Source organism: uncultured Veillonella sp., assembly GCF_900545795.1.
In the GTDB taxonomy this organism is placed as follows: Bacteria; Bacillota; Negativicutes; order Veillonellales; family Veillonellaceae; genus Veillonella_A.
In genome coordinates this window covers 1-46,083 of record NZ_URAR01000015.1, presented here as the reverse complement: position 1 = coordinate 46,083, position 46,083 = coordinate 1, and the positions used below count along the sequence as shown (strand labels likewise).

Annotated in this window: 37 protein-coding genes, 1 tRNA gene, 1 other RNA gene, 1 pseudogene and 1 other annotated feature; of the genes and pseudogenes, 3 read left to right on the top strand and 37 right to left on the bottom strand. The window is 38.2% G+C overall.

The annotated features are described in order from the left end of the window. From QZR90_RS07590 to QZR90_RS07580, 3 genes are all read right to left on the bottom strand, one after another. A partial coding sequence (locus tag QZR90_RS07590) for an ESPR domain-containing protein (RefSeq protein ID WP_295790418.1) occupies positions 1-835 on the bottom strand: 835 nt, incomplete at its 3' end. 744 nt (positions 836-1,579) lie between these two features. Next, the gene (locus QZR90_RS07585; RefSeq protein WP_295790415.1) at positions 1,580-1,975 is read right to left on the bottom strand and encodes a hypothetical protein; all 396 of its coding nucleotides are present in this window, start codon (positions 1,973-1,975) and stop codon (positions 1,580-1,582) included. A 286-nt stretch (positions 1,976-2,261) separates the two neighbouring features. Continuing rightward, a tRNA-Leu gene (locus QZR90_RS07580) sits at positions 2,262-2,345 on the bottom strand. Positions 2,346-2,763: 418 nt separating this feature from the next. On the opposite strand from QZR90_RS07580, the gene QZR90_RS07575 reads away from it, so the two are divergent. Next, positions 2,764-4,242, top strand: coding sequence for a DASS family sodium-coupled anion symporter (locus tag QZR90_RS07575; RefSeq protein WP_295790413.1), 1,479 nt, complete (start codon positions 2,764-2,766; stop codon positions 4,240-4,242). 77 nt (positions 4,243-4,319) lie between these two features. On the opposite strand, the gene ssrA is transcribed toward QZR90_RS07575, so the two are convergent. The 23 genes and pseudogenes from ssrA to dcuC form a co-directional block, all read right to left on the bottom strand. Beyond that, positions 4,320-4,662: a transfer-messenger RNA gene (gene ssrA, locus QZR90_RS07570) on the bottom strand. A 427-nt stretch (positions 4,663-5,089) separates the two neighbouring features. Continuing rightward, on the bottom strand, positions 5,090-5,569 hold the full coding sequence (gene smpB, locus QZR90_RS07565; protein ID WP_295790412.1) for an SsrA-binding protein SmpB: 480 nt from the start codon (positions 5,567-5,569) through the stop codon (positions 5,090-5,092). 393 nt (positions 5,570-5,962) lie between these two features. Beyond that, on the bottom strand, positions 5,963-8,575 hold the full coding sequence (rnr, locus tag QZR90_RS07560; RefSeq protein WP_295790410.1) for a ribonuclease R: 2,613 nt from the start codon (positions 8,573-8,575) through the stop codon (positions 5,963-5,965). A 170-nt stretch (positions 8,576-8,745) separates the two neighbouring features. Next, a complete protein-coding gene (gene secG, locus QZR90_RS07555) occupies positions 8,746-8,982 on the bottom strand; it encodes a preprotein translocase subunit SecG (protein WP_295790407.1) in 237 nt (78 codons plus the stop codon). A 14-nt stretch (positions 8,983-8,996) separates the two neighbouring features. Further along, positions 8,997-9,668, bottom strand: a complete 672-nt coding sequence (gene sigH / locus QZR90_RS07550) for an RNA polymerase sporulation sigma factor SigH (protein ID WP_295790406.1) — start codon at positions 9,666-9,668, stop codon at positions 8,997-8,999. A gap of 98 nt (positions 9,669-9,766) precedes the next feature. Next, a complete protein-coding gene (locus tag QZR90_RS07545; protein ID WP_295790404.1) occupies positions 9,767-10,303 on the bottom strand; it encodes an NYN domain-containing protein in 537 nt (178 codons plus the stop codon). Further along, positions 10,300-11,040, bottom strand: a complete 741-nt coding sequence (gene rlmB / locus QZR90_RS07540; protein ID WP_295790401.1) for a 23S rRNA (guanosine(2251)-2'-O)-methyltransferase RlmB — start codon at positions 11,038-11,040, stop codon at positions 10,300-10,302. The genes QZR90_RS07545 and rlmB overlap by 4 nt, the downstream gene beginning before the upstream one ends. A 14-nt stretch (positions 11,041-11,054) precedes the next feature. Further along, a complete protein-coding gene (locus QZR90_RS07535; protein WP_295790399.1) occupies positions 11,055-11,522 on the bottom strand; it encodes a Mini-ribonuclease 3 in 468 nt (155 codons plus the stop codon). Beyond that, the gene (cysS, locus tag QZR90_RS07530; protein WP_295790397.1) at positions 11,512-12,966 is read right to left on the bottom strand and encodes a cysteine--tRNA ligase; all 1,455 of its coding nucleotides are present in this window, start codon (positions 12,964-12,966) and stop codon (positions 11,512-11,514) included. The genes QZR90_RS07535 and cysS overlap by 11 nt, the downstream gene beginning before the upstream one ends. 49 nt (positions 12,967-13,015) lie before the next feature. Then, positions 13,016-13,215: a binding site (T-box leader), on the bottom strand. Positions 13,216-13,338: 123 nt separating this feature from the next. After that, positions 13,339-14,583, bottom strand: a complete 1,245-nt coding sequence (pepT, locus tag QZR90_RS07525; protein WP_295790396.1) for a peptidase T — start codon at positions 14,581-14,583, stop codon at positions 13,339-13,341. Positions 14,584-14,644: 61 nt separating this feature from the next. Then, the gene (gene gltX / locus QZR90_RS07520) at positions 14,645-16,105 is read right to left on the bottom strand and encodes a glutamate--tRNA ligase (RefSeq protein WP_295790420.1); all 1,461 of its coding nucleotides are present in this window, start codon (positions 16,103-16,105) and stop codon (positions 14,645-14,647) included. 54 nt (positions 16,106-16,159) lie between these two features. After that, the gene (ispD, locus tag QZR90_RS07515; RefSeq protein ID WP_295790394.1) at positions 16,160-17,326 is read right to left on the bottom strand and encodes a 2-C-methyl-D-erythritol 4-phosphate cytidylyltransferase; all 1,167 of its coding nucleotides are present in this window, start codon (positions 17,324-17,326) and stop codon (positions 16,160-16,162) included. Then, a complete protein-coding gene (locus tag QZR90_RS07510; RefSeq protein ID WP_295790392.1) occupies positions 17,323-18,477 on the bottom strand; it encodes a PIN/TRAM domain-containing protein in 1,155 nt (384 codons plus the stop codon). The genes ispD and QZR90_RS07510 overlap by 4 nt, the downstream gene beginning before the upstream one ends. A 90-nt stretch (positions 18,478-18,567) precedes the next feature. Next, positions 18,568-19,941: a DNA repair protein RadA gene (gene radA / locus QZR90_RS07505; protein ID WP_295790389.1), complete on the bottom strand. Its 1,374-nt coding sequence runs from the start codon at positions 19,939-19,941 to the stop codon at positions 18,568-18,570. Positions 19,942-20,304: 363 nt separating this feature from the next. After that, the gene (locus QZR90_RS07500) at positions 20,305-22,752 is read right to left on the bottom strand and encodes an ATP-dependent Clp protease ATP-binding subunit (protein ID WP_295790387.1); all 2,448 of its coding nucleotides are present in this window, start codon (positions 22,750-22,752) and stop codon (positions 20,305-20,307) included. 187 nt (positions 22,753-22,939) lie between these two features. After that, the gene (locus tag QZR90_RS07495; RefSeq protein WP_295790385.1) at positions 22,940-24,007 is read right to left on the bottom strand and encodes a protein arginine kinase; all 1,068 of its coding nucleotides are present in this window, start codon (positions 24,005-24,007) and stop codon (positions 22,940-22,942) included. 11 nt (positions 24,008-24,018) lie between these two features. Beyond that, the gene (locus QZR90_RS07490; RefSeq protein WP_295790384.1) at positions 24,019-24,558 is read right to left on the bottom strand and encodes a UvrB/UvrC motif-containing protein; all 540 of its coding nucleotides are present in this window, start codon (positions 24,556-24,558) and stop codon (positions 24,019-24,021) included. A 405-nt stretch (positions 24,559-24,963) separates the two neighbouring features. After that, positions 24,964-25,191 (bottom strand): annotated as a pseudogene (locus tag QZR90_RS07485) (CtsR family transcriptional regulator); the annotation flags it as partial. Positions 25,192-25,874: 683 nt separating this feature from the next. After that, on the bottom strand, positions 25,875-26,360 hold the full coding sequence (locus QZR90_RS07480; RefSeq protein ID WP_295790382.1) for a ferritin: 486 nt from the start codon (positions 26,358-26,360) through the stop codon (positions 25,875-25,877). A gap of 444 nt (positions 26,361-26,804) precedes the next feature. After that, the gene (locus tag QZR90_RS07475) at positions 26,805-27,650 is read right to left on the bottom strand and encodes an aldo/keto reductase (protein WP_295790380.1); all 846 of its coding nucleotides are present in this window, start codon (positions 27,648-27,650) and stop codon (positions 26,805-26,807) included. A 383-nt stretch (positions 27,651-28,033) separates the two neighbouring features. After that, entirely contained in the window at positions 28,034-28,390 is a 357-nt protein-coding gene (locus QZR90_RS07470) for a helix-turn-helix domain-containing protein (protein ID WP_295790379.1), read from the bottom strand. Between the two features lie 317 nt (positions 28,391-28,707). Further along, positions 28,708-29,991: a serine dehydratase subunit alpha family protein gene (locus tag QZR90_RS07465; protein ID WP_295790378.1), complete on the bottom strand. Its 1,284-nt coding sequence runs from the start codon at positions 29,989-29,991 to the stop codon at positions 28,708-28,710. A gap of 131 nt (positions 29,992-30,122) precedes the next feature. After that, positions 30,123-31,502 (bottom strand): C4-dicarboxylate transporter DcuC, encoded by a 1,380-nt coding sequence (dcuC, locus tag QZR90_RS07460; protein WP_295790377.1) that lies wholly within the window; start codon positions 31,500-31,502, stop codon positions 30,123-30,125. 148 nt (positions 31,503-31,650) lie between these two features. On the opposite strand from dcuC, the gene QZR90_RS07455 reads away from it, so the two are divergent. Beyond that, positions 31,651-32,598, top strand: coding sequence for a LysR family transcriptional regulator (locus QZR90_RS07455; protein ID WP_295790375.1), 948 nt, complete (start codon positions 31,651-31,653; stop codon positions 32,596-32,598). Between the two features lie 13 nt (positions 32,599-32,611). Here QZR90_RS07455 and QZR90_RS07450 read toward each other — a convergent pair whose 3' ends face one another. From QZR90_RS07450 to QZR90_RS07400, 11 genes are all read right to left on the bottom strand, one after another. Further along, positions 32,612-33,793 carry a Xaa-Pro peptidase family protein gene (locus tag QZR90_RS07450; protein ID WP_295790374.1) on the bottom strand — a complete coding sequence of 394 codons (1,182 nt, stop codon included), beginning with the start codon at positions 33,791-33,793 and terminating at the stop codon, positions 32,612-32,614. A 138-nt stretch (positions 33,794-33,931) separates the two neighbouring features. Beyond that, on the bottom strand, positions 33,932-34,930 hold the full coding sequence (locus QZR90_RS07445; protein ID WP_295790372.1) for a uroporphyrinogen decarboxylase family protein: 999 nt from the start codon (positions 34,928-34,930) through the stop codon (positions 33,932-33,934). A gap of 304 nt (positions 34,931-35,234) precedes the next feature. After that, positions 35,235-35,576, bottom strand: a complete 342-nt coding sequence (locus tag QZR90_RS07440) for a multidrug efflux SMR transporter (protein ID WP_295790371.1) — start codon at positions 35,574-35,576, stop codon at positions 35,235-35,237. A 154-nt stretch (positions 35,577-35,730) separates the two neighbouring features. Continuing rightward, on the bottom strand, positions 35,731-36,177 hold the full coding sequence (locus tag QZR90_RS07435; RefSeq protein WP_295790369.1) for a MarR family winged helix-turn-helix transcriptional regulator: 447 nt from the start codon (positions 36,175-36,177) through the stop codon (positions 35,731-35,733). Positions 36,178-36,481: 304 nt separating this feature from the next. After that, positions 36,482-37,012, bottom strand: coding sequence for a cysteine hydrolase family protein (locus QZR90_RS07430; protein WP_295790367.1), 531 nt, complete (start codon positions 37,010-37,012; stop codon positions 36,482-36,484). A 101-nt stretch (positions 37,013-37,113) separates the two neighbouring features. Beyond that, a complete protein-coding gene (locus QZR90_RS07425; protein WP_295790365.1) occupies positions 37,114-37,812 on the bottom strand; it encodes a dihydrofolate reductase family protein in 699 nt (232 codons plus the stop codon). Between the two features lie 266 nt (positions 37,813-38,078). Further along, positions 38,079-39,245, bottom strand: coding sequence for an iron-containing alcohol dehydrogenase (locus tag QZR90_RS07420; protein WP_295790362.1), 1,167 nt, complete (start codon positions 39,243-39,245; stop codon positions 38,079-38,081). A 185-nt stretch (positions 39,246-39,430) separates the two neighbouring features. Next, positions 39,431-40,015 carry a hypothetical protein gene (locus tag QZR90_RS07415; RefSeq protein ID WP_295790360.1) on the bottom strand — a complete coding sequence of 195 codons (585 nt, stop codon included), beginning with the start codon at positions 40,013-40,015 and terminating at the stop codon, positions 39,431-39,433. Between the two features lie 576 nt (positions 40,016-40,591). After that, positions 40,592-41,485 carry a dihydrodipicolinate synthase family protein gene (locus QZR90_RS07410; protein ID WP_295790358.1) on the bottom strand — a complete coding sequence of 298 codons (894 nt, stop codon included), beginning with the start codon at positions 41,483-41,485 and terminating at the stop codon, positions 40,592-40,594. 78 nt (positions 41,486-41,563) lie between these two features. Beyond that, a complete protein-coding gene (locus tag QZR90_RS07405; RefSeq protein ID WP_295790356.1) occupies positions 41,564-42,910 on the bottom strand; it encodes a gluconate:H+ symporter in 1,347 nt (448 codons plus the stop codon). A gap of 25 nt (positions 42,911-42,935) precedes the next feature. Then, a complete protein-coding gene (locus QZR90_RS07400) occupies positions 42,936-44,906 on the bottom strand; it encodes a YjhG/YagF family D-xylonate dehydratase (RefSeq protein ID WP_295790355.1) in 1,971 nt (656 codons plus the stop codon). A gap of 361 nt (positions 44,907-45,267) precedes the next feature. Here QZR90_RS07400 and QZR90_RS07395 point away from each other — a divergent pair, with 361 nt between their 5' ends. Next, positions 45,268-46,026: an IclR family transcriptional regulator gene (locus tag QZR90_RS07395; protein ID WP_295790353.1), complete on the top strand. Its 759-nt coding sequence runs from the start codon at positions 45,268-45,270 to the stop codon at positions 46,024-46,026. The last annotated feature ends 57 nt before the right edge of the window (positions 46,027-46,083 follow it).

The window sequence follows — 46,083 nt, the reverse complement described above, 5'->3', positions numbered from 1 at the left end:
CATTGGATGCACTTGTACTTGCTGCATCGGCACTAGTAGATGCGCTAGATGCACTAGAAGCCGCATTACTTTCACTTACCACTGCATTGGATGCACTTGTACTTGCTGCATCGGCACTAGTAGATGCGCTAGATGCACTAGAAGCCGCATTACTTTCACTTACCACTGCATTGGATGCACTTGTACTTGCTGCATCGGCACTAGTAGATGCGCTAGATGCACTTGTAACTGCATTACTTTCACTTACCGCTGCATTGGATGCACTTGTACTTGCTACGTCTGCACTAGAAGTAGCGCTAGATGCACTTGTACTTGCTACAGTCGCACTAGATGCTGCTGTACTAGCACTGGTACTTGCTGCAGTAGCACTAGAAGTAGCACTGGATGCACTTGTACTTGCTGACTCAGCGCTAGTGGATGCACTACTTGCACTAGTACTTGCTGCATCAGCACTAGTAGATGCCGAACTTACACTAGAAACGGCTGTGCTAATGGCAGTTACAGTAGAGTCATCTAAACTAATAACCATGGTACCACTGTTATAAATAGTACTCCCTGCTGTAGAAATAGTAACTACTACACCATTAGAGCCACTTACAGTTAATACACCATCACCAGCAGAACCTGCGGCAAAGGAAGTTGATGCAGTACCAGTAGTTGTAATATACGTTGCAAATGTAGTTGCTTGTGGCGCTAAGATCAATGCGGCCATAACAGCTGCCGTTAAACGTCTTGTACGTTTAGCTCCACCGGCTTGATGACTCTTAGCAAATTCTGAGGCGACAACGTAGCACCCCTTCGTCTTACTCCACACAATTTTAAATATCTTATTCATTCTACAGTTTTAAGCTCCTTTCATACACAAAAACACAGAAATAAATCGAATAATAAAACTTCCGAGAGTGAATATCTCATATTTTTAATCTTGTTCAAAACATAATCACATCATTAATTTAATATTTAAATTAATTAAAAATATTTTTACACAAAACTCAACTTTTCAGAAAAAAAGGTTTTACTTAAAACTTAATTTAACAATTTAAAAATATATAGATAGTAATTAAAAGTATGATTCACTCTTTTGCTAGAAATCAGTATAGTAGACCGAATTACATAGTGTCAATACTGTTACAAAGGGGTTAATCATTACTTCATTTTCATTTAGACTCTTTCACCATTTATTCAAAATTATAAAGAATCTATTCTATTATGCACTTTATTACATGTTATATATCAATTTTTTCAATTAATAATAAATATAAAAATTAATCAAACTTCATATTTTACTTATAATTTTATTTCTATTTATGAATTTTTATTTCATTAATTTTTCTTCATTATGATATTTTTTCTATAATAAAAACGTTTTATCCAACAACAAAAAAACTACTCAAAAATAATTAATCAATACAATTAACTTTTGCTATTTATCTAGATTAAATTATCACTTTATTCAGTAAGATTTAAACTTATAAACAAAAAAACTGCAAAACTATAAATAGTTTTGCAGTTTCTTATTTCAAGCTCAATTATATGTTATTTTATTTTCACTTAAGATTAATATAATAATACGTTCTAATTAATTGTCTCTAAAAACATTCGTTTTATCTGCTAAATCGACGCTATACTCCTTCATAAGTATTTCGCAGATCTGCGCATGCATCTTAGGAAGCTCATCAGTTATAACAGTCCATAGTAAATCCGTATGTACATCCCAACGCATATGAGTAAACTCCCTATATAACGCTTCAAGATTAGTATATTGAAATACCTTCAACAAGGTTTGTGTTTCACTACTCAGCTGTTCCATAGATTTCCCTATATACATAATGGGCGGAATAAATGAATCACGATAAAAATCGTCTTCTAATGAGCTTTTTTCCCCATTAAGCCTCGATAACTTTTTAGCTACTATTTCTAAACATTCAACCACATCCAACAAATGCTTGAGGTCATTTTCTTTACTTAGTTTCATAGTGTCCCCCTTTATATTGTATATAATACGCTGACTTGTTCTTTTCTTTCTATTTATGTTGTAGCATATTTTCATCCATACTTTATTATAGCATGTTTAAACTGTTCATTATTGTAGCATATTTAAACTGTTCTTTATTGTAACATGTTCAAACTCCCCTGTATTGTAGAATGTTCAAACTACTCTTTATTGTAGCATGTTTAAACTACACTTCCATGCCCTGCGACACAAAGAAAAAAGCTCCATAACAATTCAATAAATGAATTATTATGGAGCTCATTTAAATTGGTGCCGGAGGTGGGACTTGAACCCACACGGTGTTACCCGCTTGATTTTGAGTCAAGTGCGTCTGCCATTCCGCCACTCCGGCACGAATGGAACAAAAATAATTTTACAGTAATTCCACATATTTGTCAAATACTTTTTTGAACTAATCTTTTCTATTCAACTTTCTAATCTTTTTTTCTTAGACTTTTTTATAAAACGAATAAATCATAAGATTAATAGAGTTATTTTATCTATATAGATTTTATTGCAATATTTTATTGTTATATTAATTATTTATTTCTTATTTTATAATATTATCCGTTAAAATGAATATTAATTATTTAATCCATAAATTATATAGTTATAAATTCATATTTTCGTCCCACATTTTCATGAAATAGCCCTTATTTTATCTATACTTAGTGTCATTTTTTCTATATAATGAATCATACGATAATTTATAAGCTTTTTAGACAGTATCTGTGCAAGTGCTTATAAGTTATGAAGAAAGGAGAATTCTTATGGAATCAAAATTTAATTTACGAGCAGCGAGCAAGTACTTGGCGCCAATCATCATTGGCCTTATCGTATTTGCCATCGGTGCTCCAGAAGGACTAACAAATGGTGCATGGATTTTTGTTAGTATCTTCGCTGCATTAGTAGTAGGCTTAATTTTAGAGCCAATGCCACCAGCTTTTATCGGACTTATTGCTATTACTTTATCTATTCTTTTTAAGGTTGGCATGCCTGTAGTTGACAAAGCCGGTAAAGCAGTTACAATCACTGCTGCCACCGCTGTTAACTGGGGCCTTAGCGGCTTCTCTAACTCTATTGTATGGTTAATCTTTGCCGCTTTCATGATTGGTATTGGTTACCAAAACAGTGGTCTTGGCCGTCGTATTGCCTTGTATTTAGTGGAAAAACTAGGTAAATCATCCTTAGGTCTTGGTTATGCCATTGCTATTACAGACTTGATTTTAGCGCCATTTATTCCAAGTAATGCAGCTCGTAGTGGCGGTACTATTTACCCTATTGTTTCTAGTATTTGCCCTATGTTTGACAGCTATCCAGACAAAAATCCTCGTAAAATTGGATCCTATCTTTGCTGGGTTAGCTTGGCTACCACTTGTGTGTCCAGTACCTTATTCCTTACTGGCCAAGCACCTAACCCATTAGCCGTTGAATTAGCTGCCAAAGCTGGTGTTCCTACAGTTAACTGGACTAGCTGGTTCTTAGCTGTTGCTCCTGTAGGTATTATCTTATTCCTCATTACACCACTCTTAACGTACTTCCTTTGCCCTCCAGAGGTAAAAGGCTCTCCTGAAATTGCCGCTTGGGCTAAAGAAGAATTCCACAAGCTTGGTAAAATGAGCGCCTCTGAAATTGCTATGGCTTGTATTTCCATCCTAGCTCTTGTACTTTGGATTGGCGCTAGCTACTTCAAAATTAACCCAACTACTACAGCTCTTGTAGTTATTGTGTTGATGGTGGTTTCTAAAATCATCACTTGGAGCGACTTCTTAGCTAATAAACCAGCATGGAACGTATTAACTTGGTTTGCCACTTTAGTTCCTATGGCAGAAGGCCTTAAAAATGTTGGCTTCTTAAAATGGTTAGCCAATGCCTTTGGTTCTTCTCTTGTAAGCTTAGATTTAATGTGGGCTACCCTTGGATTACTCTTCGCATTCTGCGTGCTTCGTTACTTCTTCGCTTCTGGTACTGCCTATGTAACTGCTATGGTAGGCTTATTTGCTACCTTGATTTTACAAATTCCTGGTGCCGATGCAAGCCAAATCATGTTAATCCTCTTACTTCCTATGGGTATTATGGGGATCCTGACGCCATATGGTACCGGTCATAGCCCTGTATGGTTTGCTAGCGGCTATGTTAAAGGCCCTGAATTTTGGAAGCTTGGTGCTATCTTTGGCATCATCTACCTTGCTGTATTCATTTTAATCGGCATTCCTTGGGTAGAATTCATTTTACCTAAGATTTTATAATATTTCATATAATACCAAATGAAAAAAGCCCATAGAGCTAATTATAATCTAGCTCTATGGGCTTTTTATTTAATTCATGGTGGAGACGAGGGGAATCGAACCCCTGTCCAAAAGTGTTGCCCCACAGACTTCTCCGAGTGCAGTCGCTGTTTTAGATCTTAGTTAGCTATTGTACACCGACAAACTACACTAACCCAGCTCAGAGTTTTAACCGAATCTACTTGAGCATATACATTCGGCGAGCCCGTAGTTTGACGCCTTATCCCTACTCACGGGCAGAGCAAGGTAAGACGTAGCTTATGCAGCTAATGCAAAGTTTTCGTTTGCGTTTAATTTAAAAGTTCCACCGTTTAGCGGCCTAATGGAACGCCGACTCGCTATCTATGATACACGCACCCCTGTCGAAACCATTACGTCCCCATGTGTGCAAACTTAATTATATCTAACTCTATACTTGCTGTCAATAAAGGGCCAAAGGTTCACCTAAAGAGCTGTCTAAGAAATCCTATATCTCTTAATCTAGGTTTTCACTCAGGAGTTAGCTATATATACCTAACTATACCTAACTATACCTAACCATACATAACTATACATAACTAAGTATATACCTAAACCTCACCGCTATATCCTCCCAAATATAGTAGTCAGCTACAACAAAACAAGATAGTGTAAAGTAACTTTTTTAGATGCATCTCTAAGCCACTTTACACTATCCTTCAAGCGCTCTATAAAATCTCTATAACAAATCTATCATATTAGACTGTACAAGTTCTGCAACTACTTCGCCTCTATAAAAATCGTCTAAATAAGCTATAAATGTCATATATCCTATACAACTATATACTATCTACCAGTCGCGATTTTGCTCTTTCATACGGCGTTGAATGTCGCGCTTTGCATCACGTTCAGCCATATCCTGGCGTTTATCAAAGTTCTTTTTCCCCGTTACAAGGCCTATAGTTACCTTAATCAAACCATGACTAAAGTGGAAGTTTAAAGGCACTAAAGAAAAGCCCTTCTCCTTTACTTGACCAAGTAGTTTATGAATTTCGCTGCGATGCATCAAAAGCTTACGCGTACGAAGTGGCTCATGATTAAACTGGTTACCTTGTTCATAAGGGCTAATATGCGTTTGATACAAAAATAGCTCTCCATTTTCAATGCCACAGAAGCTATCCTTTAAATTTAGGCGCCCTTGACGAATGGATTTTACTTCCGTTCCTGTGAGCACAATACCGGCTTCAAAGGTTTCATATATATGATAATCATGACGCGCCTTTCGATTATCAGCAATTAAACTATTGCCATCTTTTTTCGCTTTACTCAAACAATAACACCTCAACAATCATAAAAAGTCTATCTGCTTAGACTCCTATTTGTCTCAATACATTTGCTTTAACATATGCAGAGTATTACATTAGATTTAATACATGCACTTTCTTATATTTGCGTTCCTATATTTGCTTTAATATATTTATCTTTTTACACTTTGCTTTAATACATGCACTTTACTACATTTAAACTCTTATATGTTGCCCTATTATTTTAGCAAAATTTCGACATATTTTCTAATCTATATATTCTAATCGTAATGTATCCTAAGGGCTTAGAGCAAGTGCTCATAGTAAAAGATTATATCAAATGTTCATAGTAAAAACCTATATAAAGTACTCATAGTAAAAAGTCATATCAAACCTCATAGAAAAACTTGCGTGGAAATTTAACGGCGTTTCCCCTTTTTCTTCATTTTATCTTTTTTCTTATTTTTAGATTTCTTTGAATTTTCTTTGCGCTTTTTGTCTTTACTTTTCTTTGAATCATTTGCTTTCTCACGGCTAAAAATTGGTGCGAAACGTGACTTACGGCCATTCTTACTAGAGCTATCGCCCTTACTACTACCACGCTTGCGCCCTAAAGAATTACTGTTACCTAAGGCACTAGCACCATAACCTAAAGGCTTGCCCATGCGGCGATTCATTCGATTAAGAAAATACGATATATCCTCAACAGCACCTAGTACAAAATCAATTTGCTTTTTAGCGGAATCAGCTTTTACTAAAGTAACGGTAACCACTTGCCCTAGGTGATACTCAGTACCCGTTTGACGACCTACTAAAAGGAAATGCTCTTCATCAAAGAAATAATAATCATCTGTTAAGGTTGCTATATGAACAAGCCCATCAATGCCATTTTCAAGCTCCACAAACATCCCAAAGGATGTAATGGAACTAATACGCCCTTCAAAGACTTCGCCCACAAATGGCTCCATATATTGAACCTTCTTAAGATCCATCGTATCACGTTCTGCTGCAACAGCTACCTGCTCTTGGATGGAGCAATGTTCTGCCGCCTTATCTAAATAGGCTTCTGTATCATCATATTGAGTATATCCATTGCGCCAATGTAAGGCCTTTTTAAGTAAGCGATGAACGATTAAATCTGGATAACGACGAATAGGCGAAGTAAAATGAGTATAACATTTTGACGCCAAACCAAAATGGCCTGCATTCACTGGCGAATAACGAGCCTGCTGCATGGACCGCAAAGTCATAATCTGAGCAATTTGCTCTACCTCAGTGCCTTGAATACTATCTAAAAATGACTGAATCTCTCTCGGCTGGATAGTATCTGCATCAAAATGAAATGACTTGCCTAAATACGTCACCACAGTCTGCAAGGCTTGTAATTTTTCTTCGCTAGGTCGCTCGTGAATACGATAAATAGACGGCTTGTCTGTATGGGCTAAATAGGTGGCCACGGTTTCATTGGCAATCAACATACAGGCTTCAATAATTTTTTCCGCAATAGTTCGATCCTTGCGCACAATGCGAAGCGGTGTGCCCTCTTCATTGAGAAGCACTTTATATTCAGGGAACTCAAAGTTTAAAGCACCTGATTTTTCACGCATTCGAATCAATACTTTGGCCACATCGTGTAGATTATGGACTAAAGACATAAGGGCCGTCAAATCATCAGGAATAATTTGCTCGCTTAAGGCCTTATAAATTTCAGTATAGCTACAGCGACGATCAACGCGAATAACAGATGGCGTAATCGTATGCTTTACCACTCGACCGGCCGCATTAATTTCCATGATACAGCTCATAGCATAACGATCTTCCTGCGCATTTAAACTGCATATGCCATTAGAAAGAACTGGTGGCAACATAGGCACAACGCGGTCTACTAAATACACGCTGGTGCCACGTTTATAAGCTTCTTTATCTAATTGAGATCCGCCACGCACATAATGGCTCACATCCGCAATGTGTACGCCAAGCATAAAATTACCATTACTCAATAATTCACAGCTAACAGCATCATCTAAGTCCTTTGCATCTTCTCCATCTATAGTGACCATGGGAACAGCTCGCAAATCGAGGCGGCCATCTTCAAGCTCCACTGTCGTATTAATAGAATCAGCTTCTTTTAAAACAGCATCAGGAAAGGAGAATGGAATCTTTCGCTCTGCCATAATGCAATTAATGTCTAAGCCTACATCCCCTTTATAGCCTAAAATTTGCACTATACGGCCTTCAGGATGTCTGCCGCGACTCGTCGGCCACTCCGTTACCTCTACTAGGACTTTAGCGCCACTGCGCGCCTCCATAGTCGAATTTAAATCTACATATACATCGTCTACAATGCGTTCATCATCAGGGATGACAAAGCCAAAACTCTTTTGTCGATCATAGGTGCCTACAATAAAGCTATTAGCTCTAGTGAGAACCTCGCGCACTACCCCTTCAGGACGACCACCAGGATAGGTTTGACCTAAAATCTCTACCTTAACTTCATCATTATGTAGGGCCCCATGACGATGTTCTGGCTGAATGATAATTTCTGTAACGCCATCATCACCTACAAAGAGACCACGGCCTTGTCGTTGCCCTTTATATACACCTTGATACCAGCTTTTAGTGCCATTATCGCCTAATTGGCGTCGTTTCTTTTCTTCCTTATGAGCCGCCTTCGTTTTGTCCTTCATCTTACTAAGAGGAGTAAAACGATTTTTTTCCGTCCCATATTTATTTTCATGTTTGCTTATGTCTTGACCTTCTTCACTTTCAGATTGAGCTGGTTCTTTATAAAAATAATATTCATCATCCTTCGTACTTAGCAGACCTTCCTGGGCTAACTCCGCTACGGTAGCCATAAATTCAGCTAAATCATCAGCCCCTTTTATGCCCAATACATAGGCCGCATCTTCCACATGATAAGCTTCTGGCCGAATATCCAGGAAAAACTCAATAATTTCCTCTCGCAAACTCTTCATCTCTTCTGTATCGGATGGTACTAGGTCTTTCATTTTCTTACCTGACTTTTGTTTCATACTCATCACCTTCTCTTTAATAACTTGCAAATAACCTAATTTGCCTATTTGTGCGCCCCATAACTAGCTACTTCCATCTTAACATGATTTATTACTTTTAGGGACATAATAACAATATTTATACACAAATTTTACATAATAAAAAAAGCCTGCACCAGGCAGGCTCTATATTAATATTGATTTAAGTAAATACCAAGACCTAAGCTAAGAACAGCAAAAATCACGCCTAAAATAATAGTCAAACGTGATAATAAGCCATCCATGCCACGAGCTTTACCGCCGAAAACGGAATCCGCTGCACCACCAACAGAACCGCCCATGCCAGCACTTTTACTAGATTGCATTACTACAACTAAAATCAATAATACAGAAACTACTACCTCAGCGAACATTAAAAAATTTCTCACAATTGTCATCCTTCCTACATTTCATTTTGCTTCAACGCTTTATTGCGATGTTCTAAATATTTTTCTAACTTGCGTTTTACTCTTTGTAGCGCATTGTCAATTGACTTAACACTGCGATCTGTTTCAGCTGCTATTTCGTGATATGATTTGCCATCTAAATAGCCCATCAATACCTTGCCTTCTAAATCACTCAAAATAGCACCCATCTTAGCTTCAATATCAGAAAACTCTTCCCGATTAATGAATAGTTCTTCTGGGTCAGTGCCCTGACCTTCTCCGATAACATCCATCAAAGTGCGTTCCGGTTCATCCGTATAAATCGGTTTATTCAAAGAAACGTAAGAATTCAGTGGAATATGTTTCTGTCTTGTTGCTGTTTTTATAGCTGTAATAATTTGTCGCGTCACACATAGTTCTGCAAAGGCTTTAAAAGACGCTAAGCGATCATCTTTAAAATCTCTCGTCGCCTTATACAGTCCAATCATGCCTTCTTGAATAATGTCTTCTTTATCGGCACCAATCAAAAAATAAGAGCGCGCTTTTGCCCGCACAAAGTTTTTGTATTTGTCTACCAAATAATCTACAGCCACGGGATCATCCTGCTCTTGCGAAAGCTTAACCACTTCTTCGTCTGTTAAACCTATATAGCGTTTATATTCTTCCTTAATATATGGTTCAACATGCATGGCAGCCTCCCAATCCCACTAGTATACGTACCATTATACTTTATACGCATAAGTTCTGCAACACTTTATAATATAAAATCTATGTCAGTACAAGGCCTCTACTTCTTCCCACGCCGCAAGGTTTCCCATTCATTGGCAATGGAACCAGAAATCTGATGCCCTAACTCATTGCGCTGTAGACTCATGGTATCACCTTTATGCAGTCCCTTATAATAGCGCTGTTCATCTATTTTTGCCCGTTCTACTTGTCCCTTGAGCTCACGACTGGAAACTCGCAAAGCCCCAAAGCCAAGGACTTGACTTTGTTCAGCATAGTCAGAAGTACACACGTATACATTGTCATATTGATTGCGCATTTCAAATACAATGCGTTCAATGCAGGAGTCCGCGGTCTCGCCATCTGCTGTATAAATTTCAGTAAAATCTTCGCCCTTATACGCTTTATCTTGTCCAGGATGGGCATATTTACCATCAAATACTAAGACAATCTGATACCCCTTGTGCTTGCCATAATTTTGCAAGATGTCTTTAATGCGACGCCGTGCGTGTTCTAAAGAACTCTTACTTATCTTCTTAAGTTCAGGCCACGCAAAGATAACATTGTACCCATCTACAATTAAAATATCCTGTCTCATAGCTGCCTCTGTCGCACTGCTTCATATAGTAAAAGACCTGCCGCCACTGATGCATTTAAAGAATTAAGCTTACCATACATAGGGATAGTGACTAAGAAATCACATTTCTCCTTAGTCAAGCGGCTAAGCCCCTTGCCTTCATTGCCAATGACTAGAACTAAAGGCACCGTCATATCCGCTTGATACATAGTTTGTTGCCCTTCCATATGAGCACCTAAGACCCAGAATCCTTGTTTCTTTAGGTCTTCAATGGTTTGTGCTACATTGCCCACTTGTACTAGGGGCATGAATTCTACAGCACCAGCTGAAGTTTTCGCCACGGTGGCATTAATGGGAGCACTATGGCGTTTAGGAATTAAGACAGCAGTGGCACCACAGCATTCAGCGGTACGAATAATAGCCCCCATATTATGAGGGTCCTCAATACTATCCAAGAGCAGCAATAAAGGCGCTTTTGCCTCCTCAGAAAAGCTGTGATTTTGTAATACTTCATTGAGGTCAGCAAATTTTACTGATGCCACCAAAGCCACCACGCCTTGATGCACAACACCTTCAGCATATTTACTTAATTGTTGCTCCCCCACTTTGCGGATCTCTACATGTCGCTCTTTGGCGAGCTTTACAATTTCCTGCAAAGAGCCTTGTAATTTTTCATTGGTTATAAAAAGACGTTGAATTGTACGACCGCTGCGAAGCGCTTCTCTTACGGCATTGCGACCTACAATATAATCACTCATGAATAAACTCCTTTTTATACTAAACCTTCAATCATATAAGCAAAGGCTTTTTCCATAATTAAAGTCAAACGCTCTTCTTGTTTTGACCCGTATAGATAGCCAATGAGTGCTTCAAACGCTGTACTGCTGCGATACTCTTGAACGGTGGCACTCTTAGGCACATTTACATTGCTATTGCGCGCCCGCTTAGCTACAGCAAGTTCTACCTCGTTGAGCAAAGCTTCATCCTCTAAATAATGCAGCGCTTTCGCCTGCATCTTAGCACAAATACATTCTGTTACTAGGGTATGGATAACTTGTACCTTCGTAATGCCTAAGGAACAAATATGCTCACGTACATATAGGGAAAATACCGCATCCCCTATATAGGCAAGCATGAGGGAGTCATCTGTCTCACACAGCGTCACTCCCTCATGTAAATTGCGCGTCTTTAATTTTTCAATAGCAGTTTGTTTTAAAAATTGATAACGCTTAAACTTCACGTTTCTTCCACCGTGCACCTTGTGGAGAGTCTTCAATGGTAATACCAATATTACCAAGCTCATCACGAATGGCATCGGCTAAGTCCCAAAGTTTTTGTTCGCGGCATTGTTGACGTACTTTAAGAACTACTTGCATCAATTTTTCATATTCTTCAGCATCAGCACCATTAGCTTGGCCTGCCCAAGCATCTTCTAAAATGCCAAGAATATCTGTCATAGTTTTGAAGATTTCTTTTACTTCAGCTAATGTTTCATGGCATACTTTACCATTGCAGTTTTGCACGGCTTGATAGTAAATATTAATCTCTTTAGCTAAACCAAACATTGGAGAACCTGCTAAAGCAGTATTAAAGTCATCAGCCATAGCCACTTCAAATTCTTCTTGGTAAGCGCGTGCTTTTTCAAGCAAGGCTTTTGCGTCTTCATCACAAACGCCTTCTTCGCTCGCTTCTAAGTAAAGCAGATTTTCAATGGCAATTCTCATGCGCTCTAAAGATTTGTTAGCTTCATCAAGGCGTTCATCGCTGAAATCCAATGGGCTGCGATAATGAGTACTTAATAAGAAGTAACGCAATGCATCTGGTGCATACTCTTCTAAAATATCTTTAACCAAGAAGAAGTTATTCAAAGATTTACTCATTTTTTCTTGGTTAATTGTAATAAAGCCATTATGCAACCAATAGCGCACAGCTGGATGATGCCCTGTGCAACCTTCTGATTGGGCAATTTCATTTTCATGATGAGGGAAAATCAAATCGCTACCGCCACCATGGAAATCAAACTCATCACCTAAGTATTTATTACTCATAGTAGAGCATTCAATATGCCAACCTGGACGGCCATTCCCCCATGGGCTTTCCCAGTATGGTTCACCTGGTTTAGCCGCTTTCCAAAGAGCAAAGTCCATTGGATTTTGTTTGCGATCATTTACGTCAACGCGAGCGCCTGCTTCCATATCATCTAAGGTACGGCCAGATAATTTACCATATTCAGGGAATTTTTCTACGCTGTAGTACACATCCCCATCAAGCTCATAAGCAAAGCCTTTTTCAACTAACGCTGCAATCATAGCGATAATTTCTTCAATATGATCGGATACGCGAGGGTATACATCAGCATGACGTACATTCAATTTATCCATAACTTCAAAATAGGAATCAATATAGCGATTGGCAATTACATCCCAAGCTACGCCTTCACCATTAGAAGTATTGATGATTTTGTCATCCACATCTGTAAAGTTTTGAATGTAGGTTACTTTATAACCTGCATGAGCTAAGTATCTACGAATAACATCCCAAGTAACAAAAGGGCGTGCATTCCCAATATGTGGGTGATTATATGGCGTTACGCCACATACATAAATCTTAACTTCACCCTCCTTTACTGGTTTAAATACTTCTTTTTCTCTTGTCATCGTGTTAAATACTTTAATTTCTCTCATCGTCACCGATGCCTCTCTTCCGTTAAATTATAAAAGACCACCATCTCAATACAGAGACGGTGGCCCGCGGTTCCACTCTGTTAGGTATGCACCCACTCAAACGCTTAACGGGCGCAACCGGACAAACCTACTTACATTCAGCTTATCAACTCCCGAAGGCATTTCCTCTGTCTATACTTGAACTCTCACACTATCTAGTTCTCGCTGTAAAGCTAGTTACAAAGTACTTCTTTCGATCATCGTCATTACAAACAATTTTTTCGATATATATAGAATATTACCATGAACACTAGATAAAGTCAATGAGTAAGGACAAATTAATTGTGCAAAATGCTTTCAGTATACCAACTTAGAGTAAACCATGTACATTTATTATTTACCTGCTTTTTCAGCACCTGTACAAATGCCGATAATTGTTTGAACAGATAGCTTCATATGTTCAACACAAGCGAATTCATGAGGACCATGTAAATTTTCTACACCAGTGAAAATATTTGGTGTTGGAATGCCCATGAAAGAGATTTTTGAACCATCAGTACCACCACGGATTGGCTGAATTAATGGAGTCACGCCTGCTTCTTTCATAGCATTAGCTGCAAGGTCAACACATTCCATATGGTCTTTAATAATCTCATACATATTGTAGTAGCGGTCAGTAATAGTTAGTTTAATTACTTCACGGCCATAGCGTTCATTTAACACTTTAGCAGCTAATTCAAAGTATTGTTTCTTACCTTCAAATTGAGCGCGGTCATGGTCACGAATTAAATATTCCATCTTACCACTTTCTACGCCTGTATTAGATTCATAGAGCATAATAAAGCCTTCATGACCTTCTGTAAGCTCTGGTACCGCACATTGTGGCAACATGCAATCAAATTCCATAGCCAATTTATTACAGTTAATCATTGTGTTTTTAGCTGAACCAGGATGTACAGATACACCATTTAGCTCAACTACAGCACCAGCAGCATTAAAGGTTTCATATTCCAGTTCACCTAAACGCGTACCATCTACAGTATACGCAAATTCTACTGGGAAATCTTTAACATCAAAGAGATTAGCGCCGCGGCCAATTTCTTCGTCTGGACCAAAGGCACACATAATTAAGCCATGCTTAACTTCTGGATGCTCGATGAAATAGCGTAAGGCTTCCATAATTTCTACAATGCCTGCTTTATCATCGCCACCAAGTAAAGTGCGACCATCTGTTACAATTAAAGTTTTCCCTACATAATTTTTTAAATTAGGGAATGCTTTAACCGTAGACACAAGCTTTGGCTCTTGACTTGGATCTTGAGTTAATACGATGTCAGAACCATCGTAGTTTTCAATGATGCGAGGTGTAATATTTTCTGCATTGTAATCAGCTGTGTCCATATGGGCAATAAAGCCAATTCCAGGTACATCCTTATCCGTATTCGCTGGCAATGCCCCAATAACAAAGCCATTGTTCGGATTAATTTTTACACCTTGAAGACCTAACTCTTCCAAATCTTTTGCCAATACTTTCGCAAACTCTACTTGTGTCTGAGTACTTGGCACCGTTGTGGATTCTTCATTTGATCTCGTTTCAGTTTTCACATAACGAAGAAAGCGTTCCACCATTGTTTCCATAATAATCCTCCTTACAGGTTTATATGAATATCACATCTAGATAGATGTGCTCAAGCCTTTATTAGCCTAAACTAGCAATTGTTTCATCTAGGCGCGCCAAAGTCTTTTCTTTGCCAAATAAGGTGATAATGTAGTTGAGGTCTGGACCATGCATTTGACCTGTAGTCGCAATACGAATTGGCATAAATACAAATTTACCTTTTAATTTAGTAGATTTCATGATGCCTTTAATCGTCGCTTTTACTACCTCTGGCGTAATTTCATCAAGAGCTGCCACAGCCTCGCGGAATTCTTTGAGTACAGTAGCGCAAGATTCCTCTTGAAGAACCACTTCAATCTCAGCCTTAGCTTCTTCTGTTGGCAATTCTTTATCTTCAAAAATTAGCTTAGCTTCTTCTTTAATTTGAGCGCCAAAGCTAATGTGATCTTTTAAGCATACACAAAGCATAATGAGCTTAACTTTTTCTGCTTCATCTGGCGCTTCACTAGCATAGCCAGCAGCTTGTAAATGAGGCAAGCAAAGTTCATATAAAGCTTCATCACTAAGATTTTTCATATAGTTGAAGTTAATCCAGTTCAATTTATCAATATCAAATACAGCTGGATTCTTAGCTACGCGATCCATAGAGAAGTTTTGAATCAATTCATCTTTAGTGAATAACTCTTGTTCCCCTTCTGGCGCCCAACCAAGTAAAGCCAAGAAATTGTCAATTGCTTCTGGCAAATATCCTAATTGACGGTATTGGTCTACAGAAGTAGCGCCATGACGTTTACTCATTTTCTTATAGTCTTTACCAAGAATTAAGGAAATATGACCAAAAGTAGGTACGTCCCAGCCAAGTGCATTGTAAATCGCAATTTGGCGAGGTGTATTAGATAAATGCTCTTCGGCGCGAATAACATGAGTGATTTCCATAGTGTGATCGTCGATAACTACTGCATAGTTATATACAGGAATACCGTCAGATTTCACAATAACGAAGTCACCGACCCCATTGGAGTCAAAGGATACATGACCGCGCACCATGTCATCAAAAGCATAGGTTTCATTTAAAGGCACACGAAGGCGAACGGTTGGTTTACGACCTTCTTTTTTGTACGCTTCGATTTGTTCTTCACTTAAATGACGGCAATGACCATTGTATTTAGGCGTTTCGCCACGTTCCATTTGCGCTTGACGCTCTGCTTCTAATTCTTCTTCAGAGCAGTAGCAGTAATAGGCTTTATCTTCCTTTAACAAGCGTTCTGTCATTTCCTTATATATATCAAGGCGTTCTGTTTGACGATATGGGCCATGTTCGCCCCCTACATCAATGCCTTCATCCCAATCCATGCCAAGCCATTTTAAAGCAGCTTTAATATTTTCTTCACTCTCTCTAGTCGAGCGCGCTAAATCTGTATCTTCAATACGAAGTAAGAAGCTGCCCCCTTCCTTGCGAGCAAGTAGCCAGTTAAATAAGGCAGAGCGTGCGCCGCCAATATGAAATGGTCCTGTTGGACTTGGAGCAAATCGTACTTTCATCATAATAAAAAAATCCTTTCTCTATAGCTGTTCTCTATAGTGTAAGTTGTGTTTTTATAGAGGACAAATTGTAACTACTGCTTGTGCAGCTAAGCCCTCTTTACGACCAAAAGCGCCCAACTGTTCATGAGTTGTCGCCTTTACGCTAACAAAATTTGGTGCAATATGTAACACCTTTGAAATATTAGCCTTCATTGCCTCAATATGAGGTTTTAATTTAGGTGATTCTGCTATCACCATGATATCTACATTATACGCCTTAAATCCATTTTGTTGTAGTCTTAATACAACTTGATCTAGTAATTCCATACTAGAAGCGCCTTTATAGGCTTCGTCTTCTGGAGGGAACCAATAGCCAATATCAGGTAATCCAGCAGCTCCTAGGAGCGCATCCATAAGCGCATGAAGGAGCACATCTGCATCACTATGCCCATCAGGGCCGATTGGACTGTCAATGGTAACGCCACCTAAAATGCATGGGCGCCCTTCTTTAAAGCGATGTACATCATATCCAAAGCCTACACGCATCATCGGTTCCATCACTCCTAAACACTGTTTCGCCTTTACAATATCTTCTGGTGTAGTAATTTTAAAATTACTATATTCACTTGGCACAATAGCTACGGTCTTGCCCCAGTGCTCCACTAAGGAAGTATCATCAGTGCCTACATAGCCCGTTTCTTTGGCATAGGCCTGAGCCTCTAATAACACATCACGACGAAATCCTTGCGGTGTTTGAACGGCATATAAAGTCTCTCGCGGTAAAGTCTGCTCCACAAGGCCTCCTGAAGACACTTGCTTAATCGTATCTACGGAAGGCACGGCAGCAACGGCAGCACCTACAGCTAACGCGGCATCACTTACAGCCTTAAATAAAGCGCCTTTAGCCAAAGGACGCGCTCCATCGTGAACTAAAATAACATTAGCTTCGTCAGAAACAGCGTCTGTACCACGCATGACAGAATCCTGTCGCTCTTTACCACCTAATACAAGCTTTACAGGCTGTGAAATCAATGACTTCACAGCCTCATATTGAACTCGTACTTGTTCTTCTTCTCCAGCAGCTACTACAAGGATAATCTCATCGATGCCAGAGCCTTCACTCATATGTATTAAGTTCCACTGTAGCACTGAATAAGGGCCTAATTGCAAAAACATTTTATTAGCTTTACTCTGCATGCGCTTGCCTGCACCAGCAGCCAGTAAAATACAGCTTATCATTCTTTATGTCCTTTCGCACGAGCAAAAATCATACGACCTGCACTTGTTTGAAGTACGGAAGTAACCATCACATCAATAGATGTATCTACATATTCGGCGCCATTTTCAATAACGATCATAGTGCCATCATCAAGATACGCTACCCCTTGATTATCTTCCTTACCTTCTTTAATCACTTGCACGCGAATCCATTCACCTGGAATCATAGCTGGTTTTAATGCATTAGCTAATTCATTTAAGTTAAGCACGGAAATTCCTTGCAAACTAGCCACTTTATTTAAGTTAAAGTCATTGGTAATAATCTTCCATTTTCGTTCCATAGCTAGACGCATGAGCTTAGAGTCTACTTCATTAATATCTTCATAGTCATCGTCGATTACTTTAATAAGAAGGTCATCTTTTTGTTGCATGCTTTGCAAAATATCGAGGCCACGACGACCGCGATTACGCTTCAATACATCAGAAGAATCGGAGATAAACTGCAATTCTTCTAATACGAATAAAGGTACCACTAAAGGCCCTTCTAAAAAGCCTGTACTGCATAATTCAGCAATACGACCATCAATAATAACAGACGTATCCAGTAATTTAGCTGCAGAAATAGATTCAAATTCGCCAGCTACAGGAGCTTCAGCCACTGCTTTAGGGGGCGTCGTATCTTTTTTCTTGTCGCGACTTAATACGCGATTTTGTAGCCAGTTATTGTATAACTCAGGGCCCTTATTAGACGCGAGGCGCATCCCAATATAGCCAAATATAGCACTTAAGATAATGGGAATATAAGAGCCGATAATAGGAACTTGATGAAATGCCAAGCCAATTAAATTTGCTATTATGAGTCCAAAGAGTAATCCGGCTGTGCCGGCCATTAAATCCTGGCTAGGTACACGAGATAGTAAACGCTCTAAATTTCGCGCCAAACGCAAACCTTGATTGATGATAGGCATAGAAATAATATATCCTACTACAGCGCCTAACATACCGCCCAAGGCAAGAGCTAATATTTTAATAAAGGAAATGCCTAAGAAGCCAGCATTCCAAAACTTCACATCAATAATCGGCTCTAATACGGGCATAAAATTATCAGTTAACACATATCCCATAATCCCAACCAATAAGGCTATGACATAACGTAATATTTTGTACACCATTTCAATTCACCTCCTCTCGCAATGTCTTTTTATATTGTACAATAAATTCTTAAATATTACATAAAATTTTTATCAAATTTGTTAAAAATTTTAAAAGATAATTCGCATCGCTTCTTCTACACTGGTCACAGCGTGAATGGTAATGTCTTTCCAATCACTTTTTAGCTGTTTTGTATTCCCCTTAGGGACAATGAATTTAGTAAAGCCCATTTTAGCGGCTTCCATAATGCGCTGCTCAATGCGGGGGATGCTGCGAATATTACCAGTGAGTCCGATTTCACCTAATATGACCATATCAGCAGGAACAGGCTGGTTCTTTAACGTCGACACAATGGCTGCCGCCACCGATAAGTCACAAGCTGGTTCATTTACTTTTAGACCACCAATAACATTAATGTACACATCTTTATTGCCTAAATTAAAATTACAGCGCTTTTCTAATACGGCTAGAAGCACAATCAGACGATTTAAGTCATAGCCGATAGACGTTCGTCTAGGCATGCCAAAAGCAGTAGTCGCTACTAAGCTTTGCACTTCTACTAGAATAGGGCGAATCCCTTCTAAATAGGCCATAACCGCGGACCCTACTTCTTCCTCGGTGCGCTCTGCTAATAAGGTGGCAGATGGGTTTAAGAGCTCCACTAAGCCCTCTTCTTCCATTACAAATAATCCTGTTTCGGACGTAGAGCCAAAGCGATTTTTTATGCTTCGCAATATTCTAAATTGATAGGACCGTTCTCCTTCAAAATAAAGGACTACGTCCACCATATGCTCTAACATGCGCGGCCCTGCAATATTGCCATCCTTTGTAACATGCCCAATGATAATGACTGGTACATTTTGCTCCTTTGCAAAGCGCAATAAACGCGCCGTACACTCGCGCACTTGCGCTACACTGCCTGGCGCCGAATCTAAATTATCCGTGAACATAGTTTGAATGGAGTCAATTACTAATAGCTTTGGCTTATTTTGAGCTGCTTCCTGCAAAATGGAATCCAGATTAGTATCCGCCATAACAGAAAGGGTTTTCCCCTTAATTTGAAGGCGCTCTGCACGCAATTTAAGCTGCATTTGTGACTCTTCACCAGATGCATATAGAACATAGCCTTCTTTATCGGCAATGGCTCCAGACACTTGAAGCAATAAAGTAGATTTGCCAATCCCTGGATCCCCACCTAAGAGCATAAGTGCACCAGGTACAATGCCGCCACCTAATACGCGGTCAATTTCACCATAGGAAGTAGACATGCGTGGCGCATCCTCTGTACGGATATCTGCCAACGACACAGGTTTTGTAGCTTTTCGATCAATAGGAGCATACGAAGCTGCCCCTTTAGAACTAGTTTCTCGCACTACTTCTTCCACTAAGGTGTTCCACTGTCCACATTGCGGACATTTACCTAGCCAGCGCGGTGATTCAGCGCCACAATTATTGCAAAAATACATAGTTTTAACTTTAGCCATAGGACACCCAATTACTCCTTCAAAACACTTCAGCTTCTACATAAAATTTTAATTCTCAAATGAACTTGTTATCTCTTATCATAACATAAATTACAGCAAAAAAAAGCCACGAAATCAATACATTCTGCGAGGGATACATCAATTGAGAATGCATCTGAATTCGTGGCTAGTGCAATATATTATAAACAGATTATGTTGCTTTGAGCCTATCCTACCTAGCTCTGAGCATAAGTTGCATAGTTTTGAACTTAAATGTCATATATAGGAACATGTAACAAGTGAAAGTAAATCTTCCAAACCTTACCTACTAGTTCACGGAAATTAAAGCAATAGCAAGTTTTGTTTTCACATTCGTTGAAAAATTTATACAGTCATGACGATTTCATCATCTTTAGCTTCTGCTTTAATGATGGATCCGTCTACCACATCTCCTTTTAAGATTAAATCAGAGATTGGATCTTCAATCAAACGCTGAATAGCACGTTTTAATGGACGCGCACCAAAAGCGAAGTCAGAACCTTCTTTTACAAGAATAGCCAAGGCTTCTGGCGATACTTCCAAAGTAACATTGCGTTCAGCAAGACGTTCAGTAACACCTTTTAACAAGATAGTAACGATTTTATTCAAATCATCACCTGTTAATGGATGGAATACAATCATTTCATCAATACGATTCAAGAATTCTGGACGGAAATGACGTTTTACTGCATCCATAGTATTTTTCTTAGCTTCTTCAAATTTAGCAGCTACAGATTTTTCTTCATTGTCTTTATTCTTAGCAGCTAAGAAGCCCATAGCAGCACTATCTTCTTTTAAGTAGTTAGAACCTAAGTTACTAGTCATGATAATAACTGTATTTCTAAAGTCTACTGTACGACCTTGGTTATCAGTTAAACGACCATCATCTAATACTTGCAATAAGATGTTAAAGAAATCAGCATGTGCCTTTTCTACTTCATCAAATAAAATTACACTATATGGTTTACGACGTACAGCATCAGTTAATTGACCGCCTTCATCATAGCCAACGTATCCTGGAGGCGCCCCAACTAAGCGAGATACAGTATGCTTTTCCATATATTCAGACATATCAAGGCGAATCATAGCATTTTCATCGCCAAAGAGATTAGCTGCTAAGGAACGAGCGAGCTCAGTTTTACCAACACCAGTAGGTCCTAGGAACAAGAAGGAACCAATTGGACGTTTAGGGTCTTTAAGACCGGCACGAGCACGACGTACAGCTTTAGATACAGCCACAACCGCTTCATCTTGACCAACTACACGTTCATGGAGTTCATCTTCTAAACGAATTAGACGCTGTGATTCTTCTTCTGCAAGTTTAGCCACTGGCACGCCAGTCCATTGAGATACAACGGCGGCAATGTCATCTTCTGTAACTACAAGCTTTTCTTCATCTTGTTTACTACGTTCGCTTTGCTTTGCTTCAATTTCATCGGCAATTTTCTTTTCTTCATCGCGAAGTGTAGCCGCTTTTTCAAAGTTTTGAGCTACAATAGCTTCTTCTTTTTCTTTGCCAATGCTCACTAAGCGCTGTTCTAATTCTTTTACATCAGGTGGCGTAGTAAATACTTTCATACGTACTTTAGAGGCTGCTTCATCCATAACGTCAATAGCTTTATCAGGTAAGAAACGGTCTGAAATATAGCGGCTAGAAAGTTCTACCGCAGCTTTTAAAGCCGCATCCGTAATTTTAGCTTTATGGAAGGCTTCATAACGATCGCGAAGACCAGTTAAGATTTGAAGCGCTTCTTCTTCACTTGGTTCGCCTACAAGAACAGGTTGGAAACGACGTTCAAGAGCCGCATCCTTTTCAATATGTTTCTTGTATTCATCAAGTGTAGTAGCCCCAATCACCTGGAAGGTACCACGAGCCAAAGCTGGTTTTAAAATATTCGCCGCATCCATAGCGCCTTCAGAGGCACCAGCGCCAATTAAGGTGTGAAGTTCGTCGATGAAGATAATCATATCATCATGTTTTTGTACTTCATCAATGGCTTTTTTGAGTCGTTCTTCAAATTCACCGCGATATTTAGCTCCTGCTACCATAGCCGTTAAGCTTAAGGAAATAATGCGTTTATTGCGCAAAATTTCTGGCACATTTTGACTGACAATGCGCTGTGCTAAACCTTCGGCAATAGCTGTTTTACCAACACCTGGTTCACCAATAAGAACAGGGTTATTTTTAGTACGACGGCTTAAAATCTGAATTACACGATTAATTTCATTATCACGGCCAATTACAGGGTCAATCTTACCTTGTTTAGCCTGTTCATTTAAATCGGTGGCAAAACCATCGAGTTCGCCAAGATTGCTATTTCTTTGTGCCTTAGCACCTTCTTTGCCATCACCTTTGCCATCAGCACCGCCAATTAAGCTGTTGATGGTTTTAACAATATCTTCACCGCGAATGCCAAAGCGCTGCAATATAGCTACCGCAATGCCACCACCATCACGTAAAATTCCGAGTAAGATATGCTCAGCACCTACATAATTGTGCTGCATTTGGTTTGCTGAATCTACAGCTAATTGTAAAATACGTTTCGTACGTGGCGTCATTTCAATAGTGGACACATAGCCATTGCCACGTCCATCTTCATCGAGAATAGCTTTTTCTAAGGCCTTACTTTCAAGACCTAATTTGTGTAATGCCTTGGCGGCTACACTATTCCCTTCTTCCAATAAACCGAGAAGTAAATGTTCACTACCTATAAAGTTGTGACCAAATTCTTCTGCTTTTTCTTGCGCAATTGTTAATACTTGTTGCGCACCATCTGTAAAACGACTTAACATATAATCACCTCATTCTAGTTTTCGTTTTATATATCGATCTATATGCAACTGCAAGAGTCACTTTACTCTAACAGTGTATTCAAAGTATATCTATTAGCTTACGCTACTTATTTCTATTTGCTAATTTACTTATCCTATTTCTACTAATCTAATCAATTAAACTTTACTAAATTTAAATTGCCTAAGTTTAATTTAAACGGTCACGAACTACTTTTGCGCGATAACTATCGCGTTCAGCCGCTGTCATTTGTTCTTTCCCTGCATATTTGCTTAAGAAATGAGGGCGCGTTGTAACCACTAGCTCGTTAAACATATCCGCATTGCCCGCTGGTAATACACCTAAATCGCGACCTAATTGAATGTCACTTAAAAGGCTCAAGGCTTCTTCACCACTTAAACGACGTGCGTATTGCAAGGTGCCGTAGGCGCGCCATACGCGGTCTTCAAAGCTTTCGAAATCGCCAGCTTTTATAGTTTCACGAGCTTTCACTTCTTCTTGCACTAATTTTTCTAAAATTTTTTGCAATTGGGTAATTGTGTCTTCTTCACTAATGCCCATAGTTAATTGATTGGAGATTTGGTAAATATTACCTAAACCCTGTGAACCTTCACCATAGAGACCACGCACAGAGTAACCTAATTGGATAATACTGCGCACCACTCTAGCTAAACGGCCCGTCATGGCAAGAGCTGGCAAATGGAGCATAGCCGAAGCTCTCATGCCTGTGCCCACATTAGTAGGACAAGCGGTTAAGTAGCCATAGCGTTCGCTAAAAGCATAATCATATTTGCTCTCAATGGCATCATCTATTTTAACAGCATGTTCGTAGGCCTTTTGTAAATCAAGACCTGCTTCCATGACCTGAATTCTAACATGATCCTCTTCATTTACCATAATGGAAACGGCTGCATCATCTGATACAACTAGGCTTCTATGAGGTAAATTTTGACTCATTTGAGGACTCATCAAATGCTTTTCAACTAAAATCTCACGTTCCACATCAGATAATTTATTTAAACTAATATTGGAATATTCATGCCCATCAGCCTCTTTTAAAGCACCTAATACACCGCGCATCATAATATCAACCTTTTCCAAGGCCTCCGCTTGATTGCGATTTGTAAATACTAAGCCTTTAAAATTTCGCGCCAATCTAATTCGACTAGACAAGACGATATGAGAATCAATTTGACCTTCCACATCCTTGCTGCGCAACCAACCACTTAAAGGTTCATCTAATATAGAGTTTAACATTAGTGCACCTCCTATTCCGCCTTATGTTGTAAGGACTCTTCTAATACTTTAATCTCATCGCGCAATCTAGCAGCTTCTTCAAACTGCTCTGCTTTAATTGATTTATCTAATTCTTGACGAAGTCGTTTAATTTGATGCTTTGTCTTAAATACGCCTGTCCCACGACTTGGTACGCGTCCTTCATAAGCAAGTGAGCCTTGAAGGCGTTTTACAAGCGGTGTAATCTGCGCATTAAATACATCATAGCAATGATCACAGCCAAATTTACCGCTGTGATTAAATTCATCAAAGCTCATACCACAGCGATCACATCGCACTGCTTGGTGCGAATGCAATAAACTGTCTGGATATAAGGAATTGGTAAAGAAATCATTAGTAAAGAAGTCATTATCTAATAAAGGAGAACCAAAGCTAAAGAAGCTGTTTCCTAAACCATCACCAGATTGTTTACCCGCACATTGGGAGCACAAATGACGCTCTGTTTTCTTACCATTTACAACTCGAGTTAAATGAACTGATGCTTCATTCTTTTTACATTCATCACATATCATATATTATCCCTCCTTCACCATGGATAGTATTTTCTGGCAAAGTTGTTTTACATTAGACTCACGACGCATTTGATCAGGCTCATTCATAAGCACGCGAAATGCTTCGTGGAGCAAGGCCGCTTCCCGACGACTTAACCATTTATTTTGAATCAATTCAAATAAGAAATGGTCAATCGCACCTATAGTAATGGCCTCACCTGCTTGTTGTTTTGAATTTCTTGATGAGCTAGGCTGTGCTTTTGGAGCTTTACGAGCTGTTTTAGATTCCATCTCAGCTTTTGCCACATTAGTAGCAGTCATCTGAGTAGCTCCTGATCGGCCTTCACCAACTTGACTACTAGTTAATTGCGCTGTAGCCGGCACAGTTAAAGGCTTAATTGCTTGTATGGACACGGATTTCATAGGAATGCGTGTAATGCTAATAAAACCACCTAAACCACGACGCGACTCAACAATAAAACCGCGATCATTAGAAAACCTCGTGCTCAATACATAACTAATTTGTGATGGCGCACAGTTTAATTCATCTGCCAGCTCATTGCGGCGCAGCACAATACCTTCTTCCATACTCTTTTGTTCTTCCAATAATTTAGAAAGAATAAATTGTTCAATTCTATCTGCTAAAATGCTCATTGTTTTCGCCACCTTTATCTATAAAATAACAATGTATATATTAATTTTATCTTTATTTTGTCATTTTGTCATTTTGTCTTTTTGTCCTTTCGACCTTAACTATATATTAATTGACTTTTTGACTTTTGTCAATAGAAAAAGGTCAAACTTTTCAATTTTTCTTTGACCTTTTAATAAATCCACTATTTATCGACATTTATAGCAATCACCAAAGCCATAATTTTACTTAAATCCATATACTCCGACGATGCGTTAAGCTTATATTTTTTACTTTGACTTTTACTTTATTTTGTACTTTGACTTTTATTGTGCTTAAACTTTTAATTAGTCTTTCACTAGTACTGCATTATAGATTCATATTAAGGAGAATACTTTTTGGCCACCATAGTATTGTCGAGAATGCTATTCGTAAAAATACAAAAATGCGGCTTGAAGGATTAACTTCAAACCGCATTGGTCTTTACTACTTATAGTAATGCTTACTACATTATGTATTACACTTGTATAAAATTGTCTACCCTTGACTTAAGGATATAGTAGCTTACTTTTAGCCTTATTATATAATATACATACTTATAATGATTAATAGCTTATACTTACTTAAGCAGCTAATAGGTCACTCGACCGAACCGAATCAGCATAACTCTCTTGAGCTAATTAATACTACGTAACTAAAGTAGTTATTATTGACGTTCACCTAAACGAGCATCAACGAACAATTGGCTAGCACGGCTGTCGCCAGCGAATGTGAATTCATCAACAAGATCACGAGCACTTGCTTCTTCTTCTACTTGTTCAGTAATGAACCAATTTAAGAAGTTAACTGTAGCATAATCTTTTTCTTGAGTTGCTAACGCGTATAAATCATTGATTTTACCAGTGATAACTTGTTCATGATTGTAAACCATTTGAGCAACTTTTAAAGGATTGTCTTCTTTAATAGCTTGAGTTTTGATGTCGCCTAAAGTTGTAGTTTCGTTACGGCTTTCTAAGTAATCAATGATTTTGAAAGCATGTTCCATTTCTTCTTGGTATTGAAGACGTAACCAAGCGGAGAAACCTTTGAAACGAGCATCAGCCATAGCTAAAGAAAGAGCTAAGTATAAGTATGCGGAGTTAAATTCAAAAATAACTTGTTCATTTAATGCTTTTGTAATATTCTTGTTCATAAAAATTCACCTGAAACCCTTCTGTTTTAATTACTTAATTAAAAACAAAAATTCTTAATTTCAAAGTCACTATTATCAAATAGTAACTTTTATTGATTATTTGTAAGTAGCAGTTCTTGCTTACAAACTCATTATAGCACATCGAAAATAATAAATCTAGTCTCAATTTCAATTTTACCGCCTAATTGATAATTTGATAATATTTCTCATTTACTCCTTGTCAAAGCACTCTAATCAATTTGCATCTAAGCACTGTATTTAACTTACGATTATGTTATAGACCTTTTTAAAGAATTTGTCAAATGAAAAAAGCCAGATTTATAAAATCTGGCTTTTAATTGCAAGTAATTCTCATTTAAAAGATTGATTTAGCTAGTTCCGCTACTCTTTTAAAGAAATTAATTCTAATTCTTTTCTAATACACTGTATACAAAGTAGCACTTCTTAGATATTCATATCAAATACATCTGGATCGGGACCTACGCGAGTACCTGCATCTAAGGCATTAATCGTATCCATCTCCGCATCAGTTAATACAAAATCAAATATATCGCTATTTTCAATCATACGCGATGCCTTTAAAGATTTTACATTAAGAAGTAATTCTTGTTGTATATGCCAACGTAAAATTACCTGTGCAATACTTTTATTATGTGCTTTAGCAATAGCTGCGATCTCTTCATTATGCAATAATTCCCCCTGCATCAAAGGTGCCCAAGCTTGGATTTTAATATTATGTGCTGCTGCATAGGCGCGTAATTCATGTTGTTGAAGGCGTGGGTGTAATTCAACCTGATTCAGTACAGGCACAACAGTAGCAAAGCTTGCTAAACGTTCTAAATGATGGACTTGGAAATTACTTACACCAATCGCTTTAATCTTACCCGCTTTATACAACGTTTCCATAGCTTTCCAGGACTCCTCATAGGAATCATTGCCTGGCCAGTGAATTAAATATAAGTCTACATACTCTACACCAAGCGCCTCTAAGCTAGCTTCATAAGCCTTAAGTGCTTCTTCGTAAGAAAGATTATAATTCCATATTTTAGTAGTAATAAAAATATCGTCCCGTTGTAAGCCTAGTTCCTTAAGTGCTGCGCGAATCCCTTCACCAGTTTCTTTTTCATTGCCATAGATTTGCGCCGTATCAATGGAGCGATATCCATTTAAAATGCCATTCTTAACTACCTCTGCAGTAACCTCTGCTGGCACTTGAAAGACACCAAGACCTAAACCTGGAATCTGCGTGCCATTATTTAATTCTACTCGATCTGCTAAATTCTTAATCATAATAAAATCTCCTCTACATTAATTTATTCAGTTCTAATTATTTTTGTTCTAAACTCTCTTAATTAAGATATATATTGTATTTCTCAACCTTACAAATCCATTATATCGACTTTTATAGATATTGAAAAGTACGCACTATTTAGTGCTATAGGCACCAATTCGTAACTTTTAAGACACTACCTACATACATGAACAAAAATTTTTTACAAAAAATCCCTCCGCCAACACTGGCGAAGGGGTTTAATATATTACACAGTCTCTAATTGTTTTAACGCTTACGCATGTTCCAATAGATTTATCTCTTGCACATTCTTCAGTTGCACTACACCTTATGCATATACTAGTAACTTTACTTTTTACGCATGCACTAATCGCTTTATTTCTTAAGCATTTCCTAATAACTCTACATCCTTACCTTCTTCTTGTAAATGTTTTACATGCATAACACCCCAACTGCAAAGTCCATCAAGAACCGATCCTAAAGACTCGCCATAGGCGCTAAGGGAATACTCTACACGGGGCGGCACTTCATTATATACTTTGCGCTCTACAATATTAGCCTCTTCCAATTCTCTAAGCATTTGCGTTAACATTTTTTGACTAATATCAGGGATCTTGCGCTTTAAGTCACTCGGCCGCAATGTGCCATGCCGTAAGTTACATAAAATAATGGGCTTCCACTTACCACCAATTACATCCATAGTCGCCTCAACCCCAATATTATAAACACGTTTTGTCATACATGGCATCCTTTCCGCTTTCACATATCCCCCAAACAAACTTAAGATAATATACCTGGTCCTATAAAATCATTCATAATTATATAACAGAATATAATATTATATTCTATAACAAATTCAAGCTATTGTGCCCAATTTTAGTAAGTCGTTCATAACAATATTATACTCCATCCCAACTGAATCTATTTCACACAGGCTGATTAAATCAATCATAATACTATAAAGCAAAAACTTCCTCTAAGAGACATCATATCATAGATTAAACATCTAAGATAAGTCACCTTAAAGGAAGTTTTCTAAGTTAAGAGATAGTATATCTATAGCTCTACTTTATCGAGCATAAGATTCAAAATTTGCACATCTGTGCTATACATGCCTACACGGCCCATATTGCCTACACAAGCTATCGTTTCTTCGATAGTGTCTTTAACTAATCCTTCACCTGGTTTAAAGCCCCGTTGATTCTTAGCCATTTCTAAACCAAGGAAGGCAGATTCTAATGCTACGGCAATTTTCGAAGCACAGGATGGCTTAGCACCATCACATACCATGCCACCTACTGTGGCAATTGTATTCGTAATGACATCGCTAATGCCTTCGTAATCTAAGCCTTCTAAAAAGCCAATGCCACAAGCACTGCCACAAGCAGCGCTAACTGCACCACAATAGGCGGATAAACTACCTATATACCGCTTTTGGTGTAAAGCAATTAAATTACTTACTACGAGTGCTCTATATAGCATCTCTTCGCTAATGCCATGTTCTTTTACATAAATAATTACTGGCAAGGACACAGTAATACCTTGATTACCACTGCCCGAATTAATAACTACCGGCAATGGACAACCACTCATGCGCGCATCTGAACCAGCTGCAGCATACGCTCTAGCTTTATTATATACTGTATCAGCTTGGTGATCTCGTATAGTTTGCCCCACTCTAGCACCATAAGAGTTCGCTAGCCCTTCTTCCGCAATATTCAGATTATGTTCAATCTGCTTGCTTAATACAGGCTTAACTAATTCTAAATCTACAGTACGAGCAAACTCTAGAATGTCTGCCACATTAAGTAAGGACTTTAAGTCCTGCTTAGTACCTTTAGCACTGTCTGTTACATCTTCGCTAAAAAGCACTTCATCGTCTTGCTTAATAAAGACAATGTTAGAATGAGTGTCCTTAATAATTAATTCCACTGTATGCTCTGAAGTCTTAGCTACTACACGAATATATAGATTAGGCACATTTTCTACAATTTCTATATTACACATATTAGCTTCAAGCAATTCTTCACAAACAGCTAAGTCTTCATTTTTAACGCCTTCTAATACAGCTAAACCACGCTCACTATGACCGGTTAAGAGCCCTAAAATAGCAGCCACAGCAATACCTTTTTTTCCATCAGAATGAGGTACCGTTACGCCTTTTACATTCTTAATAATATTGCCACTACAATGTACATCTATTTGCGTTGGCATAGTGCCTAATACATCACGTACTTTAGCACAGGCAAAGGCAATAGCAATCGGTTCAGTACAACCTAAGGCAACCACTAACTCTCTCTCAAGAATTGACACATAGGCATTATATAAATTTTGTTCCACTCTAGACCTCCAATTAAAACCACAGAATCAATCCTCTTACAATTGTATTAGCTTGAAATGTATAGCATAGTATAATCTATCATGTTATAGCCTATAAAGTAAATAACCTATTAATACTATAGTATCTATATTTAGAACATAACGAGTACACTAATGGTAGATACAATAAAGCCTACTAATACTGGCACAGAGTTACGTTTAACAATAGCTACTGGGGATACGCCAGAGATACCGGCTACAATTACGATGACAGCTGCTACCGGGGAGATAAGACGAGATAGACTGGCCACATTTTGTAGTAATTGTAAAATAACAATCATATTGCCGCCAAAGCCTTCTACGAAACTTGGAATCAAAGAAGCAAAGGATACGAAAGCCGCTACGCCAGAACCAGTTACGGCACTTACTAAAGCGATTAATACGCCCATACCAATTGTAATTGGAGTCAAACCAAAGCCAGCTGTTTGAGTAATACCTACGATATCACTTACGAAATTCATAGATTTAATACCATAAGCAAATACTTCAGCTGCTACGATTAAGGACACGGTTACAGCAAACATATTGCCCATGCCTTTAAAGAACACTTCAATACTCTTGGATACTTTTTTGAAATCTCGATAGCGAATAAATTCGCAAATCATTGCCACTGCAAAGCTAATTAACATAGCCACAATAATATCAATTTTAATGGATTTATACACATATTCACTATAAATAATAATAAGAGCTAATGGTACACATGGTAAAATAGCGTAAATCCATGGTCCTGGAGGTGTTGCCACATCGCCTTTAATTTTATCTTGATCAATGCTGCCTTCTTCTCCAGCTACGATACCATCGCGTTTATCCATGTATTTTTGCCAGAAGAAATGAGTAATAGTTACGGCTACTAAGGCAATAAAATAAACTGGCAATTGATGTTCTACGAAAAATTTATTAATCCCATAATGAGATAAACGTTCTACTACTTGGCTAGTAGCTGCTGCTGGACCACAATCTAATAAATGACCTGTAGCAATAGCTGATGTCGCCGCCACCTTACTTACACCAAGGCGTGTAATAATTGGATAAATCGTTACCATCGTCAACATGGATAATGCAGACGCACTTTGAATCGTCAAGGACATAAGCATACATACAGCAAAACCCAAAGCATTAATTAAATATGGCGAGTTCATACGTTGTAACGGATGTAATGATATCTTTACAAGTCGCGCACTGGCCCCAATATGGTCCATATACTTCGCAAAACCAGCACCACACATAATACTTAGACCGATAGTTGAAATATCAGATGCCAAGGTATATTTAATATAGCCGAACATATCAAACATTGGCGAGCCTGTGCTTACCATCTTGCCTGTAATAAAGGATGTTTTATATCCCATTAAAAAGGCTAGAACCATTAAAAATATACCACCCATTACTAAAATAGTCTGCGGCTTAACTTTTTTTATGATAGCAAAGCCGACCACTACCATGACAATTAAAGTTATCAGAATGTTCATAAAAATGCCTCCTTTGCATTTTTAAAATGGATCTAACTTTAAAAAGACCCTTGTTTTTTATATACTTATAGTAATATATATTACTATAAGTATGATGATAAAACTATGTCCAAAATTAATCTAAAAACCGACTTTAGGAGGTGCCCTTTTGATTAGCTTCTTAAACTTAAAATACTTTCTTGTCCTCACTAATGAATTAAACTTCAACAATGCGGCTAAAAAGCTTCACATTACACAACAATCACTGAGCGGACATATCAAAAAGATTGAAAATGATTTAGGCATTTCCCTTTTTGAGTATGGTCCTCCACTTAAAATTACACCTGCCGGTATACTCTTAAAAAGTTATGCCCAAGATATTCTTGAAAAGCAACAAAATCTTGAAGATGCCATCTGGACTCTAAAGACTATGGTGCCTGCATCTATTACCATTGGTACAACCTATGCACGAGGTCAATATTTATTGCCCCCTATCATTGCTGAGTTCCAACGCCGCTATCCACTGACAAAAGTGACTTTATTTGAAGGCACTACGCCAGAAGTAAATGAAGCATTATTAAAAGGTAAGGTGGAGCTCTCCATAGGTTATGAAATCACAAACCAAGCTAATATTAAAACCATTCCTTTATATAAAGATCCCATTCATCTAGTTATAGCTAAAAAGATTTTAGAAGCTCATTATCCTAATAGAGGTTATATTACTAATCATAAAAATGATATAGACTTTATATTTGATATCATCAAAACTTGCCCTTTTATCACCATGACAGACAATACATCGATCGGACAGTTTAATGCAAAATTCTTAACCGCTCATAAGATTAAGCCTAATATAGCTCTAACTTTACGTAATGTAGGGACAATGATGGCCATGTGTCATTTTGGCATGGGTTTTATGTTCTGCCCAGAAACCTTGATTAGTTGCAGCGCCTATCCATTTTGGGATAAACATGTTGTAATTCCATTACCACATCATGAACCCCAACAAATCGCCATCAACTACCAATCTACATTGCACCAAAATGAAGCGATTAATGCATTCATAAAAATTACCAAACAATCCCTGAGCAATGGTGTACCTTCCATAATTTATTAAATTAGAATTCTAACTAGATAGTTAATCTAAGCTCACCTGCAGGAGATTTTGTTAAAACTTCATAGCCCGTCTCCGTGATTAAGACCGTATCAGAATGTCTCACACCACCCCAAGATGGATCCATTAAACCTGGCTCAATACTAATTACCATGCCAGGTTTTAATATGTCCTCATTGCCCCGATTAAGCGAAAGGTGTTCATGAGCGGAAGCACCAATGCCATGCCCTATGCGCCCTGGCAAAATATGACCGAAGCCAGCTTCGCTAAAACAATGAGCAGCCACATCATATAGCTGTCCACAACTCACCTTAGGTTGCAAAATCTTAAATACAGCTTCGCGCGCTTCTAACATAGCTGTATAGGCTGTTTCTTTCAAGGAGTCCACCGCCCCTACCAACAGAGTCCGTTCATTTTCTGCATGATATCCATCGAGTTTAGCCCAAGTCATGGGAAGTGTAATATCCCCAGATTTCACATAGTAATTTTTAGCTGTATCACAGCCATACGCAATGCGCTCATTAGATAAGCACCAAGCAAAAAGACTATCAATCATGCCCCCATCAGCTGTGCCATAACCACAAGTTTCATGCGCGCTAAACTTTTGCTGCCACAGCATGCGCATGGCATATTGTGCTTCTGTACAAGCTTCCATTTCACTCTTGCCTGCTTGTAACTCTTCAATAATAGCCATCGTCCCACAGTCTACAATTTGTGACGCTTTGCGAATGAGTTCAATTTCATACGCATCTTTAATAATCTTTTGCGACTCAATAAGTTCACTAATGGACACTAATGTAGCACTCTTAAATGCCGTTTGTAGGTCATTAAAGAAATCCACTGTCATATAAGTTGATTCAATACCTATTCGCAACTGTTTGGCTGTAAATAATTGTCGAAGGACCTCAAAAGGGATGGCTCCTAAGGACTCAACTCGTCCCCACATGCCATAGGCCTTAATATCATCAATGGCGGCTTCTTTTTGTGCATGTGCTTTGCGTAAGGCAGGCACTAGTAAAAAAGACTCGGCCTCCTTAGTTATAACGAAAAAAACAGGATGAGAATTAATAATAGGATTAAAGCCGCTATAATACATAACATGCTCTGGTTTTATCACTATAGTTACATCTACATTTTTAGCCTCCATCAATTGGCTAAAATGCTTAATTCTCTCTTTAAAATACCCCTGTTTATTCATTCTCAAAGCTCCTTAAGATAACAATGTTAATAAGTAAAACACTACTACTTTTATATCATTCCAGAATGATGTGGATCACTGAAATATATTATTTATAGTCTTTCCTTCTTCATTAATTATTGTACCTTTTCAAGAGTGTTACGCCAATAGTATTTTTTCAACTTCATCCTTTACTTTTTTGACAAAGGATAGCATTTCTTCATTTAAAGGATGTCTAATAACACAGCCAGGCGCTAAGATTAAATGACGCCCTTTAGTTTGTTTTATAGTTTCATAAATTTGATGGCGTACTTCATTTTTATTACCATTAGTAATATCCATACGATCAATACCACCCATAAGTGCTTTACCTACAAAGCAGCTCACTTCTTCAACAGATGGTAACGTTTCCCACGCATGCCAGTTAAAAATTTGCACTGGATATTCTTTAAGTAGGTCGAACATAATATTAGTGCCATGAGAATGTAAGATATTACACCATCCTTTAGACGCTTTTATAACGTCTATATCATAAGGTGCCCCAAACTCTTGATAGCATTCTTCTTTACAAATTTGATAGGAACACATTTGGGAAGCCAAGAAAATACCATCCGCCCCTAGCTCGATAGCCTTTTCAACTAATTTCACAGTTGTTTTTGTAATTTCTTTTAAAGCTTCGTGAATTTCAGCCTTATACCCTTGCTCTACATAGTCTAATAATTTGCCTCCACAAAGTTTATTAGCTGTAGTTACAGGGCTAAATACAGTAAATACGACTGGTACTTCTTCACCGTCTAATTTTGCTAACAGTTCACTTAAATACGTTAACTCACGCTTTAAAGCCCCTTGTTCAATTGATACTTCTTTTACCTTAAGCCAATCTTCACCGCTCTTAATTGGCGTGCTCACAACCTTTGCTACGCCACCTTTAGCTACTTCGGAAAAATCAATTTCACAACCAAAATCTTCCACACTGTACATACCATTATTCATAGTTTTTATGATATCTACATCATAGGCTTTGTAAAAATCATAGGTACGTTGAACAATAGCCGGCACATCACGGTCAACATCAGGCATATGACTCCATATAGCATATGGAATGGTCTTCAATTGCTCGCCTTGTATGGCCGCTTTAACTAACTCTTTTTTAGTCATCAGCTTTACCCCCTTTGGGACACATGTTAAAAGTCTTATATTCAACCTCTAAAAATATAAAACTATAAACTTTTCTAGCTTAATCATAGGATATGTTTACTTTGTCCGTCTAACTGTTATTTTTAGTTCATCAACAGGCAAACACCTGTTAACATGAAAAAAGAGTATCATCTATTACCTCAACTTAGAGCGGTCATATACAAGTCGTTATATATGATCTAACTCCCAATCTTAGGTATTCATAGATGATACTCTTTAATATTATTGATTATTCTTTTGTTAGGTATTTACTTGTCAAAATAAATTAGTGTGCAGGGCCTTTTAAATTTAAAAGAACTACGCCTACTACAATTAAACCAATGCCAGCTACAGCCGTCATGGATAATTCTTCTTTCCAAAGGATAACACCAAGCAATGCTGTAAGCGCTGTCCCCACCCCTGCCCAAACTGCATAGGCAATACTAAGCGGCAAGGACAATAATGCACGGCCCATGGCGAAGAAAGATAAACTCATACCTACTACAAAAACAATACTAGGCACTAAACGAGTAAAACCTGCTGATAATTTCAACATAGATGTAGAGAAAATCTCTACTGCAATGGCAATCGCCAATAATATATAACCTGTTAACATCATATCCTCCATACACTTGTTTCTTTTTACTTTATTCTTATATAATTAAATTTTAATCGTTAATATTGAGTATTTATCTTTAGTACTGAATTTTTTATATTTGATTTTATTGTAAATACGTAATATAGTAATTTACAATTTATGCTCAATTTTCAATCTGTACTGATTAATTTTCAAACTTCGCACTTTCTTCAGAGAAATGCACTAAAAATCGATGCATAGTATCTAACATAGATTCAATACGATTATTGCCAATGGCATCTAATGAATTATTCTCTATGGTCTCTAACTCTTCCATATGTGGGCCAATAACATCGCGCCCTTTAGCTGTAAGACGCATTAGTTTCTCACGCTTATCTGCATGAGGCACATCATAACTAATATACCCTTCGCGTTCCATTTCTTTACAAATGGTCGATAAGGTTTGTTTTGAAATCCCCCACTCGCGACACACTTGACTCTGTGTGCCCCATTCTTGATGATGTAATGTATAAAAAATAGCCACCTTATTGTAGGTCAAACCATGGCGCTTTGCCCATTGACTATATAACTCATTTAATTGCCCAAAATAACTACCTATAGCTAACACTTGCTCATGATATAAACTTTTCATAAGCGACCTCCCATTTAGTCCTAATTCGTACTATGAATTTCTAACAGAATCTATTATAGTACAAAATCGGACTAATGTAAAGAGGTATGATTTAGGACTATAAAAAAATTTTTAAACCGAGTTTTTTATTTATCAAAAGAAAAAAGCAGCCCCCTTTAGGGCTGCCCTTTACTTCATTACTTTATATACTCCAATATATTACTCTATATAAATATATACATTTATATTCCTACACCATAGAGTTTTTATATTCTGAATCTATTCGATTCGTCTTTAACCTTCAATATATATATATTCCTATTATTTATTTAACTATAATTTGACAAGTCTTCATTGTTGTCAATGCGGCCTCATGAGTCTCTGTAGATACGCCAGCACAACAAGAAGCATCTACTATAACTGGCACTTCTGGCAAAAAGGCTTTCAAGAGCATGGCATTCGATACTACACAAATATCGGTACATAAGCCCACTAGTTCTATGGAGTCAATACCTTCCATATCATGAAGATCACGCAAATCTTCAGCTAACTCAACTGAGCCAAATTGACCTTTACAATACACATATTCAGCCTGAATTGGCTTAGCCTCAACAATCTGAGATGCTAGTTCCCAGCCAGGAGTCCCTTCCACGCAATGAGACACTGGTAAATTTTTGCCTTCTTGAGACTCTAAATATCCTTCATCATGTGTATCTAAAGTATAAAAAATAAGACCTTCAAAATTGCGGATTTTATCTGCCACTTGGCTCACAATTGCCTCCGCTGTGGGCGAACCAAGTGAACCTGTAATAAAATCATTTTGCATATCTACAACAACTAAAACCTGATGCGCCATGTAATTCGCCTCCTACACCACATTTAACCGCCAACAACTAGTAATTCAAACGTATTTCTATATGTACAGCTATTATATACCATTCGGAAGCTTATTAGCTACTACTCATTAACGACCTTATAACGTGCCCACAATGATCCGCCAGCCTTAACAGCAACATCAATCAACTCAAATCGCTTAGGCTCATCTGTAGCAAGGCCTTCTGGTGCATCAAATAAGGACGGAGTCTTCATAGAGCCATCAGCAGCGGCCGTAATAATAAGGCTAACTTCATCACAAAGTCCCGCTTGTAAGAAGGTCCAGTTAATAATGCCGCCTCCACCTAGCATAAGGCGTTCAATTCCAAATAAGTCCTTAAGTTTCTTCATAGCTAAGACTGCATCCAAATCTATTTCACCGGCAATAATATAAGGAATATTGAGTTTTCTCAAAAAGGCTTTATACGCATTACTTGCCTTTCCTGTAAGAATCTCAAGCACTTGTGCTCTTGCTCCAGCATATTCAATTGTATTTTCAGTCCAACCGAGCTTGCCTGAGCCATCTACATTGACATAGAAAAATCTCTCTTTTTTAGGCACTACAAAATCACCAGCTGGAACAGGTGGAGCCTGTTCATCTAAATCGGGCTTCTTATAAAAGGTAAAATTATCATCCGTTGTAACACGACCACACATCCAAGCATCAACCTCGTAATAGGGCGTCTCTCCAAAGATTATATTGTCAAATACCTCACCTGCTTTAGTTGCCTCAGGCGTTTCAAAAAAATTCCCCATGATTTTTCCATCCAATGATGTCATCATATGACATACAATATACGGCCGTTCCATCTTTATCATCCCTTCTAGTAAGAAAGCACCCCTTATGGGAGTGCTTTCTTTATATGTTACTTATGTGTTACTTATATGTTTCTTAGGTGCCTTATATTAGGTGTACAAAATCTACACCATATATTATATTGTACATTATTATAAACTCATCGAGCTTATAAAACTTACTCAATATACGAGTGTATAAGCATTCAACGCATCATAATAATACACTGAAGCATCCTAATCATTGTTCCATATTATAGGCTTGCTTTTAATACGTCCACCACTTCGTCACGAGTTAACTTCTTATAACCGCTATCTAAAATGAATGTGGCATCTGCAATGCCTTCAATCATTTCAGGGGTAGTACCTAAGTCAGTTAAGTTCATAACTACGCCGATTTCCTTCATGTACTTTTCCATTTCAGCAAGGCCCTCTAAGGCGATTTCCTCATCAGATTTGCCAGCTGGATCTACGTTCCATACATTGATAGCATAACGTTTAAATTTAGGCAAGCCTTCTTTTAAAATATGCTTATAATATGGCAAGGATACAGCCGCTAATGTCATACCATGAGTAGCATCAGTATACGCACCTACAGCCTGACCTAACATATGCACCATCCAGTCACCTGGTTTACCCATATGAGTAAAGGTGTTGAGCGCCCAAGTAGCCGTCCACATAATATTACTACGTGCTTCATAATCCTTAGGATTTTCTACAGCAATACGCGCGCTGTGAATCAAGGAACGCAATAAACCTTCAATTACATAATCCGATGTATTGTCATCAGTACCGGAGAAGTATTGCTCTAATAAATGAGACATAATATCAAAGAAACCTGCTACCATTTGGTATTTTGGCAATGTATAGGTATAAATTGGGTCTAAAATAGAGAATTTAGGGAATACATTGGAGCCAAAAACATGACCAATTTTTAATTTTTTGTCATGATTGGTAATAACAGAGCCACCATTCATTTCAGAGCCTGTACCAACCATAGTAAGAACGGAACCAACTGGCACGATTTCACAATCTACATCTTCCATGCGTTCGAAATATTTTTCCCATGGATCTTCCTCACAGTGAATCGATACAGACACTGCTTTTGCATAGTCAATAACAGAGCCGCCACCAACAGCTAAAATGAAATCTGCTTTACCTGCTCTCGCACGCGCTACCCCTTCATTTAACTTATCAGATGTTGGATTAGACATAACCCCAGCATCTTCTACAATCGTCTTGCCATTAGCCTTTAAAATCTCTACAACTTTGTCATAAAGACCTGATTTTTTAATGGAGCCGCCACCATAAACAAGTAATACAGTATCACCAAAATTAGGTAACTCCTGATTTAAAGCCTGTAAGGAATTTTCCCCGAAATGAATGCGGGTTGGATTGTCATACGTAAATGTACCTAACATAAATGCCTCCTTAGTATGCATTATAAAATTATATAGCAATTCGCTATACACCATACAATAAATCGTTTATGAATTAAGCATACACCTTGAAGTCAACTTCAAGTCAAGCCATATTCGTCAACTTATTGCGTAGTTCATCAACTGTATTGAGCCCCTAAAAAATACGGCCTATTATTCACTACCTATTATTCCTTAGTTTCAAAATTAGTAATCCCATCCAACACGATAATACGCGTTACTTTTTTTCCATCATTGGCAAACCAAATGCCCTTTATGTACTCACTGCCCATGTATAAGTGTCCATAGAACCAACTAGGCTCAAAATATTCATTATTCCAATTCCGAGAAGATACCATTAAAGGCTGTCCATATACCTCTTGCACCCGCGCAATGCTATCGCCTACGGCAATACCACGCGCTGTCGTGGCATCGCGATTAGTAATTTCAATCATAGTTACATAATCTTCTCTAGGCATGGCTATATACTTTATACCACCATATTCTAAAGAAGATAGCGGCCCATTACCAGGCAAATAATTAATTTTAGTAGGCGTACCTAAGCTTTTTACAATAGCATCAAATTTTACCCCCATAGGAACACCTGCTACAACTAGCTCCTGCGCCGCTACATCTGCCCCATACCAACGGCCTGGGCGCGCTGAATCAGTAATTTGACCATGCACACTCTGTGCGCTTACCGTTGCACTTGCATCTGCCCCTACGGCAAATAGTGCGGCTAAAACCATCGCTGTAATCCATTGCTTTTTCATGCTGTACCTCCTTAAAATTATCCTCTTCTCGTATATAATTTTCTTCGTATACATTATGCGCAATTTATTTTTGCAACTAACTTTTATGTATACCACTGACTTTATATCTTTATCACTAAACCTACAGATCTAAACACATAAAATATCTAAGGCCTATATATAAACAATTCGATATATAAACTCAAAAGTCCTTCTATTTTTTATGGGAGTATATATCACATCAACGTTTACAAGGAAATATAGCCTCACTATGCCGTAACAATACCGTTTTACAAAGGCAAAGAAACAGTATCCGCTCCTTTAGAACTACAATATCCCTAAATTACATCAACTTAGCTTTACAAAGAAAAAAGCAGCACATTATCCGCACCAGAGATTGAGCTACAGTTTATTATTTAAACTTTATAGCAAATCTCATGGGAGATAACATGCTGCTTATATTTAGTTTAGACCCAATGCACTTATAATACACTTATTTAGATTAATCAAACCCACTGTACTAATCTAAATTAAGCTCACTGCACTCATCTAAATTAAACTCACTATGCTCATCTAAATTAAACTCACTTCGCTTATTTAGATTAAGCCTACTTCTTTTAAAATGTCAGCTACTTTTTGTTCTTCTGCAGCTGTAATTGGAAGGCCTGGCGCCTTAGTAAAGGTACTCATTTCAAGACCACGTAATTTAACTGCTGCTTTAATCGCCACAATAAATAAATCAGTTACTTCATACAAGCTCATTAATTTAGCAATTTTGCTAGCACAAGCTTCTAAGGTTTCGAAGTCCTTTTCTTCATAAGCCTTATGAAGAGCCACAAATGTTTCTGGTGTTACATTAGTTAAGCCAGTTAACGTGCCATCCCCACCGGAGAAACGATTCACCGCATAGTACTCATCAAAACCAGAGAGTACACTGAACTCAGGATTTACAGCCTTAACAGCGCGGATTAAACGGCGCGTATGACTAATATTGTCTACTGTATCCTTAATGCCTACGATATTTTTATGCGTCTTAGCAAGCTCTGCCACTACATCTGGAGTCAAGTCAGTGCCTACACGATCTGGGAAGTTATATAACATAATTGGCAAGGACGTAGCTTCTGCAATCTTGCCAAAATATGCTACAGCCGCCTTAGGAGTTGGCCCAAAATAGTATGGAGAAACGATGTTTAATGCATCTACACCAGCTGTTTCACAATAGGACGCTAAGGCAATGACTTCATCTAAAGATGTGCCACCTACGCCAATGATAACTTGGCAACGGCCGTTCACCACTTTAACTGCTAAATCAATAATTTCTTTCTTTTCTTCAAAGGAGAAGCTATAAAATTCCCCTAAGCTACCTAAGAATAGTAAACCATGTAAGCCAGAAGCAGCTAAATGCTCCACATGTTGCTCCATAGCGCGCACATCTAATTTACCCTCATCATTTAATATGGTAATGACTGGCGAATACACACCTTTAAACATAATAATCTCCTCCTAAATATCGCGGTGATTCAAAAATGAAAGGTACAGGTATGTACCTGCACCTTCCTGTCAATTTATTTATACAAACATATCTAATACGAGTACGAATACTAAACCCGAGATAGATGCAATCGTAGACAATACAGTCCAAGTAGCAAATGTTTCTTTTAAGCTTAAACCAAAATATTCTTTTACCATCCAGAAGCCAGCATCATTTACATGAGATGCAATGGTACTACCAGCACCAGTTGCCAAAGTAACTAACGCAAGATTCGCATCAGCAGTGGCCAATACTGGCACTACTAAACCTGCTGTAGATAAAGCTGCTACTGTTGCAGAACCTAAGGAGATACGTAAAATGGCAGCTACTGTCCAAGCAAATAAGATTGGTGAAATGGATGTGCCATGGAACATGGATGCAATGTAAGTACCTACACCACCAGTGATAAGGATTTGTTTGAAAATCCCGCCACCGCCGATGATAAGAAGCATCATACCAATGGAAGCGATTGCTTTAGAACAAGAATTCATAACTTCTTTAATTGGTGTGCCACGACGAAGACTCAATACATAGATAGCAAAGATAATCGATACAAGCATAGCGATGGATGGATTACCTAAGAAGTTTACAATTTCTAATAATAGTGGGCTTTCAAGATGACCAATATCTCTAGCAATATTAGCTACTGTAGCGAAAATCATCAAGATAACTGGTAACATAGCCGTTAAGATACTAATACCAAAGCCTGGCATTTCTTCATCAGTGAAGAATTTAGGATCTCCAAGACCCGTAATATCCCCAGCTTTTTCAAATACACCTGGCATATAGCCTTTTACAATTTTAGTGAAAATAGGACCTGTAATAATAACTGTAGGAATGGCGATTAAAATACCATATAAAAGAACGCTACCCATATCAGCGCCATATTCCCCAGCAATAACTGTAGGACCTGGATGTGGTGGCAAGAAGCAATGTGTAGCAAGTAAAGATGCTAACATTGGGAAACCTAAATAGATAGGCGCCACCTTCATTTGACGAGAAATAGTAAATACGATTGGAATTAAGAGAACAAGGCCTACTTCAAAGAATAAGGCAATACCTACGATAAAGGATGCCACTACGATGGCCCATTGAATTTTCTTTTCCCCAAACTTATCGATTAAAGTCATGGAAATACGTTGCGCACCGCCTGCATCAGCAATTACGCGACCAAGCATAGCACCAAGGCCAAAGATTAATGCAATGTGACCTAATGTGCCACCCATACCAGCTTCTAAGGTATTAGGGAGTTTTGGCAAGGGGATGCCGAAAGCAATCCCCGCCAAAGCCGATACTATAACAAGTGAAATGAATGTATTAACTTTACATTTTGAAATCAAAAATATCAGTAGTACAACTGCCGCGGCAGTAATTAATAAAGGCATAATGAGCTCCTCCTATGGTTGACAATTATTTTTCAGCCAAAGCTTTCTTACCTGCTTCAAGTACTTCTATAATTTTATCTACATTGTAAATATTACCTTGCCAAGTACCACCACTTACATCTTGAAGGGCAGCCCATAGACGAGTATCATCTGGCAAGTCATCATCTTCATGTAAATCTGCACGAGTTGGGCGTTCTGCTAAAATCTTAGCGCCTTCTTCATAGGACACAAGTTCCCCTTCACGACCAATGAAGTTTAAGCTACCTTCGAGATTTACTGTATCAACGATAATTTCTACAATATCGCCATCTTGTAATTTACCGAATGGACCGCCAGCTAAGGCTTCAGGACCTACGTGACCGAAACATGCACCAGTGGATACGCCAGAGAAACGAGCGTCAGTAATAAGGGATACATGTTTACCATATGGTAAATGTTTTAAAGCGGATGTTAATTGGTAAGTTTCTTCCATACCAGTACCTTTTGGACCGCCACCCATAACGATGAGAATATCGCCAGCTTCAATCTTACCTACTTCTTTTAAGGCTGCAATAGCTGCTTTTTCAGAAGTAAATACTTTTACTTTCGCTGTATGTCTAAATACATGATCATCGTCAATAACAGATGGGTCAATAGCTGTAGATTTTACAACAGCCCCTTCTGGCGCAATATTACCTTTAGGGAATGTTACTGTAGAACCGATACCGCGTTTCTTCGCTTCACCTGGTGTAAAGATAACTTCATCTGGTGATACGCCTTCGGATTTTTCAAGATGCGCACGGCATGCTTGACGACGTTCGGATTGTTCCCACCAGTCAAGGTTTTCACCTAATGTGCTACCAGTTACAGTCAACACATCTTCGTGTAATAAGCCAAGCTTACGTAAATGAAGCATAACTTCTGGAACACCACCAGCCATGTAAGCGTATACAGTTGGATAGTTAACTGGGCCAATTGGCAATACGCTAACAAGACGAGGAACCAATTTATTAATGCGGGACCAGTCGTCCACGCTTGGGCTCTTACAACCAGCTGCATAAGCAATAGCTGGTAAATGAAGAAGTAAGTTTGTAGAACCACCAAATGCTGCATGGATTACCATAGCATTTTCAACAGCTTTTTCTGTTAAAATGTCTTTTGTTGTAATGCCACGAGCTGCTAAGTCCATAACTGCTTTAGCAGACATACGCGCCATATCACGCCATACTTGTTGGCCCGATGGAGCTAATGCGGAATGTGTAATGGAAAGGCCTAAGCCTTCGCCTACGACTTGAGATGTACCAGCTGTACCAAAGAATTGGCAACCGCCGCCAGGAGATGCACAAGCTTTACAGCCCATGGACGCTGCATAATCTAAAGAAATTTCATCATTTGCATAACGAACACCGATTGTTTGTACTGTACCAAGGTCTTCACCATCATTGGATTTCAATGTAGCGCCACCAGGTACTAGAATTGTTGGCTCATTGTGCATGCTAGCCAATGCCATCATCATAGCTGGTAAGCCTTTATCACAACCAGCTACACCAATCGTCGCTTTGCGAGTTGGTAAGGAGCGAATCAAACGACGCATTACGATGGATGCATCATTACGATATGGCAAAGAGTCAAACATACCAATCGTGCCTTGGCTACGACCATCACATGGGTCAGTTACGAATGCTGCATGTGGTACAAAGCCTAGTTCAGCCACTGCATCAGCTGCTTCTGTCATCAAATCAGATAATTCAAAATGACCATTATGTAAACCAACGGCTACTGTGTGATCCTCAGTTTTAAGACCACCTTGCGTACTAATTAACATTACGTCGCCATTAGCAAGCTGTGATGGATCCCAACCCATACCGGCATTAACAGTCATACCGAATAAATTACCACTTGGAGATTCACGTAATAGTGTATCTGTTAAAGGTAGTTCACCTTTAGGACCATTCATGGATAATTTTGTTGCTTCAATCTCTTGATTAATTGTTTCGTATAACGATTTGATAGCCATACTCTCACCTGTCCTTACTTAAATAAAATTAACTGTGTTAACTTAATTTAGTTTATCTTTGTCCGTATTTACGAACTATATAAACATATATCCGTACTTCATGTTTACATCATACGAGAAATGAAGTATTATGTCAATAAGAGATTGTAAAAATTACTCTACCGTATTATGCAAATCTTGAATCATTAGACTATAAATATTCCGGACTTCCTCTAGTAGCTACTAGACAGGCGATTCTAACTCATAAAGGAGTTAGAATCATCGACTTATACATAAGAAAAATGTAAAGTCGCTATGTTCTATTTTGTAAATCCCCCTTATAATAGAGATTAACTATATAACTAACAAAGGATGTATTATTATGTTTCACAAACCAACCGAGCGTGTACTCAGCATATTCAATTTAGTATCAGGTCATCCTGAAGGCCTTACCTTAACTCAAATTTCCCAACAATTACAAATCCCCAAGAGCACAATTTCACCGATTTTACAAGAAATGGCCTTTCAAAATTATCTCTATTTAGATAATCATACGGGACTCTACTTTTTAGGCCTCTCCTTACATGCCATTGCTAGCTCTTACGATATAACCAATGAGCTCATCCCTCAGGTAAAACGCATTATGAAGCGCATTACAGAAGAGTCTAATGAAATGTGCCAATTGGGTATTTTAGAGGGCACGGAGATCTTATATCTAATCAAGGAAGCGCCACAAACGGAAATGCCCATTCAAATTATTTCCTACACAGGTAAAAAACTGCCTGCCCATGCTACAGCCCTAGGCAAGGCGCTCCTTTCACACTATAGCTTTGAAGAGTTACAGACGCTCTACCCTGATGGCCTGGAAAAAATGACCCCAAATACAATTACAGATATACATGTATTGTGGCAGCAATTGCAGGAAATTCAACGCACGAATATTTCCTTTGAATCAGAAGAAATTACTAAGTTTTTATGCTGCTATGCCACCCCTATTTTATTAACTCCTACGCGGCGCATAGCCTTGAGTATTAGCTTGCCACTCTTCCTTTGTAATCCAGAAAAAATTGAACAAATCAAACGCTTGCTCTTACAGGCAAAAGAAGAAATTGAAGGCTTACATTTATTAAAAGCAGACTAGGTTGAAACTCATAAATAACCTCACAAAGGCATTCGCTGAATTATCAGTTTTTTCCGT

What these genes read in the sequence shown, in the direction of transcription:
- QZR90_RS07510 (WP_295790392.1), bottom strand. Translation starts at nt 18,477, where the DNA reads ATGGTGTACAAAATATTACGTTATGTCATAGCCTTATTGGTTGGGATT.
- QZR90_RS07410 (WP_295790358.1), bottom strand. Translation starts at nt 41,485, where the DNA reads ATGTTTAAAGGTGTGTATTCGCCAGTCATTACCATATTAAATGATGAG.
- QZR90_RS07425 (WP_295790365.1), bottom strand. Translation starts at nt 37,812, where the DNA reads ATGATGACATCATTGGATGGAAAAATCATGGGGAATTTTTTTGAAACG.
- QZR90_RS07480 (WP_295790382.1), bottom strand. Translation starts at nt 26,360, where the DNA reads ATGAACAAGAATATTACAAAAGCATTAAATGAACAAGTTATTTTTGAA.
- QZR90_RS07545 (WP_295790404.1), bottom strand. Translation starts at nt 10,303, where the DNA reads ATGAGACAGGATATTTTAATTGTAGATGGGTACAATGTTATCTTTGCG.
- QZR90_RS07430 (WP_295790367.1), bottom strand. Translation starts at nt 37,012, where the DNA reads ATGGCGCATCAGGTTTTAGTTGTTGTAGATATGCAAAATGATTTTATT.
- QZR90_RS07500 (WP_295790387.1), bottom strand. Translation starts at nt 22,752, where the DNA reads ATGTTAAGTCGTTTTACAGATGGTGCGCAACAAGTATTAACAATTGCG.
- QZR90_RS07400 (WP_295790355.1), bottom strand. Translation starts at nt 44,906, where the DNA reads ATGGCTATCAAATCGTTATACGAAACAATTAATCAAGAGATTGAAGCA.
- QZR90_RS07440 (WP_295790371.1), bottom strand. Translation starts at nt 35,576, where the DNA reads ATGGAGGATATGATGTTAACAGGTTATATATTATTGGCGATTGCCATT.
- QZR90_RS07450 (WP_295790374.1), bottom strand. Translation starts at nt 33,793, where the DNA reads ATGAATAAACAGGGGTATTTTAAAGAGAGAATTAAGCATTTTAGCCAA.
- QZR90_RS07415 (WP_295790360.1), bottom strand. Translation starts at nt 40,015, where the DNA reads ATGAAAAAGCAATGGATTACAGCGATGGTTTTAGCCGCACTATTTGCC.
- cysS (WP_295790397.1), bottom strand. Translation starts at nt 12,966, where the DNA reads ATGAGAGAAATTAAAGTATTTAACACGATGACAAGAGAAAAAGAAGTA.
- QZR90_RS07405 (WP_295790356.1), bottom strand. Translation starts at nt 42,910, where the DNA reads ATGCCTTTATTAATTACTGCCGCGGCAGTTGTACTACTGATATTTTTG.
- sigH (WP_295790406.1), bottom strand. Translation starts at nt 9,668, where the DNA reads ATGCATGTTGAACCATATATTAAGGAAGAATATAAACGCTATATAGGT.
- QZR90_RS07445 (WP_295790372.1), bottom strand. Translation starts at nt 34,930, where the DNA reads ATGACTAAAAAAGAGTTAGTTAAAGCGGCCATACAAGGCGAGCAATTG.
- QZR90_RS07395 (WP_295790353.1), top strand. Translation starts at nt 45,268, where the DNA reads ATGTTTCACAAACCAACCGAGCGTGTACTCAGCATATTCAATTTAGTA.
- QZR90_RS07420 (WP_295790362.1), bottom strand. Translation starts at nt 39,245, where the DNA reads ATGTTAGGTACATTTACGTATGACAATCCAACCCGCATTCATTTCGGG.
- ispD (WP_295790394.1), bottom strand. Translation starts at nt 17,326, where the DNA reads ATGATAAGCTGTATTTTACTGGCTGCTGGTGCAGGCAAGCGCATGCAG.
- pepT (WP_295790396.1), bottom strand. Translation starts at nt 14,583, where the DNA reads ATGGAAACAATGGTGGAACGCTTTCTTCGTTATGTGAAAACTGAAACG.
- QZR90_RS07575 (WP_295790413.1), top strand. Translation starts at nt 2,764, where the DNA reads ATGGAATCAAAATTTAATTTACGAGCAGCGAGCAAGTACTTGGCGCCA.
- gltX (WP_295790420.1), bottom strand. Translation starts at nt 16,105, where the DNA reads ATGAAAGTACGATTTGCTCCAAGTCCAACAGGACCATTTCATATTGGC.
- QZR90_RS07490 (WP_295790384.1), bottom strand. Translation starts at nt 24,558, where the DNA reads ATGATATGTGATGAATGTAAAAAGAATGAAGCATCAGTTCATTTAACT.
- rnr (WP_295790410.1), bottom strand. Translation starts at nt 8,575, where the DNA reads ATGAAACAAAAGTCAGGTAAGAAAATGAAAGACCTAGTACCATCCGAT.
- QZR90_RS07475 (WP_295790380.1), bottom strand. Translation starts at nt 27,650, where the DNA reads ATGATTAAGAATTTAGCAGATCGAGTAGAATTAAATAATGGCACGCAG.
- QZR90_RS07470 (WP_295790379.1), bottom strand. Translation starts at nt 28,390, where the DNA reads ATGACAAAACGTGTTTATAATATTGGGGTTGAGGCGACTATGGATGTA.
- radA (WP_295790389.1), bottom strand. Translation starts at nt 19,941, where the DNA reads ATGGCTAAAGTTAAAACTATGTATTTTTGCAATAATTGTGGCGCTGAA.
- QZR90_RS07435 (WP_295790369.1), bottom strand. Translation starts at nt 36,177, where the DNA reads ATGAAAAGTTTATATCATGAGCAAGTGTTAGCTATAGGTAGTTATTTT.
- QZR90_RS07585 (WP_295790415.1), bottom strand. Translation starts at nt 1,975, where the DNA reads ATGAAACTAAGTAAAGAAAATGACCTCAAGCATTTGTTGGATGTGGTT.
- dcuC (WP_295790377.1), bottom strand. Translation starts at nt 31,502, where the DNA reads ATGAACATTCTGATAACTTTAATTGTCATGGTAGTGGTCGGCTTTGCT.
- QZR90_RS07495 (WP_295790385.1), bottom strand. Translation starts at nt 24,007, where the DNA reads ATGTTAAACTCTATATTAGATGAACCTTTAAGTGGTTGGTTGCGCAGC.
- rlmB (WP_295790401.1), bottom strand. Translation starts at nt 11,040, where the DNA reads ATGAGTGATTATATTGTAGGTCGCAATGCCGTAAGAGAAGCGCTTCGC.